The organism is Myxococcus sp. AM011 (genome assembly GCF_013372595.1).
GTDB classification, from domain to species: domain Bacteria; phylum Myxococcota; class Myxococcia; order Myxococcales; family Myxococcaceae; genus Myxococcus; species Myxococcus eversor.
Genome location: NZ_JABXEM010000002.1, coordinates 55,654 through 113,324 on the forward strand (window position 1 = coordinate 55,654; position 57,671 = coordinate 113,324).

Annotated in this window: 41 protein-coding genes (2 of these 41 only partly in view); 29 read left to right on the forward strand and 12 right to left on the reverse strand. The window is 69.1% G+C overall.

Features of this window, described 5'->3' with window-relative positions; genetic code table 11:
- The 13 genes from HUW62_RS00930 to ftsZ form a co-directional block, all read left to right on the forward strand.
- On the forward strand, positions 1–1,348 hold the 3' portion of the coding sequence (locus tag HUW62_RS00930; RefSeq protein ID WP_163865218.1) for a UDP-N-acetylmuramoyl-L-alanyl-D-glutamate--2,6-diaminopimelate ligase. It extends 176 nt beyond the left edge of the window; the window shows 1,348 of its 1,524 coding nt (coding positions 177–1,524); the start codon falls outside the window, past its left edge; it ends in the stop codon at positions 1,346–1,348.
- Positions 1,349–1,380: 32 nt separating this feature from the next.
- Positions 1,381–2,784 (forward strand): UDP-N-acetylmuramoyl-tripeptide--D-alanyl-D-alanine ligase, encoded by a 1,404-nt coding sequence (gene murF, locus HUW62_RS00935; protein ID WP_163865217.1) that lies wholly within the window; start codon positions 1,381–1,383, stop codon positions 2,782–2,784.
- Positions 2,784–3,962 (forward strand): phospho-N-acetylmuramoyl-pentapeptide-transferase, encoded by a 1,179-nt coding sequence (gene mraY, locus HUW62_RS00940; protein WP_141648328.1) that lies wholly within the window; start codon positions 2,784–2,786, stop codon positions 3,960–3,962. Before murF ends, mraY begins: the two co-directional genes overlap by 1 nt.
- A gap of 23 nt (positions 3,963–3,985) precedes the next feature.
- Positions 3,986–5,353, forward strand: coding sequence for a UDP-N-acetylmuramoyl-L-alanine--D-glutamate ligase (gene murD, locus HUW62_RS00945; protein WP_176433280.1), 1,368 nt, complete (start codon positions 3,986–3,988; stop codon positions 5,351–5,353).
- A 4-nt stretch (positions 5,354–5,357) separates the two neighbouring features.
- Positions 5,358–6,521 carry a putative lipid II flippase FtsW gene (gene ftsW / locus HUW62_RS00950; protein ID WP_163865215.1) on the forward strand — a complete coding sequence of 388 codons (1,164 nt, stop codon included), beginning with the start codon at positions 5,358–5,360 and terminating at the stop codon, positions 6,519–6,521.
- Positions 6,518–7,663 (forward strand): undecaprenyldiphospho-muramoylpentapeptide beta-N-acetylglucosaminyltransferase, encoded by a 1,146-nt coding sequence (murG, locus tag HUW62_RS00955; RefSeq protein ID WP_163865214.1) that lies wholly within the window; start codon positions 6,518–6,520, stop codon positions 7,661–7,663. The genes ftsW and murG overlap by 4 nt, the downstream gene beginning before the upstream one ends.
- Positions 7,660–9,078: a UDP-N-acetylmuramate--L-alanine ligase gene (gene murC / locus HUW62_RS00960; protein WP_176433281.1), complete on the forward strand. Its 1,419-nt coding sequence runs from the start codon at positions 7,660–7,662 to the stop codon at positions 9,076–9,078. The genes murG and murC overlap by 4 nt, the downstream gene beginning before the upstream one ends.
- A 5-nt stretch (positions 9,079–9,083) precedes the next feature.
- A complete protein-coding gene (gene murB / locus HUW62_RS00965; protein ID WP_176433282.1) occupies positions 9,084–10,019 on the forward strand; it encodes a UDP-N-acetylmuramate dehydrogenase in 936 nt (311 codons plus the stop codon).
- Entirely contained in the window at positions 10,016–10,972 is a 957-nt protein-coding gene (locus HUW62_RS00970) for a D-alanine--D-alanine ligase (RefSeq protein WP_176433283.1), read from the forward strand. Before murB ends, HUW62_RS00970 begins: the two co-directional genes overlap by 4 nt.
- A 579-nt stretch (positions 10,973–11,551) precedes the next feature.
- Positions 11,552–12,406, forward strand: coding sequence for a cell division protein FtsQ/DivIB (locus HUW62_RS00975; RefSeq protein WP_163865210.1), 855 nt, complete (start codon positions 11,552–11,554; stop codon positions 12,404–12,406).
- A gap of 44 nt (positions 12,407–12,450) precedes the next feature.
- Positions 12,451–13,683, forward strand: a complete 1,233-nt coding sequence (ftsA, locus tag HUW62_RS00980; protein WP_141648320.1) for a cell division protein FtsA — start codon at positions 12,451–12,453, stop codon at positions 13,681–13,683.
- A 429-nt stretch (positions 13,684–14,112) separates the two neighbouring features.
- Positions 14,113–22,164 carry an Ig-like domain-containing protein gene (locus HUW62_RS00985; RefSeq protein WP_255203148.1) on the forward strand — a complete coding sequence of 2,684 codons (8,052 nt, stop codon included), beginning with the start codon at positions 14,113–14,115 and terminating at the stop codon, positions 22,162–22,164.
- Between the two features lie 442 nt (positions 22,165–22,606).
- Entirely contained in the window at positions 22,607–23,833 is a 1,227-nt protein-coding gene (ftsZ, locus tag HUW62_RS00990; RefSeq protein ID WP_163865208.1) for a cell division protein FtsZ, read from the forward strand.
- Positions 23,834–23,849: 16 nt separating this feature from the next.
- Here ftsZ and HUW62_RS00995 read toward each other — a convergent pair whose 3' ends face one another.
- On the reverse strand, positions 23,850–24,197 hold the full coding sequence (locus HUW62_RS00995; RefSeq protein WP_141648356.1) for a hypothetical protein: 348 nt from the start codon (positions 24,195–24,197) through the stop codon (positions 23,850–23,852).
- Between the two features lie 177 nt (positions 24,198–24,374).
- Here HUW62_RS00995 and HUW62_RS01000 point away from each other — a divergent pair, with 177 nt between their 5' ends.
- Genes HUW62_RS01000 through HUW62_RS01010 form a run of 3 tightly spaced genes read left to right on the forward strand, consistent with a single transcriptional unit; the run spans position 24,375 to position 26,752 of the window.
- Positions 24,375–25,727, forward strand: a complete 1,353-nt coding sequence (locus HUW62_RS01000; protein WP_176433285.1) for an acetyl/propionyl/methylcrotonyl-CoA carboxylase subunit alpha — start codon at positions 24,375–24,377, stop codon at positions 25,725–25,727.
- A 42-nt stretch (positions 25,728–25,769) separates the two neighbouring features.
- A complete protein-coding gene (locus HUW62_RS01005; protein WP_141648351.1) occupies positions 25,770–25,982 on the forward strand; it encodes a biotin/lipoyl-binding carrier protein in 213 nt (70 codons plus the stop codon).
- A gap of 5 nt (positions 25,983–25,987) precedes the next feature.
- Positions 25,988–26,752: an enoyl-CoA hydratase/isomerase family protein gene (locus tag HUW62_RS01010; protein ID WP_163865496.1), complete on the forward strand. Its 765-nt coding sequence runs from the start codon at positions 25,988–25,990 to the stop codon at positions 26,750–26,752.
- 30 nt (positions 26,753–26,782) lie between these two features.
- Here the strand turns inward: HUW62_RS01010 and HUW62_RS01015 are convergent, their stop codons facing one another.
- Entirely contained in the window at positions 26,783–27,376 is a 594-nt protein-coding gene (locus HUW62_RS01015; protein WP_176433286.1) for a response regulator, read from the reverse strand.
- A gap of 103 nt (positions 27,377–27,479) precedes the next feature.
- Positions 27,480–29,303, reverse strand: a complete 1,824-nt coding sequence (locus tag HUW62_RS49595) for an FHA domain-containing protein (RefSeq protein ID WP_368670317.1) — start codon at positions 29,301–29,303, stop codon at positions 27,480–27,482.
- Between the two features lie 228 nt (positions 29,304–29,531).
- Between HUW62_RS49595 and HUW62_RS01025 the strand changes: the two genes are divergently transcribed.
- Entirely contained in the window at positions 29,532–31,016 is a 1,485-nt protein-coding gene (locus tag HUW62_RS01025) for a rhomboid family intramembrane serine protease (RefSeq protein WP_275902368.1), read from the forward strand.
- Positions 31,017–31,040: 24 nt separating this feature from the next.
- On the opposite strand, the gene HUW62_RS01030 is transcribed toward HUW62_RS01025, so the two are convergent.
- From HUW62_RS01030 to HUW62_RS01040, 3 genes are all read right to left on the reverse strand, one after another.
- A complete protein-coding gene (locus HUW62_RS01030; RefSeq protein WP_163865205.1) occupies positions 31,041–32,039 on the reverse strand; it encodes an RNA ligase (ATP) in 999 nt (332 codons plus the stop codon).
- Between the two features lie 116 nt (positions 32,040–32,155).
- Entirely contained in the window at positions 32,156–33,031 is an 876-nt protein-coding gene (locus tag HUW62_RS01035; protein WP_163865204.1) for a hypothetical protein, read from the reverse strand.
- A gap of 2 nt (positions 33,032–33,033) precedes the next feature.
- Positions 33,034–34,293, reverse strand: a complete 1,260-nt coding sequence (locus HUW62_RS01040) for a hypothetical protein (protein WP_176433288.1) — start codon at positions 34,291–34,293, stop codon at positions 33,034–33,036.
- Positions 34,294–34,530: 237 nt separating this feature from the next.
- On the opposite strand from HUW62_RS01040, the gene HUW62_RS01045 reads away from it, so the two are divergent.
- The 4 genes from HUW62_RS01045 to HUW62_RS01060 all read left to right on the forward strand — a co-directional run bounded on the left by HUW62_RS01045 (position 34,531) and on the right by HUW62_RS01060 (position 39,833).
- Entirely contained in the window at positions 34,531–36,840 is a 2,310-nt protein-coding gene (locus HUW62_RS01045) for a glycosyltransferase family 39 protein (RefSeq protein ID WP_163865202.1), read from the forward strand.
- Positions 36,837–37,754 (forward strand): ABC transporter ATP-binding protein, encoded by a 918-nt coding sequence (locus tag HUW62_RS01050; RefSeq protein WP_176433289.1) that lies wholly within the window; start codon positions 36,837–36,839, stop codon positions 37,752–37,754. The genes HUW62_RS01045 and HUW62_RS01050 overlap by 4 nt, the downstream gene beginning before the upstream one ends.
- A 3-nt stretch (positions 37,755–37,757) precedes the next feature.
- On the forward strand, positions 37,758–38,558 hold the full coding sequence (locus HUW62_RS01055) for an ABC transporter permease subunit (protein WP_176433290.1): 801 nt from the start codon (positions 37,758–37,760) through the stop codon (positions 38,556–38,558).
- 228 nt (positions 38,559–38,786) lie between these two features.
- Positions 38,787–39,833, forward strand: coding sequence for an SPFH domain-containing protein (locus HUW62_RS01060; protein ID WP_163865199.1), 1,047 nt, complete (start codon positions 38,787–38,789; stop codon positions 39,831–39,833).
- An 82-nt stretch (positions 39,834–39,915) separates the two neighbouring features.
- Here the strand turns inward: HUW62_RS01060 and HUW62_RS01065 are convergent, their stop codons facing one another.
- A complete protein-coding gene (locus HUW62_RS01065) occupies positions 39,916–41,691 on the reverse strand; it encodes a chromosome segregation protein SMC (protein ID WP_176433297.1) in 1,776 nt (591 codons plus the stop codon).
- A 30-nt stretch (positions 41,692–41,721) separates the two neighbouring features.
- Between HUW62_RS01065 and epmA the strand changes: the two genes are divergently transcribed.
- The 3 genes from epmA to HUW62_RS01080 are packed head-to-tail and all read left to right on the forward strand — an operon-like array spanning position 41,722 to position 44,152.
- On the forward strand, positions 41,722–42,726 hold the full coding sequence (gene epmA / locus HUW62_RS01070) for an EF-P lysine aminoacylase EpmA (RefSeq protein WP_163865198.1): 1,005 nt from the start codon (positions 41,722–41,724) through the stop codon (positions 42,724–42,726).
- Entirely contained in the window at positions 42,723–43,466 is a 744-nt protein-coding gene (locus HUW62_RS01075) for a 1-acyl-sn-glycerol-3-phosphate acyltransferase (protein ID WP_163865197.1), read from the forward strand. Before epmA ends, HUW62_RS01075 begins: the two co-directional genes overlap by 4 nt.
- On the forward strand, positions 43,463–44,152 hold the full coding sequence (locus tag HUW62_RS01080; protein WP_163865196.1) for an inorganic pyrophosphatase: 690 nt from the start codon (positions 43,463–43,465) through the stop codon (positions 44,150–44,152). Before HUW62_RS01075 ends, HUW62_RS01080 begins: the two co-directional genes overlap by 4 nt.
- A 61-nt stretch (positions 44,153–44,213) precedes the next feature.
- Here the strand turns inward: HUW62_RS01080 and HUW62_RS01085 are convergent, their stop codons facing one another.
- Positions 44,214–45,284, reverse strand: coding sequence for a hypothetical protein (locus HUW62_RS01085; protein WP_163865195.1), 1,071 nt, complete (start codon positions 45,282–45,284; stop codon positions 44,214–44,216).
- A gap of 122 nt (positions 45,285–45,406) precedes the next feature.
- Here HUW62_RS01085 and HUW62_RS01090 point away from each other — a divergent pair, with 122 nt between their 5' ends.
- The gene (locus HUW62_RS01090; RefSeq protein WP_163865194.1) at positions 45,407–45,919 is read left to right on the forward strand and encodes a hypothetical protein; all 513 of its coding nucleotides are present in this window, start codon (positions 45,407–45,409) and stop codon (positions 45,917–45,919) included.
- A 12-nt stretch (positions 45,920–45,931) separates the two neighbouring features.
- Here HUW62_RS01090 and HUW62_RS01095 read toward each other — a convergent pair whose 3' ends face one another.
- Positions 45,932–47,371 (reverse strand): TonB C-terminal domain-containing protein, encoded by a 1,440-nt coding sequence (locus HUW62_RS01095; RefSeq protein ID WP_176433291.1) that lies wholly within the window; start codon positions 47,369–47,371, stop codon positions 45,932–45,934.
- 113 nt (positions 47,372–47,484) lie between these two features.
- On the opposite strand from HUW62_RS01095, the gene HUW62_RS01100 reads away from it, so the two are divergent.
- From HUW62_RS01100 to HUW62_RS01115, 4 genes are all read left to right on the forward strand, one after another.
- Positions 47,485–48,930, forward strand: a complete 1,446-nt coding sequence (locus HUW62_RS01100; protein WP_176433292.1) for a nicotinate phosphoribosyltransferase — start codon at positions 47,485–47,487, stop codon at positions 48,928–48,930.
- 24 nt (positions 48,931–48,954) lie between these two features.
- Positions 48,955–49,926, forward strand: coding sequence for a nicotinamidase (locus tag HUW62_RS01105; RefSeq protein ID WP_163865191.1), 972 nt, complete (start codon positions 48,955–48,957; stop codon positions 49,924–49,926).
- A 107-nt stretch (positions 49,927–50,033) separates the two neighbouring features.
- On the forward strand, positions 50,034–52,514 hold the full coding sequence (gene tssI / locus HUW62_RS01110; protein WP_176433293.1) for a type VI secretion system tip protein VgrG: 2,481 nt from the start codon (positions 50,034–50,036) through the stop codon (positions 52,512–52,514).
- A gap of 24 nt (positions 52,515–52,538) precedes the next feature.
- The gene (locus HUW62_RS01115) at positions 52,539–55,424 is read left to right on the forward strand and encodes a peptidoglycan-binding protein (RefSeq protein ID WP_176433294.1); all 2,886 of its coding nucleotides are present in this window, start codon (positions 52,539–52,541) and stop codon (positions 55,422–55,424) included.
- A 24-nt stretch (positions 55,425–55,448) separates the two neighbouring features.
- Here the strand turns inward: HUW62_RS01115 and HUW62_RS01120 are convergent, their stop codons facing one another.
- The 3 genes from HUW62_RS01120 to HUW62_RS01130 all read right to left on the reverse strand — a co-directional run.
- Positions 55,449–56,159 carry a hypothetical protein gene (locus tag HUW62_RS01120; RefSeq protein WP_176433295.1) on the reverse strand — a complete coding sequence of 237 codons (711 nt, stop codon included), beginning with the start codon at positions 56,157–56,159 and terminating at the stop codon, positions 55,449–55,451.
- A 129-nt stretch (positions 56,160–56,288) separates the two neighbouring features.
- Positions 56,289–57,407: a glycerate kinase gene (locus HUW62_RS01125; RefSeq protein ID WP_163865187.1), complete on the reverse strand. Its 1,119-nt coding sequence runs from the start codon at positions 57,405–57,407 to the stop codon at positions 56,289–56,291.
- Positions 57,408–57,644: 237 nt separating this feature from the next.
- Positions 57,645–57,671 carry the end of a YkgJ family cysteine cluster protein gene (locus HUW62_RS01130; RefSeq protein WP_176433296.1) on the reverse strand. 471 nt of this gene lie beyond the right edge of the window, so the window shows 27 of its 498 coding nt (coding positions 472–498); its start codon lies off the right edge, out of view; it ends in the stop codon at positions 57,645–57,647.

The window sequence follows — 57,671 nt, forward strand, 5'->3', positions numbered from 1 at the left end:
ACGCGGAGCCGTGGCGGTGGTCTCCGAGAAGCCGGTGCCTTCCTCGCAGGTGCCCTTCTTCAAGGTGGGCAGCGCGCGCAAGGCGCTGGCCCTCATCGCCGCGAACTTCCATGGCCGGCCGGCCGACAAGCTGACGTTGTTGGCCGTCACGGGCACCAACGGGAAGACGACGACGTCGTTCCTGCTGGAGGCGATGAGCGCGGCGGCCTACGTGTCCACGGGTGTCATCGGCACCCTGGGCTACAAGTTCGGGGGCAAGACGGTCGAGACGGCCAACACGACGCCGGATCCGCTGGAGCTGCATCGCATCTTCAGGGAGATGGTGGACGCGGGTGTGGAGACGGTGGTGATGGAGGTGTCCAGCCACGCGCTCGCGCAGGAGCGCGTGCACGGGTTGACCTTCAAGGCCGCGGGCTTCAGCAACCTGAGCCGCGACCACCTCGACTACCACAAGGACATGGAGGACTACTTCCAGGCGAAGCGGAAGCTCTTCGCGGAGAACCTGTCCGCCACGGGCGTGGCCGTGGTGAATGGCGACGACACGTACGCCAGCCGCATCTACAACGAGCAGCGCGGTCAGAAGCGCATGGCGTGGAAGTTCAGCCGCACGGGCGCCGGTGAGATTTCGGCCTCGGATGTCACCTTCTCGCTGACCGGCATCACCGGCACGCTGAAGACGCCCTCGGGCGACATCGCGCTGAAGAGCAAGCTGCTGGGGCCCCACAACCTGGAGAACATCCTCCTGGCGGTGGGCATCGGCATCGGCGCGGGCTTCTCGCGCAGCGACGTGAAGGTCGGCATCGAGCGGATGACGCCCGTGGCTGGCCGCATGGAGCGCGTGGAGAACTACGGCCCCGCCGGGGCGCCCGCCGTGTTCGTGGACTACGCGCACACCGACGACGCGCTCAAGCGCGCGCTGGAGGCTTCGCGCGCGATGGCCAAGGGCCGTGTCATCACGGTCTTCGGCTGCGGTGGAGACCGGGACAAGGGCAAGCGTCCGCTGATGGGCGCGGTGGCCGCGGAGGCCGCGGACCTGACGGTCATCACCAGCGACAACCCGCGCACGGAGGACCCGGACGAAATCATCAGCCAGGTGACGTCGGGCGTGGAGAAGGGCGGCCTGCGCCGCATCTCCGCGAACAAGGCGAAGTCGGGCGAGAAGGGCTACCTCGTCGAGGCGGACCGGCGCACCGCCATCGAGCAGGCCATTGCACTGGCGAGCGCGGACGACGTCGTCCTCATCGCTGGCAAGGGCCACGAGACGTACCAGCAGGTGGGCAAGGAGAAGCTCAGCTTCGATGACCGCCAGGCCGCCGCCAAGGCGCTGGCGAGCCGCACCGCCGGCTGAGAAGGCTCGCGGACGGGACGCCCCACACCCCTATGGCAGCTCGATTCAGCGACGAAGAGGTGGTGCAGGCGACGGGGGCGACCCGGCTCGGAAGTCCCGGGCCGGCCGCCTTCGAGGCCGTCTGCACCGACACGAGGGCACTCACCCCGGGGTGCCTCTTCGTGGCGCTGGTGGGTGAGCGCTTTGACGCCCACGCCTTCGTGGACGTCGCGGCGAAGGGTGGGGCGGCCGGCGCGGTGGTGGGGCGGGGCCGCGCCCTGCCCGCGCTACCAGAGGGCTTCACGCTCTACGAGGTCGACGACACGCTGATGGCGTTGGGGGCCCTGGGCCGCCACCACCGTCAGCGCTTCCGCATTCCCATCTGCGCGGTGGGCGGCTCCAACGGGAAGACGACCACCAAGGAGATGGTGGGCGCCATCCTCGCCACGCGCGGGCCGGCGCTGAAGACGGAGGGCAACTTCAACAACGAAGTGGGCGTCCCCCTGACGCTGTTCCGGCTGGAGCCCCAGCACGTGGCGGCGGTCATCGAGGTGGGGATGAACCGGCCCGGCGAAATCCAGCGGCTCACCCGGGTGGTGCGGCCGGACGCGGGGGTCATCACCGTCGTCCAGCCCGAGCACCTGGAGGGGCTGGGCAGCCTGCGGGGCGTGGCGGACGCGGAAGGGGAGATGTTCCAGGAGATGGGACATGGGACGACGATTGTCGTCAACGCGGACGACGCGCTCATCCCCGCGCAGGCCGAGCGCAGCGAAGCGAACCGGCTGACCTTCGGCCGCGCGGACGGCTCGGACGTGCGGCTGGTGTCGGTGGAGACGAAGGGCCGCGACGGCATGGTGGCCACGGTGCGCCACCTGGGCCGGGAGTGGCCGGTGCGGCTGGGCTTCATCGGTCCGCACAACGCGCAGAACGCGACGGCGGCCTTCGCGGTGGCGCTGGCGCTGGGCTACACGGCGGAGGAGTGCGTGAAGGGCCTGGAGGCGGCGAAGCCGTACGCGCGGCGCCTCAACGTGGTGGACGGGTTGGGAGGCGTGACGGTGATTGACGATTGCTACAACGCGAACCCCGCCTCCATGGACGCGGCGCTGGAGACGCTGGGCACGCTGGTGACGCCCGGGGGCCGCGCGGTGGCGGTGCTGGGCGACATGCTGGAGCTGGGGCCGGGCGAGTTCGAGGAGCACGCGCGGCTGGGCGGGCAAGTTGCAGGCAAGGCGGAGCTGGTGGCCTTCTTCGGCCCGCGCTCCGCGGAGGGTTTCAAGCACGCGGGGCTGGGTGGGTCCGCGGCGCATTTCACGGAGGTGGAGCCCCTGGTGGCGTGGTTGACGCCGAGGCTTCGTCCTCACGACGTGGTGCTGGTGAAGGCAAGCCGCGGAATGCGGCTGGAGCGGGTGGTGGCCGCATTGACGGGCACGACCGCGTCCTCCGGAGGAAACCACTAGTGCTGTATCTGCTCTACGAGCTCATCCAGAACACGGAAGCGGGGCGGGTTCTCAACTTCCTGCGCTACCCCACCTTCCGCATCATCGCCGCCGGAGTCTTCGCGCTCGTGCTGGGCATGCTGATTGGGCCGCGCCTCATCGCGAGGCTGCGCCTGAAGCAGCACGGACAGAGCAACGTCCGCGAGGACACGCCGGACTCGCATCAGAAGAAGAAGGGCACGCCCACCATGGGTGGCGCGCTCATCCTCATCTGCATCGCCGCGGGCACGCTGCTGTTCGCGGACCTGAAGAGCCGCGCCGTCTGGGTGGTGCTGCTGCTGACCTTCGGCTACGGCTTCATCGGCTTCCTGGACGACTGGCTCAAGCTGTCCAAGCGCAACTCGAAGGGCCTGGCGGGGCGCAAGAAGATGGTGCTGCAGACCGTCTTCTTCCTCATCGCCGTCTTCGGTCTGCTGACGACGTGGACGCAGCCGGACGGTTCGTTCGGCCCCACGCTGCTCATCAACACGCGGCTGACGCTGCCCTTCATTCCGTCCCACTGGTTCAACCTGGACCTGGGCTGGTTCTACGTCGTCTTCGCGTGGATCGTCATCGTGGGCACGTCCAACGCGGTGAACCTCACCGACGGCTTGGACGGGCTCGCGATTGTCCCCACCATCGTCTCCGCGATTACCTTCGCGGTGCTCTGCTACGTCGCGGGGACCACGCTGAGCATCGCGGACTCGGTGACGGTGGGCGGCACGACGAAGCTGGTGGCCACGCCGCTGTGGCAATACCTGGGCATCCTCCAGGTGCCGGGCGGCGCGGAGCTGGCGGTGTTCTGCGCGGCCATCGTCGGCGCGGGCATCTCCTTCCTCTGGTTCAACACGTATCCGGCCTCCGTGTTCATGGGGGACATCGGCTCGCTGGCGCTGGGTGGCGCCCTGGGCGGGCTGGCGGTGCTGTCCAAGAACGAGGTGGTGTCCGCCATCATCCACGGCATCTTCTTCGCGGAGGCGCTGAGCGTGATGATTCAGGTGGCCTCCTTCAAGATGACCGGCAAGCGCGTGTTCAAGATGGCGCCGGTGCACCACCACTTCGAGCTCAAGGGGCTGGCCGAGCCGAAGATCATCGTCCGTTTCTGGATCGTCTCCATCCTCTGTGGTGGCGTGGCGCTCCTGTCGCTCAAGCTGCGCTGATTCTCCCGAGGGGTGGAACATCCATGACGTTCGCGCTGTCCGGGCAGAAGGTGCTGGTATACGGGCTGGCGAAGAGCGGCGTGGCGGCGCTGCGCCTCTTGTCCCAGCGGGGCGCGAGCGTGACGGCGCTGGACGCCCGGAGCGAGGACGCGCTGGGCGACGTGGCCCGCGAAGTCAAAGCGCTGGGCGCCACGCTCGTCACCGACCCCGCGACGCCGGGCCTCCTGGAGTCGCAGTCGCTGGTGGTGGTGAGCCCGGGCGTGCCGCTGGCGCTGCCGGAGCTGCGCGCCGCCGCCGCCGTGGGCGTGCCCGTCTGGGGCGAGGTGGAGCTGGCGTGGCGCTTCCTGGAGTCGGTGCCGCTGTTCGGAATCACCGGCACCAACGGGAAGAGCACCACCACGGCGCTCACCGGCGAGCTGTTCCTCCAGGGAAAGAAGCGCACCTTCGTCGGCGGCAACCTGGGCCGGCCCTTCAGCGAGGCCGCGCTGACGCCCGGCGACTGGGACGCGCTGGTGGTGGAGCTGTCCAGCTTCCAACTGGAGGGCATCCAGACGCTGCGCCCTCGCGGCGCCGCCATCCTCAACCTCACGGCGGACCACATCGACCGGTACGCGAATCATGGCGCGTATGGCGAGGCCAAGGCCCGCATCTTCCACCACCAGCGAGAGGGTGACTTCGCGGTGGTGAACGCGGACGACGCGGACGTGCTCGGGCTGGCGCGACAGGCGCGAGTGCCCGTGTACGGCTTCAGCCTCACGGGCAAGCCCGTGGCGGACGCGCCGAAGCTGGCGGGGCTCGCGTTGGCGGAGGAGGGCGGCTTCCGGCTGGACTTCCAGGGCGAGAAGTACCGGCTGAACAACCGCGCGCTGCGAGGGGCCCACAACGCGCAGAACGCGATGGCGGCGACGCTCCTGGCGCGGCTGGGCGGCGTGTCGGCCGAGGCGGTGCAGGCGGGACTGGACAGCTACCCGGGCCTGCCTCACCGGCTGGAGAGCGTGCGGGTGCTGGACGGGGTGGAGTGGGTGAACGACTCGAAGGCCACGAACGTGGACTCCGTGCTCGTGGCGCTGCGCGCGTTCCAGGACGGGCTGTGGCTGATTGCCGGCGGCAAGGGCAAGGGCGCGCCGTACTCGCCCATGGTGGAGGCGGGACGGGGCAAGGTGAAGGGCGTGCTGACCATCGGCGCCGACGCGGAGTTGCTCGCCCGGGCGTACGAGGGGCAGGCGGCGGTGCATGCGTGCGGCACGCTGGCGGCCGCGGTGGCGAAGGCGCGTGCGCTGTCGAAGGCGGGTGACACGGTGCTGCTGTCGCCCGCATGTGCGTCGTACGATCAGTTCAAGAACTTCGAGGACCGGGGCGACAGTTTCAAGCGCCTGGTCGGAGCGCTGTGACGGCATGAAGACCTCTCCTCCGTCGAACGCTCCCGTGCGGTTCGACCCCATCCTCCTGTGCGCCGTGCTCGGCCTCGTGACGATGGGCCTGGTGATGGTGTACTCGGCGAGCGCGGTGCTGGCGCAGGACAAGCTCGGCGACAGCCTCTACTTCTTCAAGCGACAGGTCACCGCGGCCGGCATCGGCCTGGTGGCGATGGCCGTGGCGATGAAGCTGGGCTGGCGCAAGCTGGCGCGCTTCGCCTATCCGCTGCTGCTCGCGGCGATTGTGTTGCTGGTGCTGGTGGCCATTCCCGGCATCGGCTCCACGGCCGGCGGCGCGCGGCGCTGGATTCGGCTGCCGGGCTTCAGCCTCCAGCCGGCCGAGGTCGCCAAGTTCGCGTGGGTCGTCTACCTGTCCTACTCGCTGGCGAAGAAGCGCGAGAAGGTGGCGACGTTCTCCGTGGGCTTCGTCCCGCATCTGGCGCTGTGCGGCATCCTGGTGATGCTTTGCATGCTCCAGCCCGACTTCGGCAGCAGCGTGCTGCTGGTGTTCATGTTGTTCGTGCTGCTGTTCGCCGCGGGCGCGAAGCTGAGCTACCTGGTCGGCTCCATCCTGCTCGCGCTGCCCATGGCGTACGTGGCGATTGCCTCCAGCCCGTACCGCATGAAGCGCATCCTGGCCTTCCTGGACCCGTGGGCGCACCGGCACGACGTGGGCTACCAGGTCGCCGAGTCCCTCATGTCCATCGGCTCCGGTGGCGTGGTGGGCCTGGGCCTGGGTGACGGCCGGCAGAAGCTCTTCTTCCTGCCAGAAGCGCACACCGACTTCATCTTCTCCATCCTCGGTGAGGAGACGGGACTGATTGGCGTGGGCGTGCTCGTGTCGCTCTACGGCCTCGTCCTGTGGCGCGGCGTGCGCGCGAGCCTCGCGGCCGGGGAGACCTTCGGTACGTACCTGGGGCTGGGCATCACCTCCATCATCGCCTTCCAGGCCACGGTGAACATGTGCGTGGCCATGGGGCTGCTGCCGACCAAGGGCCTGACGCTGCCGTTCGTCTCGTACGGCGGCACGTCACTGGTGGTGCTGATGGGCGCGGCGGGCGTGTTGTTGTCGTTGAGCGCCAGCGCGGAGGGCGCGCCTCGGAGCGCGCGTGCGGGTTCGGAACTCAGGGAGGTGGCGGCGTGAAGGTGCTCATCGCGGGGGGCGGCACCGGTGGTCATCTCTTCCCGGGCATCGCCCTGGCGGAAGAAGTGGTGACGCGTCACCACGCCAACGAAGTCGTCTTCGTGGGGACGGAGCGGGGCCTGGAGGCGCGCGTGGTTCCGCGCGAGGGCTATCCGCTGGAGCTGGTGAAGGTGCAGGGCCTGAAGGGCAAGGGCTTCTTCTCGCTCATCAAGGCGCTCGTCGCGCTGCCGCTGGCCTTCATCGAGTCGTTCCGCATCCTCGCCCGGCAGAAGCCGGACGTGGTGGTGGGCGTGGGCGGCTATGCGAGCGGGCCGGTCGTCCTGGCCGCGTGGCTGATGGGCATCCCCACCGCCATCCAGGAGCAGAACGCGCTGCCGGGCCTCACCAACAAGCTGTTGGGCAAGGTGGTGCGCGTGGTCTTCATCGCCTTCGATGAAGCGCGGCGCTTCTTTCCGGAGAAGAAGGTGCAGCTCATCGGCAACCCCATCCGCCGCAAGCTGATGGACAACTACCTGCGCAGCCACGTGGCGCACGAGAACTTCTCGGTGCTCGTCTTCGGCGGCAGCCTGGGCGCGCGCGGCATCAACCAGCGGATGTTGGAGGCGCTCGACTCGCTGGGGGACTTGAAGGAAGGCCTGCGCTTCGTGCACCAGACGGGGAAGAACGACCTGGAGACGGTGCGCAAGGGCTACGCGGACAAGGGCTTCCACGCGGACGTGGTGGAGTTCATCGACGACATGTCGAGCGCGTACGCGATGGCGGACCTGGTCATCTGTCGCGCCGGTGCCACCACGTTGGCGGAGCTGACGGTCTGCAAGAAGGCGAGCATCTTGATTCCCTTCCCGCACGCCACGGATGACCACCAGACGGTGAACGCGCGGGCGCTGGTGGACGCGGGCGCGGCGCTGATGTTCCAGGAGTCGGAGCTGACGGGCGCGAAGCTGGCGGAGACGCTGCGGACGCTGAAGTCGCAGCCGGAGCGGCTCAGGGGCATGGAGAAGAAGGCGGCCCTGCTGGGCCGTCCAGAGGCGGCGAAGGAGCTGGCGGACGTGTGTGTGGACCTGATGGTGCAGACCTGGGGCCCCACGGGCCGCGAGCGTCCCACCCCCGAGGCGAAGACGGCACCCAGGAGCAAGTCGTGACGAAGAACAAGCCCCCCAGCCTCTTCAAGACGCGGCACGCCGCGCAGGTGCACTTCGTGGGCATCGGCGGCATCGGCATGAGCGGCATCGCCGAGGTGCTCCTCAACCTGGGCTACCGGGTGTCCGGCTCCGACTTGAAGGAGAGCGATATCACCCGGCGCCTGACGCGCATGGGCGCCACCATCTTCGAGGGGCACAAGGCGCAGAACCTCGTCCAGGCGGACGTGGTGGTGATTTCATCCGCGGTGCGCAAGGACAATCCGGAGGTCGTCACCGCGCGCCAGCGGAAGATTCCCGTCATCCCCCGCGCGGAGATGCTCGCGGAGTTGATGCGGCTGAAGTACGCCGTCGCCGTCGCTGGCAGCCACGGCAAGACGACGACGACGTCCATGGTGGCCACCGTGCTGAGCGCGGCGGGGCTGGACCCGACGGCGGTGGTGGGCGGCAAGGTGAACGTGCTCGACTCCAACGCCAAGCTCGGCAAGAGCGAGCTGATGGTGGTGGAGGCGGACGAGAGCGACGGCAGCTTCCTCAAGCTGCACCCGTCCATCGCCATCGTCACCAACATCGACCCGGAGCACATGGACCACTACGGCTCGCTGGAGGTGCTCCAGACGGCTTTCGTGGAGTTCTGCAACCGGGTGCCCTTCTACGGCCTCAACGTGTTGTGCCTGGACAACCCCAACGTCCAGGCGCTCCTGCCGCGCATCGAGAAGCGCTTCGTCACCTACGGCAGCTCGCACATGGCGGACTACCGCCTGGAGAGCATTGCCCTGGACGGCTTCACCACCACGTTCCACGCGTTCCGCCGCGAGGAGGACCTGGGCGAGTTCCGCGTGCGCATGGTGGGCGCGCACAACGCCTTCAACGCGCTGGCTGTCATCGCCGTGGCTGAGGAGATGGACATTCCGCTGGAGACGGTGCGCACCGCGCTGGCCGAGTTCGGCGGTGTGCAGCGTCGCTTCACGGTGAAGGGCGAGGCCAAGGGCATCACCGTGGTGGACGACTACGGACACCACCCCACGGAGGTTCTGGCCACGCTGGCGGGTGCCCGGCGCGCCTTCGGTCGCCGCGTGGTGGTGGCCTTCCAGCCGCACCGCTACACGCGCACGCACGACTTGATGAAGGAGTTCACCACGTCGTTCAACGACGCGGATGTGCTCTTCGTCACCAACGTCTACGCGGCCGGCGAGGAGCCCATTCTGGGCGCCACCGGTGACGCGCTGGCGGAGGCCATCCGCGCGCACGGCCACCGCGACGTGACGTTCGTCCCCAAGCGCACGGACCTGCCGGCGGCGCTCCTGCCCCGGCTGCGCGAGGGGGACCTGGTGCTGACGCTCGGCGCGGGTGACATCACCCATGTGGGGCCGGACCTGCTCGGCCTGCTCGGCAACGCGGCTCCGGCGAAGGGCTAGCCGACATGGTGGAAGCAGGCGTGAAGACGGCGCTGGCGGCTCGCGTGGAGCGACTGCCGGACTGTGAAGTGAAGGCCGGCGAGCCGCTGGCTCCGCTCATCAGCGTCCGGGTGGGTGGCGCGGCGGAGGCGCTGGTGCGCCCGCGAACGCCCGATGCGCTCGTCGAATTGCTGAAGCTCGCGAGGGACGAAGGCGCGCCCGTGAGCATCCTCGGTGGTGGCGCCAATACGCTGGTGGGGGACGGTGGCGTGGCGGGTGTGACGGTGAAGCTGCCCGGGGACCTGTTCCCCGAGCTCATCGAGGTGGGGCCCGACGACGGGCTCATCACCCTGGGCGCGGGCGCGGCCATCGTGAAGCTCGTCAACGTGATGCGCGGCCAGGGGCTGGTGGGCGCGGAGTTCCTCGCGGGCATCCCAGGCACCCTGGGCGGCGCGGTGTCGATGAACGCGGGCACCAAGAACGGCGAGGCGTTCCGTGTCATCGAAGCCGTGGAGGTCGCGTCGCCCGATGGGGTGGGGTGGCTGAAGAAGGCGCAGATACCGCATGCGTACCGGCACTCGGAGCTGCCGCCCGGGGGCGTGGTGACGCGGGTTCGCTTCCGGCTGCCCAAGGGCGATGTCGCCGCCTCCAAGGTCGCGATGGACGCGGACCTGGGCTACCGCAAGCGGACGCAGCCGTTGAGCCAGCCGAACTTCGGCAGCGTCTTCACCAATCCCCCTGGAGACCATGCCGGGCGGTTGATTGAGCTGGTGGGCCTCAAGGGGCACACGCTGGGGCGGGCGCAGATTTCGACGCTGCACGCCAACTGGATTGTCAACCTGGGGGGGGCCACCGCCCGGGACGTGCTGGGGCTCATCACGCTGATGCGGACGCGTGTGCATGAGCACTCCGGTGTCGACATGAAACCCGAAGTCAAACGCGTGGGAGAGTTCCTGCCATGACAGCGAATCGCGGCGCCTTCTCGAAGGATGAACTCAAGAACAAGCGCGTGGGCGTGCTGTACGGCGGCCTGTCGTCCGAGCGCGAGGTGTCCCTGCGCACCGGCGCCGCCGTGGCGGGTGCGCTGCGCTCGCTGGGCTACGACGTGGTGGACATCGACGTGGGCAAGGACCTGCCCGCGCGCCTCATGGCGGAGAAGGTGGACGTGGCGTGGCTGGCGGTGCACGGCCGCTACGGCGAGGACGGCAGCCTCCAGGGACTGCTGGAGTCCATGTTCATTCCGTACACGGGAAGTGGCGTGCTCGCGTCCGCGCTGGCGATGGACAAGGTCTACGCGAAGCTCGTCTTCATCGCGCAGGGCATCCCCACGCCCGCGTACCGCGCCTTCGCCGACGAGGCGTCCGCGCTGGCGGCGGGGGACTCGCTAGGGTTTGCCTTCCCGGTGGTGGTGAAGCCCAGCCGCGAGGGCAGCAGCGTGGGCGTGCACATCTGCAAGGTGCGCGCGGACTACGACGCCGCCGTGAAGGACGCCGCGAAGTACGCGGGCACCTTGCTGGTGGAGCAGTTCGTCAAGGGACGTGAGGTGCAGGGTGGCGTGCTGGACGACGAGGCCCTGGGCGTCATCGAGGTCCGTGCCGCTCGCGAGTTCTACGACTACGACGCCAAGTACAAGGCGGGCACTGGCACCCAGTACCTCTTCCCCGCGCCGTTGCCGGAGGCTCAGTACGCGCGAGTGAACGAGGTGTGCCTGGGCGCGCACCGGGCCCTGGGTTGCGCGGGCGGCTCGCGCTCGGACGTCATCGTCACGGAGGCAGGCGAGGTGTTCCTCCTGGAGACGAACACGCTGCCGGGCATGACGGCCACCAGCCTCCTGCCCAAAATCGCGGCGGGTCGTGGCATCGACTTCCCGGCCCTGTGCGAGCGCCTGCTCCTGGGCGCGAGTCTCAAGTCCTAGAGAAGAGACGTTCAGCCTCGCTCCATCTCCGCGACGTCGGAGACCGCGAGGCGCCGAGGACCCTCGTTGCGCTCCTGTCTCGCGGGGACCTCCGTACGGGCCGCGGCGCGTTCCCATCGTCACGTCACGTGGAGGGGCGTCCGTCGTCACGCCTTCCTCCCGCGCCCGGGCTTTCGCGTCCGGGGTTGCCTCCCGCGTGACGACCACCGATGGCCACTCCCGGCGTGACCTGGTGGAATCGAGGGTGGGGCGTCGCGGTGGGGGACTCCGTCCGGCCCGTGGAAATCGTCCCAACGCCTGCGAGACGGCGGGGCCATCACCCTTCGTCAGGCGCCGACCCGGTGCGGGAGAGGTCCATCCATCCACTCGTCGACACATTCGGGCCTGCGTCCTGATAAAAAGCCTTCTTGAAATCCAGCGGCTTGAGGACGAAGGTCGTCAGCCCTTTGCCTGGGGCCCGCGTGGGGCGGGAGCCCGGCTTCCTCGACGACGTCGTGCGCGCTACAGCGACGTCGCTGTAGCCAAAAACTGGCGTGGGGATCCATCCGCGCGCAGCATGGGTCCCAGCGTTCCCACACCATGGCCTTCGGTCGAAGCAAAAATCGCCGCCGTCAAGACACTGCCCAGCGAAATGAGGCCGTGAAGAGCGTCGTGCGCTCGCAGGGCCCGGGCGTCATGAAGGTGGTCGCGCTGACGCTGGTGACGGGGTTGTTGGTGTGGGGCGGGGTGGAGCTGCGCCGGTGGGCGCTGGCATCGCCCCGGTTCGAACTGGCGGCGGTGTCCTTCACCGGCCTGCAGCGCGCATCGCGCGTGGAGCTGCTGCGCCTGGCGGCTTTGACGAAGGGTCAGAACCTCTGGACGTTGGAGGTGGGGGCGTTGGAGCGAGCCATGCTCCAGCACCCGTGGGTGAAGAAGGTGGACGTGACGCGGCGCTTCCCGAACCGGGTCTCCGTGGAGGTGTCCGAGCACGTCCCCGAGGCGCTGGCGGTGATGGGAGAGCTGTACGTGCTGGACGAAGAGGGCGAGCCCTTCAAGCGGGTGACGCCGGGGGACGGGCTGGATTTGCCGCTCGTCACCGGGGTGGACCGCGAGGGCTACGTGACGGACCCCGCCGTGGCGCGCCAGCGGTTCCAGGCGGCGCTCGAGGTGGCGCGGGCGTACGCGAAGGAGTCGCCGGGCAAGCCGGAGCGGCTGTCCGAGGTTCGGATGGACGGGCGGGACGTGACGCTGGTGGCCGCTTCCGGACAGGAAGTGCGCCTAGGCGAAGGAAATTCCGAAATCAAGCTGCAGCGGTTGGGCCGTGTCCGGCGCGAACTGGGCGCCAGGGGGCTTGCAGCGGAGATCATTCACCTGGATAACCGGGCCCGGCCCGGTTGGGTGGCGGTGAAGCTTTCGAGCCCCGTGTCCGAGAGGAACGGGAGCGCGAGGCAGTAAGAGGACGCCCCTTTCACGAGAGTGGGGGGCCTGGGAGGGTTGTCATGGCGAAGCAGAAGTCGGGGGAGATTATTGTCGGCCTCGACATCGGCACGACGAAGATTTGCGCCATCGTCGGGGAGCTGACCGACAGCGGTATCGACATCATCGGTATCGGGACGCATCCGTCGAAGGGGTTGCGCAAGGGCGTGGTGGTGAACATCGAGGCGACCGTCTCCTCCATCCGCCGCGCGATTGAAGAGGCGGAGCTGATGGCGGGCGCGGAGATCTCCCACGTCTACACGGGCATCGCCGGTGGCCACATCAAGGGCTTCAACTCCCAAGGCATCGTGGCGGTGAAGGACAAGGAGGTCCGCGAGGCGGACATCGCGCGCGTCATCGACGCGGCGAAGGCGGTGGCCATCCCCCTGGACCGGGAGGTCATCCACGTCCTGCCCCAGGAGTTCATCATCGATGACCAGGGCGGCATCAAGGAGCCCCTGGGCATGGCGGGCGTGCGCCTGGAGGCCAAGGTGCACATCGTCACGGGCGCCGTCTCCAGCGCGCAGAACATCGTCAAGTGCGCGAACCGGACGGGCCTGAATGTCTCCGACATCGTCCTGCAGCCGCTGGCGAGCGCCGAGGCGGTGCTGGGCGAGGACGAGAAGGAGCTGGGCGTGTGCCTCGTCGACATCGGCGGCGGCACCACGGACATCGCCATCTTCTCCGGCGGCTCCATCGTCCACACGGCGGTGATTGCGCTGGGCGGCAACAACCTCACCAGCGACATCGCCATCGGCCTGCGCACGCCGGCCCATGAGGCCGAGCGCATCAAGCAGAAGTACGGCTGCGCGCTGGCGTCGCTCATCAACAAGGACGACACGCTGGAGGTGCCGAGCGTGGGCGGTCGTCAGCCTCGCGTCCTCGGGCGGCAGATTCTGTGCGAAATCCTGGAGCCGCGCGTGGAGGAGATCTTCCAACTCGTGCACCGTGAGATTCAGAAGTGCGGCTACGAGGACCTGCTGGCCTCGGGCGTGGTGATTACGGGCGGCTCGACGTTGTTGGCGGGCATGCCGGAGCTGGCCGAGGAAGTGCTCGGGCTGCCGGTGCGCCGGGGCATGCCGCGCGGCATCGGCGGGTTGGTGGACGTGGTGAAGAGCCCCATGTACGCGACGGGCGTGGGCCTGGTGGTCTACGGCGCCAAGCACCTGGACCGGCGCATGTTCCGCATCCGCGAAGAGAACGTGTACAAGAAGGTGAAGGGCCGCATGCGCGAGTGGCTCGAGGAAATCTTCTAGCGCCTCGGGACGCAGCCGCGTCCTGGCGTCACGCGAAGGGGCTCTCCGGAAGGAGGGCCCCTTTTGCTTTTGGCGGTGCGCGTCACGGTTCTGCCCGACGCAGGGCCTTGGCTGACACGTCAACGGGGACCCGTCGCCCTGGGTTGACGGGTCAAAGCGAGCCCGCAAGGTCCTACCCAGGTGGGTCATTCGGTCCGGTTTCCAGAATCTGGATCCGTGATTCGGATCCACCGCTCCGTCTCAGAGGGGAGGGGCGAGGGACCCCCCCTGGGCCGGGGTAGGACCAGAAGTGGACGGAGGGTGGCTCCTGGATTGCTATGTGGGATCAGCGCCGCCCGGGCCCCACTTCACTCCGCGCGGCCCAGGCCTATGAAACCGAACCCACAAACTCCTACTTCGCTGGTCGAGTCGCGGCGCGTACGTGCTCGCTTGCCCGCCGTCGGCCTGCTGGCGCTCCTGTGTGCCGCGCTGGTGGCCCCCGCCGCGCATGCCTCGGCCGATACCTTCCACCTGGGTGACGGCTCGGATGGTGCGCTCACCGTCAACGCGCCCGGTACCATCGTCAACACCTATACGCGGGTGACGGCGTTGGTTCCGGCCGGCCAGAACTTCGTCGCGGTCGCCTCGTCGACGGGCTTCGCGGTGAACGACCTGGTGCTGGTGTACCAGTCGGCGGGCCTCACGGCGCCGGCCTCGGGCAGCCAGACGCCCATCGACCTGACCGCGGCCGGCAACGAGGCGGTGGGCCGGTGGCAGTTCGGGCGCGTGCAGGCGTTGACAGCGACGCGCCTCACCTTCACCGCGCCGCTCACGGTGGCCTTCGCGGCCAACACCGGGACGCAGGCCATCCGCGTTCCCGAGTACTCCACGGTGACTGTCAACGCGGCGGGAAGCCTCGTCGCCAGGCCGTGGGATGGAACCACGGGCGGCGTGCTCATCTTCCTGGCCACGGGCGCGGTGAACAACGCGGGCTCCATCTCCGCGACCAACACGGGCTTCCGCGGCGGCATCTTCTGGAATGGTGATGGGGATGGCTGCACCGGTCTCAACCAGACCTATCCGGGCGGCGCGCCGAAGGGCGAGGGCGCGGTGTTGGCGAGCTACGACAACACCTTCCCGTTCACTGCGGGAACGACGGGCTACGGCAACATCGCCAACGGCGCGGGCGGCGGCATCTGCCACAACTCGGGGGGTGGTGGCGGCGGCAGCGCGGGCGCGGGCGGCAAGGGTGGCCGGACGTGGAGTGGCGATACCATTCCCTCCCGTGACGTGGGCGGCCTGGGCGGCACGCGCATGGACTTCAGCGCGGTGGACAAGCTGCTCTTCGGTGGTGGTGGCGGTTCGGGCCACAGCAACGACGACTTTGGCGGCGGGGGCAGCGCCGCGGGCGGCATCGTGTTCATCCGCGCGGCCTCGCTGGCTGGCGCGGGGACGATTTCCTCCAATGGCGTGGCGGGTGAGAACGCTCGCGACGACGCCAACGACGCGGCGGGTGGCGGTGGCTCGGGTGGAACGATTTATCTGCGCTTCACTGGCGCGCTGACCTGCGGCGCCAACCAGGTGTCGGCGCGCGGTGGCAACGGCGGTAGCACGACCTTCGCGGAGCACGGCACGGGTGGTGGCGGTGGTGGTGGTCGCATCCTGCTCCAGGGCGGCACCGTGACCTGCTCCCCCGCTGTCACGGGCGGCACCCCTGGTACGCAGCCCACGGCGGGCGCTCCGGACGGCCTCACCTACGGCGCCATCGCGGGCAGCCCCGGTGTCATCACCATCCTGACGGGCCCCTTCGCGACGCCGACGGCTCCGGTGGTCGTGACGCCGGCCAACGGCTCCGTCACGGGTGTGCGTCCTCCCATCACCGGCACGGCGACCCCGAACTCCACGGTCATCATCTCCGTGGACGGCGTGGAGCTGGCGCGTGTCACGGCGGATGCCGCGGGCAACTTCACGTACACGCCGGTCGTGGACCTGACGACGGGCGCCCACACGGTGAATGCCGTGTCCGTGCTGAATGGCGCCTCGAGCGTGGTCAGCAACACCAACACCTTCACGGTCAACGCCGCGCTTCCTCCGCCGGTCGTCGTCACTCCGGCGAACAACGCGGTGCTCACGACGGCGCCGACACAAATCACCGGCACGGCGTCGGGCGGCGCCACGTCCGTGGTGCTCACCATCAACGGCACGACGTACCCGGCCGTCGCGGTGACGGGCGGTAACTGGACGTTCCCGATTCCCTTCGCGGTGCCGGACGGCGTCTACAACATCTCGGCCGTCTCGCAGGATGCGACCCGTACGAGCACGGCCACGACGTCCACCTTCACGGTGGACACGGCGACGACGGTGACTGTCACGACGCCCGCTGAGGGCGCGGTGCTGACCAACGGCGTGGTGACCTACTCGGGCACGGCGGAGCCGGGCGCCTCGGTGGCGGTGGTGGTGGATGGCGTCACGGTGGGTACGGTGACCGCGGCGGCGAACGGGAGCTGGTCGGTGCCGGTGGCCACTCCGCTGGCGGACGGGCCGCACTCGGTGACGGCGACGGCGACGGACGCCCAGAACCACACCGCGACGGACACGAACGCCTTCACGGTGGACACGGCGACGTCGGTGAGTGTCACGACGCCGGCCGAGGGCGTGGTGCTGACGAACCCGGTGGTGACGTACTCGGGTACGGCCGAGCCGGGTGCCTCGGTGGTGGTGGTGGTGGATGGCGTCACGGTGGGCACGGTGACCGCGGCGGCGAACGGCAGTTGGTCGGTGCCGGTGGCCGCGCCGCTGGCGGACGGGCCGCACTCGGTGACGGCCACGGCGACGGATGCGCTGAACCACACCGCGACGGACACGAATACCTTCACGGTGGACACGGGCACGTTCGTGAGCGTGACGACGCCGGCCGAGGGCGCGGTGCTGACGAACCGGATCGTGACGTACTCGGGTACGGCGGAGCCGGGCGCCACGGTGGTGGTGCGCGTCGATGGCACCACGGTGGGCACGGTGACGGTGCCCGCGAATGGAATCTGGTCGCTGCCGGTGGCCGCGCCGCTGGCGGACGGGCCGCACTCGGTGACGGCGACGGCGACGGATGCGCTGAACCACACCGCGACGGACACCAACGCCTTCACGGTGGACGCGACGACGAACGTGAGCATCACCACGCCGGCGGAGGGCTCGACCACGAGCAACCCGGTGGTGACGTACTCGGGTACGGGTGAGCCGGGCGCCACGGTGGTGGTGAGCGTCGATGGCACCACGGTGGGCACGGTGACGGTGCCCGCGAACGGCAACTGGTCGCTGCCGGTGGCGACGCCGCTGAGTGACGGGGCGCACACGGTGACGGCGACGGCGACGGACACGAATGGAAATACGGCGGCGGACACGAACGCCTTCACGGTGGACTCGGGCACGTCGGTGAGCATCACCACTCCGGCGGACGGCTCTACGGTGACCAACCCGGTCGTGACGTACTCGGGTACGGGTGAGCCGGGTGCCACGGTGACGGTGGTGGTGGACGGCACCACGGTGGGCACGGTGACGGTGCCGGCGAACGGCATCTGGTCGGTGCCGGTGGCGACGCCGCTGGGCGAGGGGCCGCACTCTGTGACGGCCACGTCGGAGGACACGAACGGCAACACGGCGTCGGACACGAACACCTTCACGGTGGACTCGACGACGAACGTGAGCATCACCACGCCGGCGGAGGGCGCGGTGCTGGATGACGGCGTGGTGACCTACTCGGGCACCGCGGAGCCGGGCGCCACGGTGACGGTGGTGGTGGACGGCGTCACCCTGGACACGGTGACGGCGGGCCCTGGCGGCGACTGGTCCCTGCCGGTGGCGACGCCGCTGGGCGAGGGTCCTCACACGGTGACGGCCACGGCGACGGATACGAGTGGCAACACGGCGTCGGACACGAACACCTTCACGGTGGACTCGACGACGAACGTGAGCATCACCGCTCCGGCGGACGGCGCGGTGCTGGACGACGGCGTGGTGACGTACTCGGGTACGGGTGAGCCGGGCGCCACGGTGACGGTGGTGGTGGACGGCACCACGGTGGGCACGGTGACGGTGCCGGCGAACGGCATCTGGTCGGTGCCGGGCGTCTCGACGCTGGGTGACGGACCTCACACGGTGACGGCCTCGGCGGAGGACGCCAACGGCAACACCGCGACGGACACGAACACCTTCACGGTGGACACCTCGACGAACGTCAACATCGTCTCGCCGGCGGATGGCTCGACGGTGGGCGACCCGATGGTGACGTACTCGGGTACGGCGGAGCCGGGCGCCACGGTGACGGTGGAAGTGGATGGCACGGTGGTGGGCACCACGACGGCGGCGGCGAACGGCAGTTGGTCGGTGCCGGGCAACTCGTCGCTGGCCGAGGGTCCTCACACGGTGACGGCCACGGCCGAGGATGCGAACGGCAACACCGCCACGGACACGAACAACTTCACGGTGAACACGTCGACGAACGTGAGCATCACCACTCCGGCGGACGGCTCGACGGTGAGCAACCCGGTGGTGACGTACTCGGGTACGGCGGAACCGGGCGCCACGGTGACGGTGGTGGTGGATGGCACCACGGTGGGCACGGTGACGGCGGGTGTCGACGGCAGCTGGTCGGTGCCGGTGTCCACGACGCTGACGGACGGCCCGCACACGGTGTCGGCCACCGCCGACGACGGCGAGGGCAACACCGCGACGGACACCAACACCTTCACGGTGGACACGGCCACGACGGTGAGCATCACCACGCCTGCCGAGGGCGCGGTGCTGACCAACGGAGTGGTGACGTACGTGGGCACCGCGGAGGCGGGCGCCACGGTGACTGTCACGGTGGATGGCACGGTGGTGGGCACGGTGACGGCGGCCGCGAACGGCTCCTGGACCTTGCCGGTGGCCGCGGCGCTGGCGGACGGTGCGCACTCGGTGACGGCCTCGGCGGAAGACACCGAGGGCAACACCGCGACGGACACCAACGCCTTCACGGTGGACGCGACGACGTCGGTGAGCATCACCACGCCGGCGGACGGCTCGACGGTGACCAACCCGGTCGTGACGTACTCGGGTACCACGGAGCCGGGCGCCACTGTCACGGTGGTGGTGGACGGCACCACGGTGGGCACGGCGACGGCGGGGGCCGACGGCACCTGGTCGGTGCCCGTGACGACGCCGCTGTTCGACGGGCCTCACACGGTGACGGCCACGGCGACGGATACGAGTGGCAACACCGCCACGGACACGAACACCTTCACGGTGGACTCCGTGCCGGACACGCGCATCACCGCGAGCCCGCCCGTGAACACCGCCAGCACCGACGCGGAGTTCAGCTTCAACTCCGTTACGGGAGACCCGCGTGACACCTTCGAGTGCTCGCTCGACGGCGCGCCCTTCGCCCTCTGCACCAGCCCCATCAACTTCACGGGCCTGCCCGAGGGAACGCACACCTTCCAGGTGCGCGCGGTGGACGCGGACGGCGACGTGGACCCCACGCCCGCCAACTTCATCTGGTCCATCGGCCTGGACACGGACGGCGACGGCCTGACGGACACGGAGGAGATTGCGATTGGCACGGACCCGAACAACCCGGACACGGACGGCGACGGGGTGTCGGACGGCATCGAGGTGGAAGTGGGCGGGACGGATCCGCTCGACGACGACTCGGATGACGACGGTCTGCTGGATGGCACCGAGGACAAGAACCACGACGGCATCGTCGACGCGGACGAGACCGACCCGAACGAGGCGGACACGGACGGCGACGGCATCCAGGACGGCACGGAGCTGGGCCTCACCGAGGGCGAGGGCTCGGACACCGACGCCACCGTCTTCATCCCCGATGCGGACCCGACCACCGTGACGAACCCCCTCAACCCGGACACGGACGGCGGCAGCGTGCGTGACGGCGTGGAGGACGCGAACCACAACGGCCGCATCGACCCGGGCGAGACGGACCCGAACCTGGCCGCGGACGACGTGGACTCCGACCTGGACGGCGTGAGCGACGAGCGCGAAATCGAGCTCGGCATGGACCCGCATGACGCCGACAGCGACGACGACGGCGTGCCGGATGGCCAGGAGGCCCTCACCGACACGGATGGGGACGGCATCATCGACGCGTTGGATCCGGACAGCGACAACGACGGCATCAACGACGGTACCGAGCGCGGCGTGACGCGGGAGACGGCGCCTCCGGGCACCAACGTCGACTCGCCGAACTTCGTGCCGGACCTGGACCCGAGCACCACCACCGACCCGAGGAACCCGGACACGGATGGTGACGGCCTGAACGATGGCCGCGAGGACGCGGACCACAACGGCCGCGTGGACGCCACGGAGACCAACCCGAACGACGCCGACACGGACGACGATGGTCTGAACGACGGCGTGGAAGTCCTGGGCTCCAACGCGACCAACCCCCTCAACCCGGACACCGACGGTGACGGCCTGAACGACGGCCGCGAGGACGCCAACCACAACGGCGGCTTCGACAACGGCGAGACGGACCCGAACAACCGCGACACCGACGCGGGTGGCGCGAGCGACGGTGAAGAGGTCAACGGCGGCACCAACCCGCTGGTCGGCGATGACGACTTCATCGTCGTGGGCCGTGGTTGCAGCACGGGCGGAGCGGGCACCTTCGCGCCGCTGGCGCTGCTGTTCCTGGCGCTGCCCCTGTTCGGTCGCCTCCGCCGCGTGGCGGGGCGCTCGTCGCGGGGCGTGGCGGCGGCCGTCACCGGAGGCCTGGTCCTCGCGGGGACGCTCGCGGCGCAGCCTGCCCACGCGCAGGTGACGACGCCGGGCCCCGTGTCGCAGTCCATCGACGTGCAGCGCTTCAAGCCGGGTCCGGGCGCCGAGGACATCCTCGGCATCCACAGCGCCCGCGTGCAGCGCCACCTGGGGTTGAACCTCGGCCTGTCGCTCAACTACGGGAGCAAGCCGCTCAACTTCCTGGACCCTCGCTCGGACCGGTTCATCACCGCGCTGGTGAGCCGTCAGCTGGGCATCGACCTGATGGGCGCGGTGGGTCTGTTCGACCGCTTCGAAATCGGCGTGATTCTGCCCGTGACGATTCAGGGCTCGGACCCCGCTCCGCAGGTGGACGCGTCCTTCTCCCAGGGCGTGGGCGGCGGTGGTATCGGCGACCTGCGCCTGGTTCCGAAGGCGCGCCTGATTGATGGGGAGCGCTTCGGCCTCGCGCTGGTGGTGCCGGTGACGCTGCCCACGGCGGGTGGCAACGACTTCCTCGGAAGCTCCGGGGTGGGCGTGCAGCCCAAGCTGGTGGCCGAGTACGGTGAGAAGGTCCGCTTCGCCGCCAACGTCGGCGTGGACATCCGCGAGAAGCAGGTGCTGCGCAACCTGACGGCGGGCAACGCGTTCACCTACGGCCTGGGCACGGAGATTCCCTTCACGCTGGGCCGGGTGCCGCTGGCCGCCGAGGCGACGGTGATTGGCGCCATCGGTCTGGACGAGCAGGACTCCGAGGAGAGCCCGCTGGAGCTGCTGGCCGCGCTGAAGTACCGCGCGGTGAGCGGTTTCACGGCGCACCTGGGCGGTGGACCGGGCCTCACCCGGGGCTACGGCACGCCGGGCTACCGGCTGCTGGCGGGCTTCGGCTACAGCCCTCCGCCCGAGCCGAAGAAGGCGGCGCCGCCTCCGCCCGTGGACACGGACGGCGACGGCCTCTACGACCCGGACGACCAGTGCCCCACGCAGCCCGAGGACAAGGACGGCTTCCAGGACGCGGATGGCTGCCCGGACCCGGACAATGACCAGGACGGCATCCTCGACGGCGACGACAAGTGCGTGAACGAGCCGGAGACGAAGAACGGCTTCCAGGACGAGGACGGGTGCCCGGACGAGGCTCCGCCCGTGGACACGGACGGCGACGGCATCTTCGACCCGGACGACAAGTGCCCGAACCAGCCCGAGGACAAGGACGGCTTCCAGGACGCGGATGGCTGCCCGGACCCGGACAACGACAAGGACGGCATCCCGGACGTCGCGGACAAGTGCCCGCTGGAGCCGGAGGTCATCAACGGCGTGGCGGACGAGGACGGCTGCCCCGACAAGGGCAAGGTGAAGGTCCAGGTGGATGGCGAGCGCATCCTCATCCTGGAGAAGGTCTACTTCGCCACGGGCAAGGACATCATCCTCCCGCGCTCCTTCCCGCTGCTGAAACAGGTGGCCGCGGTGCTGCGCGCCAACCCGCAGGTGGAGCTGCTTCGGGTGGAAGGCCACACGGATGACCAGGGCAACGACGCGTCCAACCTGGACCTGTCCAAGCGCCGGGCCGCCAACGTGCGCGCCTTCCTGGTGAAGGAGGGCATCGACGCCGCCCGCCTGGAGTCGCAGGGCTACGGCGAGACGAAGCCCGTCGACAGCAACAAGTCGGCGAAGGGCCGCGAGAACAACCGCCGCGTGGAGTTCAACATCGTCCGCATCGGCAAGGTGGAAGTGGAGCGCCCGAGCCCCTGATGTCGCCGCGCCGCCCCGGGCGCCCACCGCGGTGCCCCGGGGCTGACAGCCGAAGTCGTTGACCCGAGGGTGGTTCCGGCAAGTCGTCCGGAGCCGCCCTCTGTTTTTCGCGCGAGGGTCGTCCGCCACCCGGAGTCGGAGGCGCGTGACGCTCCGTGAAGACCCTGCACGTGTGTCGTGGAACAGGGGGGAAAGGGGTGGCGCCAACGCGGGGAGACCTGCCAGGGTGAGCCGTCAGGCGCGAGTCAAGGGGCGAAGTGGACCCGCCACGCCACGCTGCTTGCTTTCGGGGCCGCTGCGTAAGTCCGCGTCAGGACTCGGCGCGGTGCCATCCCGCTACATGTGCGTAGCGGAATACTTGCCAAAGATCCCGACTTGCTGATGATTGCGGAGGTTGGAGGCTTGCGCGCTGCACCGCGTGACGCCCGCCGAAAGGACCGCCATGGACCAGTTCGATCAGAACAAGCAGGCCGCCAAGATTCGGGTCGTAGGGGCGGGTGGGGCCGGCTGCAACGCGGTCAACACGATGATTCTGTCCAAGCTGGAGCGCGTGGACTTCATCGCCGCCAACACCGATATCCAGGCGCTGGCCGCCAGCAAGGCGCCCACGCGGCTGCAACTGGGCCAGACGCTGACCAAGGGCCTGGGCGCTGGCGCCAACCCGGAGATGGGTCGCGAGGCCGCGCTTGAGTCGCGAGATCAGATTGCCGCGGTGCTCGAGGGCGCCGACATGGTCTTCGTCACGGCGGGCATGGGCGGCGGCACCGGCACGGGCGCGGCGCCCATCATCGCCGACATCGCCAAGAGCCTGGGTTGCCTCACGGTGGGCGTCGTCACCAAGCCCTTCCTCTTCGAGGGCAACAAGCGCCGCAAGCAGGCCGAGCAGGGCATCGTCGAGCTCAAGGCCGCGGTGGACACGCTCATCACCATTCCGAACCAGCGCCTGCTGTCGCTCTCCAACGAGCCCATGCCGCTGTTGGAGACCTTCAAGCGCGCGGACGCGGTGCTGCTGAATGCCGTGCAGGGCATCAGCGACCTCATCCAGTACCACGGCTACATCAACGTCGACTTCGCCGACGTGAAGACCATCATGAGCGACAAGGGCCTGGCGCTCATGGGCACGGGCCACTCGTCGGGTGACAAGCGCGCGCTCAACGCCATGCAGCAGGCCATCTCCAGTCCGCTGCTGGAGGACGTCTCCATCGATGGCGCCACGGGCCTGCTCATCAACATCACCGGCGGCCGGGACATGACGCTCCAGGAGGTCAACGAGGCGTTGACCCTGGTCCACGACGCGGCGGACAGCGAGGCGGAGATCATCTTCGGTTCGCTCATCGACGAACAGATTCAGGATGAGGTGAAGATCACCATCATCGCCACGGGCTTCGTGCACCGCGACGCGCCCAAGGTGCGCATGGTGACGCCGGCGGTTCAGGTCCCCCTGGCGCGGCCCGCGCAGCAGTCGGTGCTCATCCACAACGCGCGCGAGGAGGTGGCCAGCCTGGTCCCCGCGAAGAGCGGCGCCTCCCGCCCGATGTCGACGGTGGACAACAGCAAGTCCGTCAGCAACCGGACGTCCGTGGTGAAGGACTCCGCGCTCCCGTTGGATGAGGACCAGTTCGACATCCCCACCTTCCTGCGCCGCCAGGGGCAGACCGAGCTCCCGTAGCGGCAGCGGGGCGGCGCTAGCGGGCGGGCAGTCGCGCCACGCTGGCTTCGTCGCGGCCGGCCAGCTTGTCCGCGCGGGTGAAGAGCGTATCCAGCTCTTCGTAGAGCGCGTCGATGCGCTCCTGCTTGCGGGGTGCCGGAATCACGCCGCCACCGGCCAGCTCCTCCAGCCGGGCGCTGGCGCGCTGCAGCAACTGGAGCGCCTTGAGGAGCGACAGCCCTCGGCGCGTGCCTTCCTGGGTGAACAGCGTGCCGCTCTGCGTGAGCGCTTCGAGCGTGCCTCGGACGCTGCGGACGCGGTCCGACTGGCGGGTCCGGTAGAGGTCCAACCGACGCGCGCGGCGAGCGCCATGGAGGTCGACCACGCCAACGCCGGTGCCTAAGGAAGAGGTGGGCTTCACGGTGTGGCAAGGTACGTCATGCCTTCGTAGAGCCGCAAATTTACTGGACTGTAGGGACCTGTTGCACGCCTGCTCGCGCCCTTGTCAGGGAGGGGGGCGGGGGTTAGGTTCGCCGCCCTTTCGCACACGAGGGCATGCGCCATGTTCCAGAAGTTGCTCATCGCCAACCGGGGTGAAATCGCGCGTCGGATTGGCGCGGCGGCCCGGCAGATGGGGCTCAAGACGGTGGCCGTGTACTCGGACCCGGACGTGGAGCTGCCGTTCGTGAAGGAAGCGGACGAGGCCGTGCGCATCGGCCCCGCTCCCGCGAAGGACAGCTACCTGAGCATCCCGGCGATTCTGGAGGCCGCGAAGAAGACGGGCGCCGAGGCAGTGCACCCCGGCTACGGGTTTCTGTCCGAAAACGGAGACTTCGCCCAGGCGTGCAAGGACGCGGGGCTCATCTTCGTGGGTCCGCCGCCGGAGGCCATGGCGCGGATGAAGGACAAGAGCCAGGCGCGCAAGCTGGTGTCCGCGGCGGGCGTCCCGGTGGTGCCCGGCAGCGAGGGCCTGGTGCCAGACGTGGCCACCGCGCTGTCCGAGGCGGAGCGCATCGGCTACCCGGTGTTGTGCAAGGCGGCGGGTGGCGGCGGCGGCATCGGCATGGCGGCGGCGAACAACCCCGCGGAGCTGGAGAAGGTGTTCCGCCAGTGCACGGACCGGGCGAAGTCCGCCTTCGGCCGTGAGGGCGTGTACCTGGAGCGCTACTTCCCGGCGCCTCGCCACATCGAGGTGCAGATTCTGGGGGACCACCACGGCCACCTCATCCACTGCCTGGAGCGCGAGTGCTCCATCCAGCGGCGCCACCAGAAGGTGGTGGAGGAGGCGCCGTCCGTGCTGTTCGCGGACGGGAAGAACGCGGAGCTGTCCCAGAAGCTCTTCACGGCGGCCGTCACCGCGGCCAAGACGTTCGGCTATGCGAACGCGGGCACGGTGGAGTTCCTGTACTCGGACGGGCAGGTCTACTTCATCGAGATGAACGCGCGCCTCCAGGTGGAGCACCCGGTGACGGAGCTGACCACGGGGCTGGACCTCATCGGCTGGCAGCTGCGCATCGCCGCGGGCGAGCACCTCACGGTGAAGCAGGAGGACGTGGTGCGGCGCGGGGCGGCGTTGGAGTTCCGCATCTACGCGGAGGACCCGGTGAAGTTCTTCCCGTCGCCGGGGCCGCTGAAGGTGTTCCAGCCGCCCACGGGCGAGGGCGTGCGGCTGGACGCCGGCTACGCCGAGGGCAACACAGTCACGCCGAACTACGACCCGCTCATCGCCAAGCTCATCATCTCCGGCGCCACGCGCGCGGAGGCGATTGAGCGCTCGGTGACGGCGCTCCAGTCGTTCCGCATCGAAGGCATCAAGACGAACATCCCGCTCCACCTGCGAATCGTTCAGGATGCGGCCTTCAAGGCCGGCGAGCTGGATACTCATTTCCTGGAGCATCACGCCAAGCCGGCGTAGTGGCAGGCTCCTGTTTCATCACCCCTGCGGAGGAACGGACTCATGGCGGACGTTGCGGCGCATATCACTGGCACCGTGTGGAAGATCGAGGTGCAGGTCGGCCAGCAAGTCAAAGAGGGCGACACGCTGGTCATCCTCGAGTCCATGAAGATGGAGATGCCGGTGGAGACGACCGAGGCCGGCACCGTGAAGGAGATTCGTTGCAAGGAGGCTCAGTCCGTCAACGAGGGTGATGTCCTCGTGGTGCTCGGGTAGTCGTGGTGGAGCCCTCGGTGGAGGTGGAAGACCGCGAGGGCGGCGTACGGGTGTTGACGTTGTCCAACCCGGCCCGGCGCAACGCGCTGAATGACGCGATGCTGGCCCGGTTGGACGCGGCGCTGGAGCCCGCTCCGCACGTGCGAGTGCTGCTGGTGCGGGGCGCGGGCGGCACCTTCTGCGCGGGCTATGACTTGACGCACCTGGGGCCACCGGGGGCGGACGGGCGCCTGCCGGATGACGCGCTGGTGGAGTGTCTGCTCAAGCTTGAGCACCACCCGGTACCCAGCGTGGCGTTGGTGCAGGGCGCGGCGGTGGGCGCGGGGTTCGATTTGGCGGCCTCGTGCGATTTCCGGGTGGGCGCGCCGGACACCGTCTTCCTCATGCCTCCGGCGAAGCTGGGCATCGTCTACTCGCCGGAAGGCCTGGCTCGGGCGACGCGGCTGGTGGGGTTGTCCCGGGCGAAGCAGCTCTTCCTCACGGCGCGCAAGCTGGATGCGCGTGAGGCGCTGGACTGGGGACTGCTCGACGTGTGCGAGGGGGACGCGGAGGTGCGGGCCCTCGCGCTGTGCGCGACGCTGGCGGGCCATGCGCCTGGCGCGGTGTCGGGGATGAAGGAGTCGTTCGGAATGCTGTCGCGGGCGCCACTGGGTGACGCGGAGCAGGCGCGGCTCAGGGTGCTTCGCGCGACGGCGTTCGGTAGCGAGGATGCGAAGGAAGGGCGTGCGGCCTTCCTGGAGAAGCGTCCGCCCCGCTTCACCGGCCGCTAGTCACGCGGCCGGCGAGGCGGTGTCGGGGCTTCAGGTGTCGCCGAACAGCTCGCCCATGCGCAGTTGCAGCGCCGAGGCAATCTTGTAGAGCGACGAGATGGACGCGGAGGACTCCGCGCGCTCAATCTGGGGCAGCAGTGACACGGACAAGCCGGTGCGTCGCGCGAGTTGCTTGAGGGTGAGCTCTTGCGTCTTGCGCGCGTCGCGGATGGTGCGACCGATGGCGCGGTGCAGGTCCGCCTCCGGGTCCTGTGACAAGCCCTTCTTCTGGAGGGCGTTGCGGACCGCGGTGATGAACTGCTCCGGCTCCATGGGCTTCTTGACGTAGTCGGAAGCCTGGGCCTTGAGCGAAGCGACCGCCGTATCCACCGTGGGGTACGCGGTGGCGACGATGACGGCAACGTCCGTATCGTACTTGCGGATCTGCTCCAGCACCTCGGTCCCCGACATCTGCGGCATCATCATGTCGAGGATGACGAGGTGGAAGTCGGAACCACGGAGGATCTCCACCGTCTGGGTGGGGTCCGTCGTGGTCACGACCTCGTAGCCTTCGCGGGTCAGCACCAGCTTGAGGTAGTCGCAGTTGTCCTGCTCGTCATCAACCACCAGGATGCGAATCTGCACAGCGTCTCCTCGCTGCAGGTGAACTTCGTCGTGCTGCGGCTCGGGGAGGGGGGGGCGAGCACGCACAGCCGATGGGGGATGGTTCAGCCTCCCTAGGGTCTCTTCATCGAGTCTTCGAGTCTTCGTACTGGTTCAGGAGATCTTGAACGCCCTTGCGGGAGGGATGATCCTTGGGCGCGAGGTCCAGGAATCGCTGGTAGTGCTTCGCACCCTCGTCAACCTTGTTGAGCCGCGCCTTGGCGATGCCCAACACCAGTTCGCAATCGGGGCTCGCCGGATTCAAGCTCGAGCACTTCTCGGCAACCGCCAGGGCTTCCCGGTATTTCTGCCCTTTAATCAGTGCGCGAGCGTCAGTGACGAGCGCGCCGGTCTGCGCATCGCGCTCGGCGGCGGCGGTCGCTTTGGGGTCTTCCTTGCTGGAGGCCGGAACCACTGCGGGAGGAGGCTTCGCCGTCTCGGCTACCTTGGCCGCCTCGATTTCCTGCAGCTTCGCGTCGAGCTGACCCTTCAGCTCCGCATGGCGCTCCATGAAGATGCCAGTCTTGGCACTTGCCTCGAGGGCCGCCTTCGCCTCTTCAACCTTGCCCGAAGCCAGCGCTGACTCGGCCTTGTCGAGCTGAGTCTTGAATGTCCGCTCGGTTTTGACCTCGTCCAAGAGCGTCTTCGCTCCAGGGGGAAACTTTCCGTCAGCGTTACGGGTCTTCTCCAGCACAGCCGCTGCGCCCTCGAAGTCCGCAGCCGCGAACGCCGTGCGGGCGTTGGCGAGGTGCTCCTCGAGGGTCGGCTTCGGAGGCTCCGGCGGCTTCGAGGGCTCCGTCGAAGGAGGCGTCTCGGGAGGCGGAGTCGTCCCGGTCTGCGCCGTCGTCGGAACCTTGTTCTCGTCGGGCGGCTGGACGGGAGGCGCGGGCGGCTGCTCGGGTGGGGGCTGCTGGATGGCCACCGGCTCCGTGGGGGGAATCGGTGTGACCGTGCCCTGTCCCTGCTTGGACATCCAGAACGCGACGCCACCACCTCCCAGCAGCAGGGCGATGAGCCCGGCCACCAGCGGCATCTTCGACATCCCGCCTTCGCTGGCGGGAGCGTCGTCGCCGTCTCCGGCATCCCCCGCGGTCAGGAAGCGCAGCTTCACGTGGCCCAGTTCGACGATGTCGCCGCTGTTCAGGGTGGCCTGGGCGTAGCTCTCGCCGTTGACCGTCATCCCATTGGCGGACTGCATGTCGATGACCCGCCACTCACCCGTCGCCTCACGCACCAGCTTGGCGTGGGTCCGCGACAGCGAGCGATGGTCCAACGTGATGTCGTTGTCGTCCGTCCGTCCGATTCTCAGCTCGGTCCGGATGCACGCGAACTCCTGACCCCGCAGCTCGTCGGGGGTCAGCACCATCAACCGGGGCGCATCTTTACTATCGATGTCCTCCAGCTTCCGGGGCCTGTCGGCCTCCACATGATCCAACCGGATGATGGAGGTCGAGTTTCGGCGCTTGTCCGCGGAGGCTTGGGACGGGGGCGTGTGGTCGTGCTCGTCGCCGTCTCCAGGTGCCTCCTCCTCGCTCTCCGAGCGTTCAGGCTCCTCGGGCTCGGCCTCCTGCCGGCGTGTAGGTACCTTGGTGGTGATGGGGCCTACGGCATTGGCGGCGCCTTCGGCCTGGAGAGCCAGGTCGTAGTCGCCGATCTGGATCAGGTCGCCCTCACTGAGGGGCGACTGACCCGCGATACGCTCGCCGTTGATCCGGGTGCCGTTATAGCTACCCAGGTCCTCCACCACGACATGGCCGTTCAACCGCACCAGTCGTGCGTGACGACGAGACACGTTACGTTCGGTCAGGCGGATGGTGTTTCCCTCCTGACGTCCGATGGTGATCTCGTCGCGCACGAAGGGAACAACGGTCTTGCGCCCCTCGTCGTCTTCGATGATGAGCTTCAGCACGGGTCCGATCCGCGTACAGTCATAGCAGAACGGCCTTTCAACGCACAAGTCATGCATCCCCCTCAAAAGACAGGGCTTTCTCCCCAGGAAGCGGGGGAGCCGGGGCTGTTGTCCATCGGTCAATCGGCCGACCAAGGGAGCGCTCGCATTTTTCCCTGGGTCACCGTGGTCCTCGCGGGCCTTCTGGTGGCTGTCCACGGGGTCCTCGCCGCCCTGGGGCCTGTCGACGTGGATGCGCTCGTACGCTGGGGCGCCAAGGCGGGCCCGCTGGTGCTGGAGGCGGGACAGGTCTGGCGGCTCTTGTCGGCCAACCTGCTGCACCGGGACGCGCTGCACCTGGCGCTCAACGTCACCGTGCTGGTGGCGGCGGGCACCGCGCTGGAGCGAGCCTGCCGACGCCTCGACTATGTCGCGCTGTTGATCTCCTCCGCGCTGACCACGATGGCGAGCTCGCTTGCCTGGTCTGGCGCGGTGAGCGTGGGTGCCTCCGGGCTCGTCTATGGATGCATGGGCGCGCTGCTGGTGCTGGGCCGGCGTCACCGTTCTCGCGCGGGTTTCCGTGTGCGGTGGCTATCCGGAGAGAGCGCGCTTCCAACGGTGCTCGTGTTCCTCTGGATGGGCTGGACCTCGGTGGGCGTGGACAACGCCGGGCACCTGGGTGGACTGGTGGCCGGGTTGCTGGCGGGAGCATTCCTGGAGCCGCGCGAATTGGAGCGCCGCACCATGCGGTCGAGCGTGGCGAGGCCGCTGGTGGGAGTGGGCGCGGCGCTGCTCGTGGCGGGGCTGGTGGTGATGGAGCGCTCGGGCTGGCGCGTGGAGCGGGATGACGGCTTCGGCGTCGCGGTGGTGATGCCCGAAGGCTGGCGGGGCGAAGTGGACGGGCAGGGGCGGCGCACGTTCTCCAACGGGTTGCCGGGACTGGGTCGCGCCACGTTCTCCGCGGAGGCCATCGAGGCGGGTGAGGCGGTGGATGGCCTGTCGCAGGCGCGGCACTTCCATGAGGAGACGCTGCCGCTGGGAGTGCCGGGGCCCGAGGGCCGGACGCTATCGGTGCAGGGCCCCTCGCGAACGCTGGTGGGTGGACGTGTCGCGCAGCGGCTTCGCGCGCAACTGGAGGGACCCGATGGAGGGCGCCATCTGCTCGCCTTCTTCGTGCCTCGGGGGGAGTGGGTCTACCGCCTCGTCTTCACGTGGCCCGCGCAGTGGCCCGCGTATCAGGACGTCGTGGGACGGATGGTGGCGGAGCTGCGGTTCGATGAGCCCTCGGTGCTGCGCGAGGCGCGAGGTCGGGCGCTGTTGTCGCCTGGCGCGCCAGGGCCTCAGCGGGAGCTGGGCGCGGTGCTGCGACGGCTGGGGTTGTCGCGAGAGGCCGTCACGCCGCTCGCGGAGGCGGTGCGCCTGTCCCCCGCGCATGTGGGCGCTCGGGTGGAGCTGGCGCGCGCGCTGTTCGACACGGGTCGCGTCGAGGAAGGGTGTCACGCGGCGGACGAGGCCCAGGTCTACGGCCCTTCGGATACGGGGGCACTGGAGGCGGGCGTTCGGTGCGAGCTGTCCCGGGGGGCGCTGCCTCGGGCACTGGAGCGACTGGAAGAAGCGCGCCGCGTGGACCCGCAGGATGCGCGCCTGCGGGCCGCCGAGGCCGCGTTGAAGACGGTGCTGGAGGCGTCTCCGTCCTCTGTGCACCGGGAGACCTCGGGTCCAACGCCGCGCTGACGCGTTGGCTCCGAGGCTTCGGCTTCAGTCCTCGTCCTTGAGGAGGAAGTCGTTGTTGATGACCTTGAACGACAGCCTGCCGCTCAGCGTGGGCGAGTGCCGCTCGACGAGCGGCCGGATGACGATGCCCTCCTTGCGGTTCTTCGTGCCCGGGTAGAGACCCTGGGCGAGCTTCAGGTAGTGCTCCAAATCATGGTCGAACGTCCGCGCGGCCTCGCCCGTGACGACGTGCTCCACCGGCACCGTGCGCAGCCCATGCTTCGCGCAGAACGCGATGAAGTCCTCGTGGCCCAGGAACTGGCCCGTCCGGGTGTCGTGGACGCTGAACACGAACAGGTCCACCTCGGTGAGTCCCAGGCGGTTCTTCTGGATGCCGGGGCCGCACAGCTCTCCCTGGATGGCGAAGCCCGGAGGCAGCGCGGTGTCCAGCGAGTACCGCTTCGCCACCGTCCACACCCGGCTCGTTCCGGGTCGCAGAGACCAGTTCCGGGAGCACGCCACCAGTGGACCTTCGAGCGGCCGGAAGTACGTCGCGGAGGTACCGTCCAGCTTCGTCGTCACGAAGAAGTCGTGGCCCCGAAGCTCGTCCAGCACGGCGAGCGCCGACTGCAGGCGGATTTCGTCCGTCCTCGGCACTTCACTTGGGAAGGGCCCGGCCACGTCGCTGCCCTCGGGCGGCGCCGGCTCGTACTTCACGACGCCCAGCCTGTCTCGCACGTCCGTGCCCTCGGGAGGCACCTCGCCCTCCAGGATGGACGTGGGCAGCGCGAGTCCCTGGGACAGCACGCCCCGCAGTCGCGCGGTCTTCACGCGAAAGCTCCGGGCCCTGAGGAACTCCGCCCAGCTCGCGCCCTCTGGAAGCTGGCTGTCGATTTCGAAGAAGACGCACGCGTCACCGGGGGCGAACTCGCCCTTCCTCACCACCACGTCCCAGCCCATCACCCGGGCCTTCAGGATGTTGTCGGCTCCAGGGATGTCCTCCAGGTGGTCGATGCGCTGAATCGAGACGAGCTTTCTCTCCATGACGGACCTCCTTCCTCGCCACCGGCGAGGGCCAGGGCTCCCCAGCGACGCCCTCGAGTGCCCCGGCTGACGGTGCCTCGATATCAGGAAACCCCCGAGCTTGGGGCTCGGCGGACTCACCATCGCGCGCTGAAGGCACGCACCACCAGGCCCACGCCGAGCGTCCACTCGTCACGGCGCATGAGGCCCGCGTCACCCAGGACGTAGCCTCCGGAGAGTCGCAGCGCCACGGGCTGGTCCGCCACGGCGAGGAACACGCGCTCCAGCGAGGCGTCGGCGTGGGCGCGGAAATCCGTGCCGCCCTCGAGCCCCAAGGTCCACCCCGCGAGTCCCGACGCGCGCAGCGCCCACAGTCCGTCATCGCTCTCCAGGCCCAGGTCGAACATCAGCGAGGTGAAGGGGGACAGCGCGTGCTCGGTGGTGTCTCCCGCGTGGCGCAGCGTGTGGCTCGCCACCGGGCCGAAGCCGAACCAGGCGCGCCCCGTCTCCGAGCGCAACGGGTCGACGAGGAGCCCCATGCGCCCCGTCTCCAAGGTCCACCCCGAGCCTTCCCACTCGCGCCGCTCCAGGCTCGCCGCGCGCAGCGCCACCGTCACGTCGAACGGGAAGGGGATGCGCACCGGGCGCGCGGTGGGAATCAGGATGAAGCCCTCCTCCAGGTGGCGACGCAGCAGTCCGTCATAGGCGGTGAAGCCAAAGCCGCGCCGCTCGCCATCCCAGAGGTCCACGCCGAGGAGTCGATGGTTGGTGAACCAGGGCGTGCCCTTGCTGCGGCTGGTGCGGCCGGTGCGGATGCGCACGCTCGAGTGCAGCGTCAGGGTCCCCACGCCGTCGCGCACCGTCGCGCCCGTGCCCACCACCCAACCGTCTCCCGGGTCGAAGCAGATGGGGAACTGCTCGCCCGTTGAGTCCGTGGAGTGACACGGGTCCGGTGGCGGAGGGCCCGCGCCTGGCGCCGAGGCCAGGAGCAATGCGAGTCCAAGCGCGAGCACGGTCAATCCCGGGCCTTTTCGGCCAGGGGCGCGGAGCGGCGCGCGGGGGCCCACAGCGAGAAGCGCAGGCCCGCCGAGGCGGACCACTCCCAGCGCTCCGGCAGGAAGGCGATGTCGTTGCGCCACGTCCCTCGCGCATCCGCGACCAGGCTCAGCGGCTGGTCGTTGATGGCCAGCAGGATGAGCTCGTAACCCGCGGAGAGCCTGAGCCGCTCGGGCCTGAGCGGACGGCCCTCCACCTCGCGCGACAGGAGCACCTTCTCCGCCTCCGCGCCGAAGCGCAGGTGGTGGAACCCATCCCTGTCCAGCGTCAGGTTGCCTTCGAGCGCCGCGCCGGGCACCAGCGTGGTGACGCCGTTCTCGTAGTCGCGCTCCGCGGAGGGGCCCGCGCGCACGCGCACGTACGACACCATGTCGCGTGAGTGCCACAAGTCCAAGGTGGCGTGCAGGGTGCCCCAGGTGAGGAACCCACCCCGGGCATCTCCGCGCTCCAGGTCCTCCACGTGGAGCGCCTCCATCCACACGCCCAGGTTGATGCTGATGTCGTGGCGTCGCGGCTCGCCGAAGAAGGTCGTCACCCGGAACAGCGGCTCGTCGCGCTCGACGCTGAAGTCGTAGCGCATCATCGTGAAGTCGATGGAGGGCTCGCCGAGTGAGAGGTCCGTCTCCAGGAAGTGCAGCCGGTGCAGCCGCTTGCGCTCGGCCACCTCCAGCGCGATGCCGAAGTCCAGGCGCACGCGGTCCTCGCGCGCCTCGTCACCGGGCCACAGCGGGCTCCACGCGCCACCCAACCAGACGCGCCGGTTCAAATCGAAGTTGAACTGCATCACCCGACCGCGCTCATCGCGGTACCAGCCCGGCGGCGCGTCGGCGATGGCCGGCTCCAGCCGATACGTGAACAGCTCCGCGTTCGGGACGGGCGCGGCCTCCTCCGGGACGCAGGCGCGGACCCGCTCCAGGAAGCGCTCCGTCTCCTGGCCGTCGGCATCCAGTTCGTAGCCGGGAGTGACGAGACACCTCCGTTGCTCGAAGTCGCACTGCGCGCGCCACAGTCCCGAGGGCACGGCCGGCGTGGGCGGCAACGTGAGGCACAACACGGGGCGCTCCGCGTCATGGAAGGGCAGCGGCACGGCGGCTGGCTGAAGGATGGGAGGGGCGACCTCGACGCGGGCGTCCTCGGTGGGGACGACCTCAGCGGGCGGACCGCCCTCGACCTGCCCCAGGAGCAGGGCACAACCCAACGTCACCGCTGATACGAGCATGGAGCCTCCGAAACTGGACGGGGGCGGGCAATACAAGGCCCGTGCCCCCGCTCCCCCAGCGGGCTCTCTGCATGTGGGCCTCCCACCTCCGTGCAGGCTCCTGCACAATGGCGCGCACGCTGCCTCACGCTGTGCCTCCAGAGGAGGTCGACCGGCGGGGGTGGCGGGGATATAAGGCCGCGTCCTGCCCGTGGTGCGCAGGCAACCGCCCGAAACGACTCAAGGAGCCCTTCACCCGTGGCGAGCGACGGCGAACAGCAGGAGCAGCAGCGAGAGCAGACCTTCGCCGAGGCGATTCTCGGCAAGGAGACCTTCTCCGCGCGGTGGATGCAGCGGTGGCTTTCGCTCTCCGCGACGACTCGGACGGTGTTGTCCACGGCCTTCTTCGCGGGGCTGCTCTTCCTGCCCTACCTGGGCGCGGTGGGGCTGTGGGACTGCTGGGAGACCCACTACGGCGAAGTGGCGCGGATGATGATCGTCCGCCGCGACTACCTGTATCCCTTCTGGGAGAACGCGTGGTTCTTCTCCAAGCCGCCGCTGACCATGTGGATGCAGGCGCTGGGCATGCAGGTGGTGGGCACGGTGCGCTCGGGAGGCCAGCTCGGGCTGTACACCGAGTGGGGCATGCGGGTGCCCTTCGTGGCGCTGAGCATCACCGCCGTGACGCTCCTGTCCCTGGCCGTTTCTCGTGTGGTGAACCGCCGCGCGGGCCTGGCCACCGGCTTCGTGCTGGCCACCATGCCGCTGTACTTCCTGCTCACCCGGCAGACGGTGACGGACACGCCCTTCGTCACCACGTTCGTCTGCGCGATGGCGTGCGCGCTCATCGGCCAGTTGGATGACACGACGAAGCACCGCGCCGCGTGGTGGTACGGCTTCTATTTCTTCGCGGGCCTGTCCACGCTGGCCAAGGGCCTGTTGGGCGTGGGCCTTCCCGCCGTCATCCTCATCCTCTACGCGGGCCTGGCCGTCATGCCCTGGGACGGGCCGAGCCTGGATGCGCACCTGCGCTGGCTGACGGACGGAGGCTTCCGCAAGGACGTGCGCGAGGGCCGCCAGCCCATGCCGGTGCTGTGGGCGCAGATGCACAAGATGCACCTGGGCACGGGCATCCTCGTCTTCTTCGCGGTGGCCGCGCCCTGGTACGTGGTGATGTCCCTCTTCAAGAGCGTGGACGACGAGGGCAAGCTCTTCTGGTACCGCTTCTTCGTCCACGACCACCTCAACCGCCTCACCGCGGGCGTGCACACCACCACGCCGGGTGGCACGTTCATCTACTTCATCGAGCAGGGGGGCTTCGGCATCTTCCCCTGGGTGGCCCTGCTGCCCGGCGCCTTCGCCATCGTCGCGAAGCTGAAGCTGCGCTCGGAGAAGAAGGCGGACCACCTGGCCATCATCGCCGTGGTGTGGGTGGCCTTCTCCTTCTGGCTGCTGGCCTCCAGCGCCACCAAGTTCCACCACTACGTCTTCCCCGTCCTGCCCGGCCTCGCGGTCCTCATCGCGTTGTTCATCGACCGGCTGTGGGAGGAGGGCATCTCCGCGCACGCGGTGAGCCTCATCTTCGGCCTGGTCCTCTTCGTGCTCGTCGGCAAGGACCTGGCGGAGAACCCGAAGAACTTCACCGACCTGTTCGTCTACAACTACGACCGGCCCTATCCGCAGGAGCTCGTCACCAAGCCCATCGCGTTCTTCTCTCGCGCGCTGTGGACCGGCGACCTCGTCACGCTGGTGCTGCTCGCCTTCGGCGTCTACCTGTCGTTCGAGGCCTTCTCGCCCAAGACGCGGGAGAAGGTGACGCCGGGCTCGCGCGCGGTGGCGCTGCTCATGTTGCTGGCCGGCGTGGCCACGCTGACCGCGGTGGCGTCCGGCGCGAAGGTGTCCGCGACGGGGCTGGTGGGCGTGGCGGTGGCGGTGGTGGGCGGCTTCCTCGGGTGGCAGTCCATGCGCCCGAACACGGAAGGGCGCGTGTCGCTCCAGGCCCTGGCCGGGGTGCTCGCGCTGGCGGGCGTGGCGCTGGCGGTGCGCGGCTTCAAGAACCCCGCGGGGGATGACTCGCTGCTTCGCTCGCTGTCGGAGCCCGTCAACATCAAGGGCGCGCTGGGCTTCGTCTTCGCTGTGACGGGGGCCATGGCCGTCGTGGCCACGCTGATGCGGGCGCGGGTGATGCTGTTCGGCACCTTCTGGATGCTGGCCGCCGGCTTCGCCCTCTGGTTCAACTGGAACCACTGGGTGGACCTGTCCCACCACTGGACGCAGCGCGACCTCTTCTGGCGGTACTACTCGCAGCGCCAGGAAGGCGAGCCCATCGTCGCGTACCTGATGAACTGGCGCGGCGAGACGCTCTACTCCAGCAACACCGTGGAGCAGTACCGCAGCGGTGACTACAACGCGAAGCTGCGCACGCTCGTCGCGCGGCCCGGCCGCGAGTGGGTGCTCGCCGAGCAGAAGATGCTCAACTCGCTGCGCAGCGCGGTGGGCTCGGACAAGGTCGTCACCCCGGTGGACAAGGACATCAACAACAAGTTCGTCCTGGTGACCATCGATTGAGTGGCATCGACGTCCGGGGACTGGGCAAGCGCTTCGGAGACCGCGTCGCCGTGGAGGGGCTCACCTTCCACGTGCGGCCCGGCGAGGTGTTCGGTCTGCTCGGCCCCAACGGCGCCGGGAAGACGACGACGGTGCGCATGCTCACCGGCCTGTTGAGCCCCACCGAGGGCGAGGCCGTGGTGTGGGGACACCGCGCGGACCGCGACGGCGAGGGGCTGCGCAAGGTGGTGGGCCTGCTCACCGAACAGCCCGGCCTCTACGAGCGGCTCACCGCCCGGGAGAACCTGCGCTTCTTCATGAAGCTGCACGAACTGGACGAGGCCAAGGCCTGGCCGCGCACGCAGCACTACCTGGAGCGCTTCGGCCTGGGCGGCCGCGAGGAGGAGCCCGTGGGCGGCTTCTCCAAGGGCATGCGCCAGAAGCTCGCCATCGTCCGCACGCTGGTGCACGACCCGCGCGTCATCTTCCTGGACGAGCCCACCAGTGGCCTGGACCCGGAGTCCGCGCGCACGGTGCGCGACGCGGTGGCCGAGCTCGCGTCGGAGGGGCGCACGATTGTCCTGTGCTCGCACAACCTCTCGGAGGTGGAGCGGCTTTGTGAGCGCGTCGCGGTGGTGAAGAAGCGGCTTCTCTTGATGGGGCCGGTGCGGGAGTTGCGGCGCTCCGGACAGGCGCTGGACGTGCGGGTGGACGGGGAGGCGGAGCGCTTCCGCAATGTCCTGGCGGCGCTGCCCTTCGCGCCCAACGTGCTGGCGGAAGGGATGCGGCTGCGCGTCATGCTGGAGGACGAGGCCCACGCGCCGGACGTGCTGGCGTGCCTGGTGGGCGCGGGCGCGCGCGTGCACAGCGCGGTGCCGGCGCAGCGTCCGCTGGAAGAGGTGTACCTGGACCTGCTTCGTGAAGAGGGCGCTTGAGCCATGGCATTCCGTCCGCGTCGAGCCCTGGCCGTGTTCTGGAAGGACTTCCTGGACCTGCGCAAGAACGTGGGGCTGCTCGTCTCCATGGCGGTGCTGCCGGCCGTCATGGTGCTGGTGCCCATCGTCGTCGTGTGGACGTACGTCAACACGCCCAACAGCGCCGACCTGCGCAGCGTGGCGCAGTTCTATGACCCCACGCTGCCGTTGGGTGCCAGCGCGGCGCGCTTCCTCATCGACAAGACGCTCACCGACTGGTTCGGCCTGTTCCTCGTCATGCCCGTCTTCGTGCCCATCCTCATCGCCTCGCAGAGTGTCGCGGGCGAGAAGGAGCGGCGCACGCTGGAGCCACTGCTCGCCTCGCCGGTGACGGCCGCGGAACTGGTGGCGGGCAAGAGCCTGGCGGCGCTGGTGCCCGCGGTGGTGATTACCTGGGTGGCCTTCATCGTCTTCTGCGTGGGCGTGGACATCGTCGCCTGGCCCCTGGTGCAGGGGCCGCTGATGCCCAACGCCCTGTGGACCTTCGGCGTGCTGGTGATTGCCCCGCTGTTCGCCTTCTTCGGCAACGGCGTCGCGGTGCTCATCTCCGCCCGGGTGAGCGAGGCCCGCATGGCGCAGCAGATTTCCGCACTCGTCGTCCTGCCGCTCGTCGGCATGGTGGGCGGGCAGGTGGCGGGCGTCCTGAAGGCCGGGCTGGGCTTCTACGCGCTTCAAGGCGCGGTGGTGCTGGTGCTGGACGCGGTGCTCCTCGTCCTCAGCATCCGCCTGCTGGACCGCGAGCGCCTGATCAGCCGCTGGGGCTGAACTCCCCGGGGGCCCTGGCGGGCCTCCCACCCGTCCACCGGAGGCCATCCCAAGGCCGTCTGGAGGGCGAGCGGCTAGGCAATGGCCAGTGAAACTGGCATCTTCCGGGGAGGGCTGACGGGCGGAAAGCGGGCACGCTTTCGTCGCGGACGCCATGTTCTTAGAGAGGGTCGGGTGGGGGCGCGGATTTGCCGGCCACCATGGCGGCCACGGAGGCGCTGACTAGCAATGGGTATCTTCGACACCATCAAGGGTGAGGCGAAGCGCAACTTCATCGCTCGCGCGGACACGGCGAAGGGGGAGATCATCTACAAGTATCCGGAGAACAACATCCGGATGCTCACCCAGCTGACCGTCGACGCGGACGAGGTCGCCCTCTTCGTCAAGGACGGCAAGGTCGAGGGCAAGCTGGGGCCCGGCCGTCACCAGCTCGACTCGAACAACATCCCGTTCCTGTCCGCGCTCCTGGAGAAGTTCACGGGAGGCAACCTCTTCGTCGCCGAGGTCTTCTTCGTCTCCGTCCGCGAGTTCGCGGGCGTGAAGTTCGGCGGGCCCATTGGCGATGCGCGAGATCCGGAGACGGGCCTTGGCATCGGCACCATGGTCTACGGCGACTTCTCCATCCGCGTGACGGACCCGGAGAAGCTCGTGGTGGGTCTGGTGGGCATGGGCCGCACCAGCAATGAGGAGCTGCTGGGCTGGTTCAAGAACCAGGTGCTCAAGGTCACCAAGGACCGCATCGCCGAGCTGCTGGTGAAGAAGCGCTGGCCGCTGCTCGACGTGACGAGCGGTGCGTACACCGAGGAGATTGAGACCGAGGTCATCAGTGGAATGAAGCCCCACGTGGACAGCTACGGCCTGACCGTGGTCCGCCTGGGCAACTTCCATGTCAGCATCAAGGAGGAGGACGAGGCGACGCTGAAGAAGCTGTCGAAGGACGTCGCCTACTCGAGGCTGGCCGGTGGCTTCCAGCAGTACGCGCAGGGCCAGGCGATGCTGGGCGCGGCCGAGGGCATGGCCAAGGGCGGCGATGGCAGCGGCTCCGGCAACGCGCTGGGCGGCATGGGCATGGGCATGGGCTTCGGCATGGCCCAGCAGTTCATGAACCAGCAGGGCCAGCAGCAGCGCCCCCAGGAGCCCGCGCAGCAGGCGGCTCCCGCCGACACGCGCAGCCCCGCGCAGCGCCTGAAGGAAATCAAGGAGCTGAAGGACGCGGGCGTCCTCTCCGACGAGGAGTACAACGCCAAGCGCGCGGAGCTGATGAAGCTCCTGTAGTCCTTGGCTGACGGCGGGGACTCGGCTCCCCGCCACATCGACAGGGCCTCCGTCCCCATGTGGGCGGAGGCCCTTCGTGTTTCTACCGTCCGTCGCCCGTGCCCGCCTTGGGCGGCAGCGTGGGGCCCTGCTGCGTCCCCTGCGGCGCGGTGAACCCCTCCAGCCCCGGAGGTGGCGCGGGCTGGGTGAAGCCCTCCAGGCCAGGCGCCGCCGGGAGGATGCTGTCCTCCACGCCCTCCAGGTTCAGCCGGATGGGCACCTGCAGCGTGGTGCCCAGGCGCAGCAGCAGCACGTCGGGTTCGATGCCCTTCTCGCCGATGGCCTCGGCCACCTCGCGCGCGGACAGGCCGTTGCCCTTGGCCCACAGCGCCTTGAGGAACTCACCTGACTGCGGCGCGTGCCACCACGCGGGGCCGAAGCGCGCCTTGAGCTGCGCCTGGAGCTGGCCCGCGAGGAACCACGCTCGGAAGCTGTCCGCGGACTGGAAGAAGTCCTCCTGGTCCACCAGGTAGCGCTCCGTGTCTTCATCCGTCATCGGGATGTCGTCCGTGCGCGACATCACCTGCCGGTACAGCTCCTTCGGGTCCACCTCCACGCGCCGGTGCAGCTCCAACTGGTACAGCAGCCGGCCCGCCGCGTGGCGGATGAGGTACAGCTTGTGCGCGCTGGAGGTGGCCAGGAACTGCGAGCGCTGATCTCCGCTGATGCCCGCGTGCTCCTCCAGCCACACCGGGTCCTCCAGCAGGTCCTCGAACAGCGACGAGTACGCCTCGCCCACCGTGGGGTTGCCCAGCCGCGCCAGCTCGAAGCGCGTCTCCTTCGTGAAGGCCGAGTGCAGCGCGTGCCCGAACTCGTGCAGCACGCGCGCCTGGTGCAGCACGCCCGAGCCCGGCTTGAACGACAGCCGCACGTCGTCCGGCACGCGCACCGACAGCGCCAGGGGGCGGTTGTTCTTGCGCGGCAAGTCCCTCGCGTCGATTGCGACGTTCTTCAGCTCGGCGAGGTCCAGGCTCATCCCCGACAGCGTGCCGTGCGCCTTGAGCAGGGACTCGCCCTTGGGGAAGGCGTCCTCGACTTCACGCGAGCGGAACAGCCGGGGGATGTCCGCGCGGGTGATATCCTTGAAGGGCACGCCCAGTTCACGCTGCGCGAGCCGCTCCATCACCAGCCGGTACGGCGACTGCGTGGCCTGGAGAATCTCCTCCGCCAGCACGCTCAGCTTGCCCAGGTCCGCCTGTCGCAGCTCGCTGCCGAAGGCCTCGTACGAAGGGAAGCCCAGCGTCTTCACCAGCTCCTCCGCGCGCTCCTCCTTGCGGCGCAGCGTCTGGTTGAGCCGCTCCAACAGGGGCGTCACCGCCGCGTAGAGCGCCTTGCGCCGCGCCGCGCTCCGCTCGTTGGCCAGGAGCCGCTCCAAGTCCCGGTAGCGCAGCTCCTTGCCGTCCAGGGTGAAGGTGAGGGAGGCCTCCAGGTTGGCGGACGCGTCGTTGTACTCGGCCAGCGCGTGAGACAGGTACTCGCCGGCGAAGTGCGAGTGCAGCGCGGTGAGGGCGCGCACCTCGCGCGGGTCCTGCGTGAGCTGCCGCAGCCGGTCCACCTTGCGGATGTTGTCGAGCGTGAAGAGGTCCTCCTGCCCCACGTACGTCCCGGAGACGTCCACGTGGCGGCCCTCCGTCCAGAACACCCAGACGAGCCGGTGCTGCGCCTCCAGCAGCGTCTCCGCTCGCGAGGCCAGCGCGCGCACATCCTCGGTGAGGCGCTGCTCCTCCGTGGGGGGCTGCCGGGAGTCCGCGGGAGGGCCCTTGGGGCAGGCGCTGAGGAGGCAGGCCAGGGCGAGGAGGAGGGGAATCCTTGGGTGCATGTCGGGCGGCATGTTACTTCCGCCTTGCCCATGCCCAATCTTTCTCAATGGCGGGCCGCCCGGGGACGACAGGCCCTCTACTCCGCCCTTCGACGTTTCTTCGTCGCCGAGGGGTATCTGGAGGTGGAGACGCCCCTGCTCATCCCCACGCCCGGAATGGAGCCGCACATCAACGCCTTCGAGGCGGGCTTCATCCCCGAGACGGACGTCGGCACCGCTCGCACCCTCTATCTGCACACCAGCCCCGAGTACGCGATGAAGCGACTGCTCGCCGACGGGGCGGGGCCCCTCTTCCAGCTCTGCAAGGTGTTCCGGAACGGCGAAGTCACCGCCACGCACAATCCGGAATTCACGATGCTGGAGTTCTACCGGCCCCAGGCGGACTACCACGCCATCATGAGCGACTTGGAGGGCGCGCTCGCGGAGGCCGGGCGCTCCGCCACGGAGGGTGAGCCCGGCGCCGACCCGGCCTTCTTCACGCGCACGCCCTACGAGCGCCTCACGGTGAGAGACGCCGTGTTCAAGGCGACGGGCGTGGATATCCGCGTGCACTCGGATGGGCCCTCGCTCAAGCGCGCCGCCGAGGCCGCGGGTGTCCGGACGGGCGACGCGGAGAGCTTCGACGACGTCTTCTTCCACCTCTTCCTGCAGCGGGTGGAAACGGGCCTGGGCCACGAGCGGCCCACGTTCCTCATCGAATACCCGGCGTCCATGGCGGCGCTCTCTCGCTTGAAGCCCGGGGATTCCGCCGTGGCGGAGCGGGTGGAGCTGTACGCGAAGGGCCTGGAGCTGGCGAACGGGTTCTCCGAGCTGACGGACGCGGCCGAGCAGCGGGCGAGGTTGGTGGAAGAACAGGACCTCAGGCGCAAGCTGGGGCGTTCCGTGTATCCTCTGGACGAGCGGTTCCTTGACGCAGTAGGTCGAATGCCGCCCTCGGCGGGTATCGCCGTGGGGCTCGACAGAATCCTGATGCTGCTGCTCGGGGTCCAGCGCATCTCGGACGTGCTCCTGTTCCCCGCCCACGAGTTCGTGTGATTCGAGACATCGTCCGGACAGCGTTCGCGGGTGTTTCAGCAGTGGGCCTGACGGGGGTGTTCTCCTCGGTCATCTCCGCGTTGTCCGTGGGTGGCGCGCACGGGGAGGCGGACAAGGCCCTGAGGCTCTGGGCGCGAGGCGTGCTGGCGTCGGCGGGCGTGCGTCACGAGGCGGTGGGGCTGGAGCACATTCCCACGGAGGGCCACGTCGTCTTCGTGTGCAACCACCAGTCGCACTACGACGCGCCGCTGGCCATGGCGTACGTGGAGACGCACACGCGCTTCGTGGCGAAGGCGGAGCTGTTCAAGATTCCGGTGTTCGGCGCGGCGCTGCGGCGGGCGGGCAACATCCCCGTGGCTCGCAGCGGCGGCAGCGAGGACCGGGCCCGGCTGGAGGAGGCGGTGACGGCGCTGCGCGAGCGGGTGAGCGTGCTGTTCTATGCCGAGGGCACGCGCAGCGAGGACGGGCGGCTGCGGCCGTTCAAGAAGGGGGCCGCGACGCTCGCCATCCAGGCAGGCGTGCCGGTGGTGCCCCTGGCGGTGTCGGGGACGCGGCTCATCCTTCCCAAGGGAGGACGGGCGGTGCGGTGGGGCCAGCGCGTGTCGCTGGTGGTGGGCGAGCCCATCCCCACGCAGGGCCTGACGATTGAAGACCGCGATGACCTCACGCGCGAGCTGGAGGACGCGGTCGCGCAACTCTACTCCGAGGCGTGCAGGCGCTCGGGAGACGTGCCCACATGAAGAAGTCAGCACCTCAGAAGTCGTTCGCGGCTCATCCCTGGCATGGAATCACCCCTGGGAACGAGTCTCCTGAAATCGTCACCGCCTATATCGAAATCGTCCCCACGGACGCGGTGAAGTACGAGCTGGACAAGGAGTCGGGCATCCTCAAGTTGGACCGGCCGCAGCGGTTCAGCAGCCAGTGCCCGACGCTGTACGGCTTCATTCCCCAGACGTACTGCGACGAGCTGGTGGCGAAGCGCTGCGCCGAGCGCACGGGTGTGAAGAACATCCAGGGCGACCGAGATCCCATCGACGTCTGCGTGCTGACGGAGAAGGTCGTCAGCAACGGCAACCTCCTGGTGCGCGCGGTGCCCATCGGCGGCTTCCGGATGATCGACGGCAACGAGGCGGACGACAAAATCATCGCGGTGCTCGAGTCCGACCTCGTCTACGGAGAGCTGCAGCACATCGCCCAGCTCCCGCGTCCGCTGTTGGACCGCCTCAAGCACTACTTCCTCACCTACAAGCAGATTCCCGGTGAGGGAAAGCGCAGCGTCGAAATCGCGGAGGTCTACGACAGGCCGGAGGCGATGGAGGTCATCCGCCGCAGCATGAAGGACTACGACCGCGTCTATGGGCAGGCCTCCTCGACGCCCGTGCGCACCCGCACCCGGCGCCCTGCTCGGAAGTCGCGCGCGTCCTGATGCTTCAAGCCTCGCGCGGAAGCGGGAGTGAGTCCCGCTCCGCGTCTTCAGGCGTCGCTGCTCAGGGCTGGTTCGGGTCCGTGCCGATGCCCTTGAACGGGTTGAAGGTGTACGTCGTCGAGAACTGCGACGACGGGCTGAAGTAGTAGGCCGCGAGCTTCGCCGGGTCGTTCGCGATTTCGCCTCGGAGGATGGGGCCGTCGTTCTGGTCATCCCAGCCCCAGGGCGCGTTGGCGGAGTTCGTGCCGCAGTTGCCCGCGACGAGTCCGCAGCCGCCGCTGGTGTCTCCCCGGAACGTCCCGTACGAGGAGAACAGCGTGGTGAGCTCGCGCCTCGGCCAGAGGCCCTCCGCGCCGTAGATGTCCACCAGCTTGTAGCGCACGTCGGAGTCCGTGGCGGACGAGGGCTGCTCGGCGAGCGAGAGGGACGGGAAGTACTTCACGCCGTCACCGACGATGTCGTACGCGGGCCACGCCTTGAGGCCATGGCCCTTGGCCTCCTGCGCGGTGATGGGGTGGAGCTGTCCCTCGAACGACGCCAGCGACAGCGTGCCGTCGAGCGACTCCGAGCCCGAGCCGAGCGGGCTGCCCGAGGGAACGAAGGAGAAGAAGTCCTTGTGCGCCACCGTCACCGCGCCCACGAGCGAGCCGTACTCGCTGCCATCGCGCTGGACGACGAGCAGCACGCCCTCGCCGTCGTTCTCGTGCTCGGTGTCGAAGATGCTGTCGGACCAGTCACGCGGGTGGAAGAACGTGTAGAGCAGGTACCAGTGCGTGCTGGTCTCCACCACGGACTGATACGCGTGCGCGGACAGCACGCGCGAGCCGGTGTTGTCCCAGTTGTTCGTCCCGCTCCAGTCGCCGTCGAAGTCCACGCGGGTGAGGAAGTCGGACTTGCCGCTGAGCGAGTGCGAGCCCGTCACATCCACGTCCTGGTAGTGGATGGGCGCCCACCGCTTCGTCAGGGCCGCGCGCGCCGCCGTGGAGCCCACGCCGTTGAGCAGCGCCCGCTGCGCCTCTCCGAACGGGTCGTCTTCCGAGGCGCCCTCGCCGCAGCCCGGCAGCAACGCGAAGGTCAACGCGACGACAGCGAGGACGAGGACATCGGAAACACGACGGAGGAGGGTCGCCACGCGGGCCTGCCTTTCAAGAGGCGGACACTCAATGTCATCCCGGATTATTTGTGAAGACAGTGTTTCGTGAAAAACGAGTTAAGCCCGAGTCACCTGATTGTTCCAGGGGGAGGTCCGTCGGGATGAGCATGCGTTCATGGTGGGTGCTGTCGATGCTGGGGATGTCGTCGCTCGCTGGGGCGGAGGTGCCCCAGGAAGGGGTGTCCTCGCGGCCCCTGGAGCGGCGGCCGAAGTCGTATGTCGATGCGGTGAGCTCCTTCCAGTCGGAGGCGGAGTTCCAGGCGTGGTTCGAGCTGCGCGGCCACTTGAAGCAGAACTTCGACGACATCTGTGGCGACACGTTCTGCGAGGGGGACTACGCCAACATCGAGTCCATCGTCTTCCGCTGCTCGGTGGAGACTCGGACGGGTGTCGTCGGCCAGTGTCTCTGGGTGTTCGGCGGGAGCGCCGAGGACATTGATTCGCGCACGGGTGTCATCACCACGCAGACGCGGACATGGGCCTGCAAGAGCCCGCTGGCGCGCGGCACCACGATGGCGGCGTTGTTGACGGCGCTCGCGGGGCCGGAGCCGCTCTACGCCACGTTGCCGGGGACGCGGAAGACGCTCTACGACGGGCTGGTGGACTGCCTCTAGCGTGGCGAAGCGCTAGCGAAGCTCGACGAGGCGCACACGCTTGTAGATGCGCTTGTCCAGGGGCAGCCGGGTGTCGATGAAGCCGAGGGCCTCGTCGAATTCGAAGGTGAAGGTGGGGATGGGCGGGCTGATGGAGATGATCAGCTCGAACTCCCAGAGGCTGACGAGCCGCTCGCGGCTCCCCACGGCTTCGGCGGGTGGGGGAGGGAGCTTCTCCGCGGCGGCGCGCACGTCCTTCACGGCCTCCTGGTCGACCTCGGGTTGGTGGCTGGGCTGCACGAGCACGACGTCGAGCAGGCGTCCGTGGTTGTCCTGGACGACGCGGATGAGGGCTCGGCGCGTGGAGCGGAAGCCCTCGCGCATCTTCTCGCGCAGCTCGCTGCGCATGCGCAGGGCCGGGTCTCCCACGGTGCTGACCGGGCGGCGCTTGTCGTCCAGGGGTTGGTTGTTCGCGACGAACGCGCCCGAGGAGCCGTAGTTCGCGGCGCGCTCGCTCCAGGCTCGGCCGTAGGCGCGGCTGCGCTCCATGCCCATGTCGAAGTAGCCCTGGAGGCCATGCTCCTTCACGGAGCGGTCCGCGTCCCAGACGGCCACGAGCTTCTTGCCGAGCTGGCTGAAGTAGGGATGCACGAGCCCCCGGTCCACCCTGCCGCGTCCCACGCTCTCCGAGACGAGGTCCTCGACGAGTGCCTGGGCAGTGGGGGACTTGCGTGCGTCGCGGATGCCGACGTCCGGTGCCGGGGTGGTGTCCGCGCGGCGCATCGGCAACGCCTGGGTCCGTGTGGCCAGGAGCAATCCCGAACCGGGAGACTCCGTGAGGCGCGCGGTGTCCGGGGCTCGCGCCACGGCCTCGGGGGCGCGCGCGAAGTCCGTGAGCACCGCGGAGGAGACCGCTCGCGGGACATCTTCGGCCAGGCCCGGAGTCGCGCGAGGAAGGTCGCTCACGCGTGCGCGCTCCGTGACGGCGGAGGTATCGGCCATGGCCAGCGGGCTGTCGGGTGGACGCGGCCCTGCTCGTGGCGCTCCGGAGGGGGCTGCCTCTTCACGAGAGGGCGGCGCCTCGAGCGCGAGCGCGGGCTCGGGCGGAGCCGACGCATCCTCGGGACTCGGCTTGTGCTCCTTCGCGGTGCTGGCCGCGGAGTCCTTGTCCGCCACGGGGCTGCCCGGTGGGGGCTTGCTCGGGCCAGGCGATGCGTCGGCCCGTGCTTCGCCGGATGGCCGGGGCGCTGACGGCTTCGTGTCGCTCCCAGACCTGGGCATCGGGCCGTCCCGACGGGCGCGCTCGGGCGCCACCGAGGTCACCTCCACCCATTGCAGCGTGGCGGGGCGGGCAGGCGGCACGGGCGGGCGCGGAGCACGAGGCAGTCCATCGACGAGCAGCCACAGCAATCCGTGCACGGCCACACTGGCGGCGAGCGCGGGAAGCAGGCGTCGGGAGGGGGCCGGCGACATGGCCTCCCCTTTTAATCGCGTCGACAAGGCATGCCTGGGAAAGCGAGCCAGAAGGGTAGGAAACCCATCATGCCGCGCGTAGTCTCAACAAACACCGGAGGAAGGCACCCAGGATGGCGACCTCGCTGCTCGCGACGGATGGCTACAAGTTCAGCATGGCGGAGGCCGGCTGGCCGTTGCGCCGGGAGACGTTCTATTACTCACACCGCAAGGGCGGCCTCCAGGTCATGCCCCTGGACCTCGCGGCCTACGTGCGTGCGCTCCTCCCCGAGCCCAAGCCGGAGGACTACGACTTTCTCGCGCGCTACGACTACGAGATGGGCGTGGGCTTCAAGGCGGCCATCCTCCGAAAGGAGAAGCTCTCCATCCGCGCCATTCCGCGCGGCTCGGTCTTCTTCCCACGCGAGCCCATCCTCACCCTCACCGGTCCCTCCGCCCTCATCTCCTGGGTGGAGCCGCTGCTGCTCCAGCTCAACTTCCGCATCCAGGTCGCCACCCAGGCCCTGATGGACCGGGACGTGCTGGCCCGCGCGCTCGCCCGCGTCACCTGCGAGGAGCAGAAGACCATCGCCCTGGAGACGCTCGACGCGGTGGGCGTCAAGCCGGTGCCCATCACCGTGGACTCGGAGGGGTATTCCCAGCGCGTGCGCGCCACCGTCCAGGAGCTCATCGACATCGTCGAGGACCCCGCGCGCATCTTCGAGGTGGGCCTGCGCGCGGCGACCTGTCTGGAGCAGCACGAGCTCGCCCTGCGCGCCTGCAAGGACGTGGGCGTCACGCGCACCAGCAACGTGGAGGGCGCGCGCTCCCTGGGGATGATGCCCGTGGGCACCATGGGGCATGAGCACATCCAGCGCTTCGGTTCGGACGATGCCGCGTTCCGCGCCATGCGCGAGCGCCGTCCCCAGCGCTCCAGCTACCTGCTGGACACCTTCGACACGCTCACCTCGGGCATCCCCGCCGCCTTCCAGCTCATCCGCGAGGACCCGGGCTCCGGCGACTCCATCCGCTTCGACTCCGGCAACAAGAAGCTCCAGTACCTCTACGCCGTGACACGCGCGCGTGACATGGGCATCCGCCCCGTCAACATCCTCGAGGACGGCCTGGATGCGGAGGCCACGCGCGAGTTCGAGGCGCTGCGGCGACAGGTGGAGTGGGACGCGAGCGCGCAGTTCTACGGCTACGGCGGCCACATCGTCGCGCGCACCATGGACTGCCCCTTCACCCGGGACAGGGTGGCCGCCATCTACAAGCTGTCGCAGACGGGAGCCCAGCCGGTGATGAAGTTCGGCAACGAGCTGGCCGAGGGCAAGCAAAGCATCCCCGGCACCCCCGTCATCTTCCGCCGTCGCCATGGCTCTGGTCCCATCGGCCTGGTGGGCCAGGAGGGCGAGCCGGCGCCGGAGGGCTACTTCCCGCTCATGGAGGCCGAGCCGGAGACGCCCTCCCTTGTCGGCGCGCTGGAAGCGAGCGCGGAGCCCGCGAAGATTGCCCAGACTCCCGCCACCAAGGCGCTCGTCGAGGAGCTGACGCGGCGTCACTTCCCCAAGAGCCGCTGACCCGAATCACCCCAGGAGGACCGCATGCCCCTGCCCATCCCTGACTTCCACCAGGACGCTCGCGCGGGTCAGCTGTACCTGGAGCGCACCGCCGAGGTCGCCGACGAGGCCCGGCGCTACGTCTCCCAGCACGGCCTGCGCCCCGCGCGAGAGGACAAGGTGCGCATCGCCGCCTTCGGCATCGACGTGCAGGTGGCCTTCTGCTCGCCCGGCGCCAGCCTCTTCGTCCCCGGCGCCGTCGAGGACACCCAGCGCACGCTGCGCTGGCTCTACTCGCACCTGGACCGGGTGACGGAGCTGGTGTTCTCGCTCGACACCCACCGCATCTTCCAGATCTTCCATCCCGCGTGGTGGAAGGACGCGCGGGGGCAGCACCCCGCGCCGATGACGCAAGTCACCGCGGCGGATGTCCGCTCGGGCCGGTGGCGGGCCACGCGCTTTCCGGAGGAGAGCCTGGAGTACTGCGAGCGCCTGGAGACACAGGCGCGCTACGTGCTCACCATCTGGCCGTACCATGCGCTGCTCGGAGGGCTGAGCCACGCGCTGGTGCCGGCGTTCTACGAGGCGAGCGTGTTCCACGCCCTGGCGCGGGACACCGCCACCCACTTCGAGATGAAGGGGGAGAACCCGCTGACGGAGAACTACTCCGTGCTCATGCCCGAGGTGACGGAGGTGAAGGGGCAGCGTGTGGGCGAATTCAACACGCGCCTCTTCGAGCGATTGATGACGTTTGATCGCCTCTACGTCTTCGGTCAGGCCAAGTCCCACTGCGTCCTGTCCACGCTGCGCGACCTCCGGGAGCACATCGAACGGACCGACCCCTCGAAGATGGGGCGGGTGCACATCCTGGTGGATGCGATGAGCCCGGTGCCGGCGCCGCCCCTGGACCCGCTTCCGCCCTCGTTGGACTTCCCCCGACTGGCCGATGAGGCCATCGAGGAGCTGCGGCGGGCGGGGATGCGGGTGGTGCGCACCACGGAGCCGCTGGACGTTTGAGCCGGACTTCCGGCGCGGGGCGTGCGCCGGGATTCACTCGGTGTGGTAGAATTCCGCCTCCGTCCCCGGCCCGCCGTTGATGGCTTGCCGCTGGTGAAGGGGGAGTCATGTCACGACAGAGCTCACCGGCGTTCTCGCTGAAGGTCGGCCCGCATGGCCCGGATGGGCTGGGCGTGTCGGGCATCTCCGGCTCCGAGGGGCTCAGTCGGCTGTACGACTTCCGTGTGGACTTCTTCACGGTGGAAGGCGACGCGCTCGACGTCGCGGAGCTGGTGGGCCAGGAAGCGCTGGCGACGTTCTCGGTGCGGGACTTCGCCGCCCGGCACGTGCACGGCTGGGTGCGCGAGGTGGAAGACCTGGGGATGAAGACGGGGCGCCGGCGCTACCGGGCCCACGTGGTGCCGCGACTGTGGCGACTGACCCAGTCCCACAAGAGCCGCATCTTCCAGGAGAAGACCGTCCCCGACATCCTCAAGGCGGTTTTGAAAGAGAACGGCATCGAGATGCGCGCGGCCCTGTCGGCCACCTACGCGCCGCGCGAGTACTGCGTGCAGTACCGCGAGTCGGACTTCGCCTTCATCAGCCGGCTGATGGAGTGGGAGGGCATCTTCTACTTCTTCGAGCACTCGGAGGACGGGCACACGCTGGTGCTGGGCGACAAGCCGAGCGCGCATGCACCGCTGCCGCAGGGCAAGACGCTGCCGCTGCGCCCCAGCCTGGGCAAGGCGGTGGTGGAGGAGGAGTACCTCTCCGCGCTGGAGGTGGTGCACCGGCTGCGTCCGGGCGCCGTGCACCTGAAGGACTACGACTTCTCGAAGCCCGCGCTGGACGTCTCCGGAAAGACGGAGGCCAAGGAGGGCGTGACGGCGCTGGAGCTGTACGACTACCCCGCCGGCTACGTGACACCGGGCGTGGGCAAGTCCACGTCGAACGTGCGCGTGGAGGAGGCCACGGTGGGAGGCCGGACGCTCGCGGGTGACAGCGTGGCGCCTCGGCTGACGCCGGGGTTCCTCATGGAAGTGGAGCTGTCCGAGGACGACGCCTTCAAGGGGGAGTACCTGGTCACCGACGTGGTGCACTCGGGCCTCCAGCCGGACGTCACCGCGGGCAGCGAGTCGCTCCAGGGGCTCTACCGCAACCAGTTCCAGCTCCTCCCCAAGGAGGTGCCCTTCCGGCCGCGTCGCAAGACGCCGCCTCCGCGCATCGCCGGCCTGCAGACGGCCACGGTGGTGGGGCCCTCCGGCGAGGAGATCCACACCGACGAGCACGGGCGGGTGAAGGTCCAGTTCCACTGGGACCGCGAGGGCAAGAAGGACGAGCGGGCTTCCTGCTGGGTGCGCGTGGGGCAGCCGTGGGGTGGCCCGGCGTGGGGCGACGTGTGGCTGCCGCGCATCGGCCAGGAGGTGGTGATTCGCTTCCTGGAGGGTGACCCGGACCGACCGCTGGTGGCGGGCGCCGTCTACAACGGCTCCAACATGGCGCCGTATCCGCTGCCGGACGAGAAGACGAAGAGCACTCGCAAGAGCGCGTCGAGCCCCGGCAGCGACGGTTTCAACGAGGTGCGCGTCGAGGACTCCGCGGGCGCGGAGGAGGTCTTCACCCACGCGCAGAAGGACGAAGACCTGCTCACGGAGAACAACAAGGACCAGCAGGTGGGCGGGTACGAGGCGCTGCTGGTGAAGAAGGACCGCAAGCGCACGGTGGACGGCTTCCAGACGTTGCTGGTGAAGAAGCACGACGTGTCGGTGGTGGAGGGCAACCAGTCGCTGCTGGTGCAGAAGAACCGCGAGAGCACCACGCTCGGGAGCCACGACGAGGAGGTCGATGGCAACCAGGTGATGACGGTGGGCGGCAACCTCTTCGTGGACGTCTCCAAGGCCTCGTCGGAGATGGTGGGCGCGGCGAAGGCCACCACGATTGGCGGGGCGCTGGCGGTGTCCGTCGCGCTGGCGCTGAACGAGGCGACCGGTGGCGTGAAGTCGATTCAGGTGGGCGGCGCGCACGTCGAGAACGTCATGGGCCACCGCAGCGAGACGGTGGCGGAGAAGACGGAGCGGAAGGTCGGCACCGACTGGCAGACCGAGGTGAAGGGCGCCGCCACGGTGACGGTGGGCAAGGACTTGAAGGAAGAGGTGAAGGGCCTGTTCCAGATTCACATCAAGGAGGAGACGACCTTGATGGCCAAGTCGTACTCGCTCAAGTCCGACAAGCTCTCCGTCATCGTCAACGGCAACCTGGCGTTGCAGGTGGAGAAGTCCGGCAACGTGAAGCTCATCGCCAAGACGCTCACGCTGGATGGCTCCGAGGTGAAGTTCAAGGGCGCCAAGGTGAAGATGGAGGCGGCGGGTTCGGCGCAGAGCGAGTCCATCAGCCTCAAGGAGATTGGAAAGCTGCCGCCGGCCGAGTCGGGCTCCATGCAGCTCAAGATGAAGAGCCGCAGCGGCGGGTCCGTGGAGGGGCGTGAGTTCGAGCTCAAGCTGCCGGATGGCAGTGTCCGCAAGGGCACGTTGGATGGGCAGGGTGGCGCGAAGCTCGAGAAGCTCCCCGAAGGTGAGTCGGTTCTGTCGTTCCCGAAACCGCAGGGCTGAGTCGCTGGAAGGACCCAACGCGCGATGAGCACACGGCACAAGGTCAAGCAGGGCGAGTGGCTGTCGAAGATTGCTCGGCAGTATGGGTTCGCCAAGTGGCAGGAACTCTGGGACCATCCGGACAACGCGTCCCTGCGCGCGAAGCGGGCGAATGCGTTCTGCCTCCAGCCGGGTGACGAGGTGGTCATCCCAGAGCTGCCGGGACTCAAGGTATCCACGGGCTCCAGCTACAGCCTGCAGGGGGGAGACCCTCCGGACCGCATCCGGCTGGGCATGCGACGGGCGAACGCGCCGCTGGGGCTCAAGCGCTACGAGTTGAAGCTGGGCGAGAAGCTCTTGAAGGGGACGCTGACCTTCCAGGGGCTCTTGGATCAGCCGCTGCCGCCGGATGCGACGGAGGCCACGCTCAAGGTGTGGACCTCCGAGGAGCCCGAGCTGGCGTGCGAGTGGAAGTTGAAGCTGGGCTTCCTGGACCCGCTGGACGCGCTCAGTGGCGTGCAGGCGCGACTGGCGAACCTGGGTTGGTACAACGGGCCCATCAACAACGAGCTGACGGACGCCACTCGCACGGCGCTGGCCAGCTTTCAGTTGGCGCAGCTGCTGCCGCCCACGGGTGAGCTGAGCAAGGAGACGCTCGAGACGCTCGAGGACCGGCACGAGCAGAACGGCGGCACGGAGGTCATGCCCCCGTCCTTCGGGTCGGACGACGACGAGGAGGAACTCCAGGAGGGTGGAGGCGCACCGGGTGGTGGTTCATCCTCGGCGGGAGCGGGCGCGGCTCCGCCTCCGGCGACGGGCCCGGCGAGTGCGAGTCCTGGGGGCACGGGCGGTTCGGCGAGTGGTTCGGGCACAGGTGGCTCGGGCACCACGACAGGCGCGAGTGCGGGTACCGGAGGCTCGGGCTCTACGACAGGCGCGAGTGCGCAGAGCGGTACGAGCACGGGCGGCGCGGGCACGACTGCTCAGAGTGCTCCTGGCGCTGGAGGCTCGGGCTCTACGACAGGTGCGAGTGCGCAGAGCGGTACCGGCACGGGCGGCTCGGGCACGACTGCTCAGAGCGGTGCGGGCACGGGTGGCTCGGGCACGACGACCGCCGCGTCCACGCAGGGAACCACGGGCACAGGTGGCTCGGGCACGACGACCGCCGCGTCTCCGCAGACGGGCGGAGGGACGGCGACGGGTGGCACGGCTGCCGCCGCCACCGCGCAGCAGAGTGCCACGGCGGTGGACACGCACCGCTACGGTGGCTTCGTCCTCCAGCGCAGGGACCGCGATGACCAGCATCGCTGGGGTGGCGCTGTGCAGCCTGTCGCCCAGGGCAACAACGGCGCGCCCACCCTGGTCGCTCCAGGCACGGGCACCGCGGGCAATGCCCTCACGGCGCCCACGCATGTGCTCCGGCTCCAGCGGGACCTGCGCGAGCTGGGCTTCCTCATCGGCGGCACTCCGGACGGAGCCTTCGGTCTGAGCACCGAGTGGGCCGTGCGCGAGTTCCAGATCTACTCGAAGATGGAGAACGTCGCGCTGGAGGACACCGCCAACACGAGCACGAACTACGTGGAGCGGCTGTCCCAGGTGGCCAACTCCCAGGTCTATGACGGCGCGGTCAGCGGCGTCGTCAACGACGACACCGAGCAGCGCATCCGCCACTGGCTCACCAACCACTGGCGCTGCCCCGTCATCGTCCGGGCGATGAACGTGGCGAACGGCAACCCCACCACCGTCGTCCAGGACAACCTCTGGCGGCACGACGACTGCGTCAACACCGCGCCGCGCATCTACGTGCGGGACTTCTCCGGCTACTACACGCTGCCCACCGGCCGGAACCAGACGGACCTGCACGTGCTGGGCACGTACACGAACTATCCCAGCTACGGCGGGCCGGTGAGCATGCCCACCCGGCACACGTGGGCGACGTCGGAGCTGCTGCCGGCGAACTTCGTGGGCGTGGCCAACTACAACTCGATGTCGGCCTCCCAGCGCTCCACGTACAAGGTGGTCCGCGCCGCCGCCGAGCAGGAGAACCTGGGGTACTTCGACTCGCTCAACGCCTACGACAACGCCTTCATCTCGCTGGGGCCGTGTCACTGGACGCTGGGCATCCTCTTCGCCGGAAGCGCCGAGCCCTCCGAGGGTGAGCTGTGCGGCTTCCTCTCCTATCTGCGCTCCAGCAACCAGACCGCCTTCGAGGAGGCCATCGAGTTCTTCGGCCTGCGCATCGACGAGGACTGGAACGCGGGGGCCGGCAACGGCGCCACGCTCTACAGCAGCGCCGGCAAGAAGTACTCGGGCTGGCCCGCGCAGCAGCTCGACGACGAGACGTGGGCTCGGATGGCGCAGACAGAGGCCGCGGGCAACTACTACAAGACGTATCACTGGTACTACCGTTTCCAGATGGCGGGACGGACCATCGAGGGCTTCCAGCGCGCCATGTGGAACGCGGCCCGCATCCGCCTGCGAGACATCCGCAACACGCCCTGGGGCACCGGCGTGGCCGACGTGGGGACCGGCGCCAACGCGCGTGCTCCGACCATCGGCGACGTGGCGACGTCCGAGAAGCTGATGGGCATCCTGCTGCGCTGGCACATCTTCCGCCCGGGCCATGTCGCCGGGGGGAACTCGGCGGGACAGCGGCTGCGCAATGCCTTCACCGCCGCGAAGGCCGCGAACCCCACGCTCAACTGGACCCAGGCCCCCAACCTGTGGGCCAACGAGCACGAGACCGCCCTCATCACCCACATCCTCGCGGAAGCATCGAGCGTGAATGACTCGGTGGACAACGTGGCGAACTGGCCGAGCTGGCTGGGGGGCACCGTCCAGACGACGAACACGCGCAACTACCAGCTCGTGCTGCCGGCGGGCACGACGCTGTTGTCGACGCGGAACTCGTTCAACTTCGACGTGCCCTGAGTCGCCGGGAGGCGGGGACGCCCGTCAGGGCTTCTCCGTCTCCGTGGACGCGTCCTGGTAGGTGTCGCCCTGGAAGCGCATCGTCACGCGCTTCACCTTGGGCGCGTCGAGGGTGCCGCTCTTCTCCCGGTGCACCACGTCGCGCCAGCCCTGGGTGCGCGTGTCCAGGGGCTTCAGCTCCAGCGTGTACTCGGGGCCCCAGACAGGCGCGTACCGGTCTCCGCTGCAGTGGACGTAGAGGGCCTGCATCGTGGCGCCATCGCTCCCCGCTTCCGCGGGGAAGATGACGTAGAGGTCTTGCTGGCCTCGGCCGTCCAGGTCCACCTCCGCCGCGCGCAGGGCCTTGCCGTAGCCGGGGTCCGGCTCCACCTGGACCGTGGGCTGCTTGCCCTTGCCCACCGTGGTGATGCGGAAGGTCTCGTCACGCGAGCACGGGCCCGCCGGGGATGCTGTGGGGGCGGTGTTTCCCGGGCCTTGTGCCGTCGCGGGCGGAGTCGTGCCCGCGCCGCCGGTGCCCTGGTCCGTCGTGGGGGGCGTCGCGCTTGCGCCAGTCGTGGCCGGTGCCTGGCCCGTCGCGGATGCGCCGGCGGACGCAGGCGGAACAGCTTCGCCAGCGGGGGAGGCAGCCCCTTCTCGTGCCTGGACCACGGGCTCCGAGGGAGTGGCGCGGAGTGAGCCCTCGGTGCAGGCGGTCGCGAGGCATGCTGCGGTGGCGGCGAGCAGGACGTGGCGCATGGACGGGAAGTGTACCGCTCCCTCCCGTGCGATTGCAGAGGAGCACCATCGGTCCTCGAGGCCACCCTCGCGGGGGGCAGGGTAGAGGACGTCAGTCCCTCTGGACGCACCTGCCCAAGGTCAGGACTGTCAGCGGCCGGACTTGAGTCGAGCCGCCGTCCAGCGCGCCACGGCCTCACGGAGCACATCCGCCGCCGGGGCCCCCGGACGCGCCTGGGCGCTCAAGTCCACCACCGTGTGGAACAAGTCCAGCTCCAGCCCCTCGTCGCGCTGCACCGAGCCGGCGAACAACTCCACCGGCGTGCCGTGCTCGCGCGCCAGCCGCGCCAGTCCACCCGGTCCCTTGCCCATGGACGTCTGCCGGTCGAAGCGCCCCTCGCCCGTGAGCACCACCTCCGCGAGCAACACGCGCCGCTCCAGCCCCAGCGCGCGCGACACCAGCTCATATCCAGGCACCAGCCGCGCGCCCGCGAGCACCGTCAGCCCGAAGCCGAAACCGCCCGCCGCGCCCGTACCGGGCCAGCCCGCAGCCAGGTCGCCCACCACGCTCGCGAAATGCGAAAGCGCCGCCTCCAGCGCCTCCACCTCTTGCGCGTCCGCGCCCTTCTGCGGGCTGAACAGGCGCGCGGCGCCATCCGCCCCCAAGAGCGGCGACGTGACATCCGTGGCGCCCATCAGCTCCACCTTCCCGAGCCTCGGGTGCCGTCCCGTCGAGTCCACCCGCGCGAGCGCCGCCAGCGCGCCGCCACCAGGCGGCAACGGGTTCCCCCGCGCATCCAGGAAGCGATAGCCCAGCGCCCCCAGCGCGCCCGTGCCTCCGTCCGTCGTGGCGCTGCCACCCAGTCCGACGATGAGCCGCTCGCAGCCCGCGTCCAGCGCGGCGCGCATCAGCTCTCCCGTGCCGTACGTGGAGGCACGTCGCGCGTTGCTGGGACTCGGCTCCATCCGCGTCAGCCCGGACGCCGCCGCCATCTCCACCACCGCCGTGCGCCCATCCTCCAGCAAGGCCCAGGCGGCCTCCACGGGCTGGCCCAGCGGACCATGCACCCGGCACACGCGGCGCTCGCCTCGGGTGCCCGACAGCAACGCTTCCACCGTGCCAGGTCCTCCGTCGGCGAGCGGCGCGACATCCAGCACCACCTCCGGAGAAACCTCCCGCACGCCCTTGGCCATCGCCTCGGCGGCCTCCGTGGCCGTGAGCGTTCCCTTGTATTCCTGCGGCGCGACGAGCCAACGAGGAGCAATCACGGCCGGGACACCCGAGCTTTCATCGGGTGGCCTCGATGACCTGTCGCTCCGCTCGTCCGACCTCTCCGCAAGCCCACGCCTCCGCAGCCGATTGCCGGCGCAATCATTGCCCCGTCAGCGCACGAGTTCACGCTGATACATGCACCCTTGTTTCAAAACTCCCCGAATTGCCGTGTTGCCTTGAATCCAAGAGCCGGATTCAGTGCAGACCAGGGCGCTGCGGTACGAGAGGACCCGTCAGGGTGTCTGTCTCGACGCCGCTGA

Excerpts from the sequence above, each read along its gene's own strand:
- HUW62_RS01065 (WP_176433297.1), bottom strand. The coding sequence starts at position 41,691 with ATGCACCCAAGGATTCCCCTCCTCCTCGCCCTGGCCTGCCTCCTCAGC.
- HUW62_RS01005 (WP_141648351.1), top strand. The coding sequence starts at position 25,770 with ATGGCGGACGTTGCGGCGCATATCACTGGCACCGTGTGGAAGATCGAG.
- murF (WP_163865217.1), top strand. The coding sequence starts at position 1,381 with ATGGCAGCTCGATTCAGCGACGAAGAGGTGGTGCAGGCGACGGGGGCG.
- HUW62_RS01100 (WP_176433292.1), top strand. The coding sequence starts at position 47,485 with ATGGCGACCTCGCTGCTCGCGACGGATGGCTACAAGTTCAGCATGGCG.
- HUW62_RS01030 (WP_163865205.1), bottom strand. The coding sequence starts at position 32,039 with ATGGAGAGAAAGCTCGTCTCGATTCAGCGCATCGACCACCTGGAGGAC.
- ftsA (WP_141648320.1), top strand. The coding sequence starts at position 12,451 with ATGGCGAAGCAGAAGTCGGGGGAGATTATTGTCGGCCTCGACATCGGC.
- murB (WP_176433282.1), top strand. The coding sequence starts at position 9,084 with ATGGTGGAAGCAGGCGTGAAGACGGCGCTGGCGGCTCGCGTGGAGCGA.
- tssI (WP_176433293.1), top strand. The coding sequence starts at position 50,034 with ATGTCACGACAGAGCTCACCGGCGTTCTCGCTGAAGGTCGGCCCGCAT.
- ftsW (WP_163865215.1), top strand. The coding sequence starts at position 5,358 with ATGAAGACCTCTCCTCCGTCGAACGCTCCCGTGCGGTTCGACCCCATC.
- HUW62_RS01120 (WP_176433295.1), bottom strand. The coding sequence starts at position 56,159 with ATGCGCCACGTCCTGCTCGCCGCCACCGCAGCATGCCTCGCGACCGCC.
- murD (WP_176433280.1), top strand. The coding sequence starts at position 3,986 with ATGACGTTCGCGCTGTCCGGGCAGAAGGTGCTGGTATACGGGCTGGCG.
- HUW62_RS01105 (WP_163865191.1), top strand. The coding sequence starts at position 48,955 with ATGCCCCTGCCCATCCCTGACTTCCACCAGGACGCTCGCGCGGGTCAG.
- HUW62_RS01055 (WP_176433290.1), top strand. The coding sequence starts at position 37,758 with ATGGCATTCCGTCCGCGTCGAGCCCTGGCCGTGTTCTGGAAGGACTTC.
- HUW62_RS01040 (WP_176433288.1), bottom strand. The coding sequence starts at position 34,293 with ATGCTCGTATCAGCGGTGACGTTGGGTTGTGCCCTGCTCCTGGGGCAG.
- epmA (WP_163865198.1), top strand. The coding sequence starts at position 41,722 with ATGCCCAATCTTTCTCAATGGCGGGCCGCCCGGGGACGACAGGCCCTC.
- HUW62_RS00975 (WP_163865210.1), top strand. The coding sequence starts at position 11,552 with ATGGCCTTCGGTCGAAGCAAAAATCGCCGCCGTCAAGACACTGCCCAG.
- HUW62_RS01095 (WP_176433291.1), bottom strand. The coding sequence starts at position 47,371 with ATGTCGCCGGCCCCCTCCCGACGCCTGCTTCCCGCGCTCGCCGCCAGT.
- HUW62_RS01000 (WP_176433285.1), top strand. The coding sequence starts at position 24,375 with ATGTTCCAGAAGTTGCTCATCGCCAACCGGGGTGAAATCGCGCGTCGG.
- HUW62_RS00970 (WP_176433283.1), top strand. The coding sequence starts at position 10,016 with ATGACAGCGAATCGCGGCGCCTTCTCGAAGGATGAACTCAAGAACAAG.
- HUW62_RS01115 (WP_176433294.1), top strand. The coding sequence starts at position 52,539 with ATGAGCACACGGCACAAGGTCAAGCAGGGCGAGTGGCTGTCGAAGATT.
- HUW62_RS01080 (WP_163865196.1), top strand. The coding sequence starts at position 43,463 with ATGAAGAAGTCAGCACCTCAGAAGTCGTTCGCGGCTCATCCCTGGCAT.
- ftsZ (WP_163865208.1), top strand. The coding sequence starts at position 22,607 with ATGGACCAGTTCGATCAGAACAAGCAGGCCGCCAAGATTCGGGTCGTA.
- HUW62_RS01090 (WP_163865194.1), top strand. The coding sequence starts at position 45,407 with ATGAGCATGCGTTCATGGTGGGTGCTGTCGATGCTGGGGATGTCGTCG.
- HUW62_RS01060 (WP_163865199.1), top strand. The coding sequence starts at position 38,787 with ATGGGTATCTTCGACACCATCAAGGGTGAGGCGAAGCGCAACTTCATC.